50 protein-coding genes, 2 tRNA genes and 2 pseudogenes are annotated in these 56,449 nt (G+C 70.0%); 29 read left to right on the forward strand and 25 right to left on the reverse strand.

The features are described from left to right. The coding region (locus tag AC27LF_RS19000) for a hypothetical protein (protein ID WP_479657546.1) at positions 1-289 on the forward strand (289 nt) is incomplete at its 5' end. Between the two features lie 353 nt (positions 290-642). Here the strand turns inward: AC27LF_RS19000 and AC27LF_RS19005 are convergent. The 4 genes from AC27LF_RS19005 to AC27LF_RS19020 form a co-directional block, all read right to left on the reverse strand. Next, positions 643-2,703, reverse strand: a complete 2,061-nt coding sequence (locus AC27LF_RS19005; RefSeq protein WP_479657545.1) for a hypothetical protein — start codon at positions 2,701-2,703, stop codon at positions 643-645. Between the two features lie 190 nt (positions 2,704-2,893). After that, positions 2,894-4,816, reverse strand: a complete 1,923-nt coding sequence (locus tag AC27LF_RS19010; RefSeq protein WP_479657544.1) for an AAA family ATPase — start codon at positions 4,814-4,816, stop codon at positions 2,894-2,896. A gap of 780 nt (positions 4,817-5,596) precedes the next feature. After that, on the reverse strand, positions 5,597-5,944 hold the full coding sequence (locus AC27LF_RS19015; RefSeq protein WP_479657543.1) for a YidH family protein: 348 nt from the start codon (positions 5,942-5,944) through the stop codon (positions 5,597-5,599). Positions 5,945-5,947: 3 nt separating this feature from the next. Beyond that, entirely contained in the window at positions 5,948-7,285 is a 1,338-nt protein-coding gene (locus tag AC27LF_RS19020) for a DUF1254 domain-containing protein (RefSeq protein WP_479657542.1), read from the reverse strand. Between the two features lie 345 nt (positions 7,286-7,630). Between AC27LF_RS19020 and AC27LF_RS19025 the strand changes: the two are divergent. Further along, positions 7,631-8,591: pseudogene (locus AC27LF_RS19025) on the forward strand (hypothetical protein). An 81-nt stretch (positions 8,592-8,672) separates the two neighbouring features. On the opposite strand, the gene AC27LF_RS19030 reads toward AC27LF_RS19025, so the two are convergent. Both AC27LF_RS19030 and phoU read right to left on the reverse strand, forming a co-directional pair. Further along, the gene (locus tag AC27LF_RS19030; RefSeq protein WP_479657541.1) at positions 8,673-8,828 is read right to left on the reverse strand and encodes a hypothetical protein; all 156 of its coding nucleotides are present in this window, start codon (positions 8,826-8,828) and stop codon (positions 8,673-8,675) included. 415 nt (positions 8,829-9,243) lie between these two features. Further along, entirely contained in the window at positions 9,244-9,933 is a 690-nt protein-coding gene (phoU, locus tag AC27LF_RS19035) for a phosphate signaling complex protein PhoU (RefSeq protein WP_479657540.1), read from the reverse strand. A gap of 226 nt (positions 9,934-10,159) precedes the next feature. Between phoU and phoR the strand changes: the two genes are divergently transcribed. After that, entirely contained in the window at positions 10,160-11,419 is a 1,260-nt protein-coding gene (gene phoR / locus AC27LF_RS19040) for a two-component system sensor histidine kinase PhoR (RefSeq protein WP_479657539.1), read from the forward strand. A 5-nt stretch (positions 11,420-11,424) separates the two neighbouring features. After that, the gene (phoP, locus tag AC27LF_RS19045) at positions 11,425-12,096 is read left to right on the forward strand and encodes a two-component system response regulator PhoP (RefSeq protein ID WP_467163958.1); all 672 of its coding nucleotides are present in this window, start codon (positions 11,425-11,427) and stop codon (positions 12,094-12,096) included. A 206-nt stretch (positions 12,097-12,302) separates the two neighbouring features. Here the strand turns inward: phoP and AC27LF_RS19050 are convergent, their stop codons facing one another. Beyond that, positions 12,303-12,995: a DUF461 domain-containing protein gene (locus AC27LF_RS19050; RefSeq protein WP_479657538.1), complete on the reverse strand. Its 693-nt coding sequence runs from the start codon at positions 12,993-12,995 to the stop codon at positions 12,303-12,305. 668 nt (positions 12,996-13,663) lie between these two features. Between AC27LF_RS19050 and AC27LF_RS19055 the strand changes: the two genes are divergently transcribed. The 7 genes from AC27LF_RS19055 to AC27LF_RS19085 all read left to right on the forward strand — a co-directional run bounded on the left by AC27LF_RS19055 (position 13,664) and on the right by AC27LF_RS19085 (position 21,004). Continuing rightward, complete coding sequence (locus tag AC27LF_RS19055; protein ID WP_003953493.1) at positions 13,664-14,146, forward strand: CarD family transcriptional regulator; 483 nt, start codon at positions 13,664-13,666, stop codon at positions 14,144-14,146. Between the two features lie 309 nt (positions 14,147-14,455). Further along, positions 14,456-15,232, forward strand: a complete 777-nt coding sequence (ispD, locus tag AC27LF_RS19060) for a 2-C-methyl-D-erythritol 4-phosphate cytidylyltransferase (protein WP_479657537.1) — start codon at positions 14,456-14,458, stop codon at positions 15,230-15,232. Then, positions 15,222-15,773 carry a 2-C-methyl-D-erythritol 2,4-cyclodiphosphate synthase gene (gene ispF, locus AC27LF_RS19065; RefSeq protein ID WP_479657536.1) on the forward strand — a complete coding sequence of 184 codons (552 nt, stop codon included), beginning with the start codon at positions 15,222-15,224 and terminating at the stop codon, positions 15,771-15,773. The genes ispD and ispF overlap by 11 nt, the downstream gene beginning before the upstream one ends. Before the next feature lie 61 nt (positions 15,774-15,834). After that, entirely contained in the window at positions 15,835-16,239 is a 405-nt protein-coding gene (locus AC27LF_RS19070; protein ID WP_479657535.1) for a PPOX class F420-dependent oxidoreductase, read from the forward strand. Between the two features lie 440 nt (positions 16,240-16,679). Further along, the gene (gene cysS, locus AC27LF_RS19075) at positions 16,680-18,080 is read left to right on the forward strand and encodes a cysteine--tRNA ligase (protein WP_479657534.1); all 1,401 of its coding nucleotides are present in this window, start codon (positions 16,680-16,682) and stop codon (positions 18,078-18,080) included. Positions 18,081-18,175: 95 nt separating this feature from the next. Beyond that, positions 18,176-19,117, forward strand: a complete 942-nt coding sequence (rlmB, locus tag AC27LF_RS19080) for a 23S rRNA (guanosine(2251)-2'-O)-methyltransferase RlmB (protein ID WP_479657533.1) — start codon at positions 18,176-18,178, stop codon at positions 19,115-19,117. 117 nt (positions 19,118-19,234) lie between these two features. Next, complete coding sequence (locus AC27LF_RS19085; protein WP_479657532.1) at positions 19,235-21,004, forward strand: DoxX family protein; 1,770 nt, start codon at positions 19,235-19,237, stop codon at positions 21,002-21,004. Positions 21,005-21,472: 468 nt separating this feature from the next. Here AC27LF_RS19085 and AC27LF_RS19090 read toward each other — a convergent pair whose 3' ends face one another. From AC27LF_RS19090 to AC27LF_RS19100, 3 genes are all read right to left on the reverse strand, one after another. Next, positions 21,473-22,204, reverse strand: coding sequence for a nucleotidyltransferase family protein (locus tag AC27LF_RS19090; protein ID WP_479657531.1), 732 nt, complete (start codon positions 22,202-22,204; stop codon positions 21,473-21,475). A gap of 104 nt (positions 22,205-22,308) precedes the next feature. Further along, on the reverse strand, positions 22,309-22,767 hold the full coding sequence (locus tag AC27LF_RS19095) for a hypothetical protein (protein WP_479657530.1): 459 nt from the start codon (positions 22,765-22,767) through the stop codon (positions 22,309-22,311). Between the two features lie 233 nt (positions 22,768-23,000). Further along, a complete protein-coding gene (locus AC27LF_RS19100; protein WP_479657529.1) occupies positions 23,001-24,137 on the reverse strand; it encodes an ABC transporter ATP-binding protein in 1,137 nt (378 codons plus the stop codon). 206 nt (positions 24,138-24,343) lie between these two features. Here AC27LF_RS19100 and AC27LF_RS19105 point away from each other — a divergent pair. Next, positions 24,344-24,417 (forward strand) — tRNA-Thr (locus tag AC27LF_RS19105). 759 nt (positions 24,418-25,176) lie between these two features. On the opposite strand, the gene AC27LF_RS19110 is transcribed toward AC27LF_RS19105, so the two are convergent. Beyond that, positions 25,177-26,445: a cytochrome P450 family protein gene (locus tag AC27LF_RS19110; RefSeq protein WP_479657528.1), complete on the reverse strand. Its 1,269-nt coding sequence runs from the start codon at positions 26,443-26,445 to the stop codon at positions 25,177-25,179. 224 nt (positions 26,446-26,669) lie between these two features. Between AC27LF_RS19110 and AC27LF_RS19115 the strand changes: the two genes are divergently transcribed. Together AC27LF_RS19115 and AC27LF_RS19120 are read left to right on the forward strand one after the other, a co-directional pair. After that, on the forward strand, positions 26,670-28,376 hold the full coding sequence (locus AC27LF_RS19115; protein ID WP_479657527.1) for an FAD-dependent oxidoreductase: 1,707 nt from the start codon (positions 26,670-26,672) through the stop codon (positions 28,374-28,376). 114 nt (positions 28,377-28,490) lie between these two features. Then, positions 28,491-29,444 carry an amidohydrolase family protein gene (locus AC27LF_RS19120; protein WP_479657556.1) on the forward strand — a complete coding sequence of 318 codons (954 nt, stop codon included), beginning with the start codon at positions 28,491-28,493 and terminating at the stop codon, positions 29,442-29,444. Positions 29,445-29,894: 450 nt separating this feature from the next. On the opposite strand, the gene AC27LF_RS19125 is transcribed toward AC27LF_RS19120, so the two are convergent. Next, positions 29,895-31,547: an FAD-dependent oxidoreductase gene (locus tag AC27LF_RS19125; protein WP_479657526.1), complete on the reverse strand. Its 1,653-nt coding sequence runs from the start codon at positions 31,545-31,547 to the stop codon at positions 29,895-29,897. 266 nt (positions 31,548-31,813) lie between these two features. On the opposite strand from AC27LF_RS19125, the gene AC27LF_RS19130 reads away from it, so the two are divergent. The 7 genes from AC27LF_RS19130 (at position 31,814) to AC27LF_RS19160 (ending at position 37,101) form a co-directional block, all read left to right on the forward strand. After that, a complete protein-coding gene (locus tag AC27LF_RS19130; protein ID WP_479657525.1) occupies positions 31,814-32,887 on the forward strand; it encodes a SchA/CurD-like domain-containing protein in 1,074 nt (357 codons plus the stop codon). 78 nt (positions 32,888-32,965) lie between these two features. Beyond that, positions 32,966-33,436 carry a cupin domain-containing protein gene (locus AC27LF_RS19135; protein ID WP_479657524.1) on the forward strand — a complete coding sequence of 157 codons (471 nt, stop codon included), beginning with the start codon at positions 32,966-32,968 and terminating at the stop codon, positions 33,434-33,436. Continuing rightward, positions 33,433-34,692 (forward strand): beta-ketoacyl-[acyl-carrier-protein] synthase family protein, encoded by a 1,260-nt coding sequence (locus AC27LF_RS19140; RefSeq protein WP_479657523.1) that lies wholly within the window; start codon positions 33,433-33,435, stop codon positions 34,690-34,692. Before AC27LF_RS19135 ends, AC27LF_RS19140 begins: the two co-directional genes overlap by 4 nt. Positions 34,693-34,705: 13 nt before the next feature. Then, positions 34,706-35,956: a beta-ketoacyl synthase N-terminal-like domain-containing protein gene (locus tag AC27LF_RS19145; RefSeq protein WP_479657522.1), complete on the forward strand. Its 1,251-nt coding sequence runs from the start codon at positions 34,706-34,708 to the stop codon at positions 35,954-35,956. 63 nt (positions 35,957-36,019) lie between these two features. Continuing rightward, positions 36,020-36,277, forward strand: coding sequence for an acyl carrier protein (locus AC27LF_RS19150; protein WP_388713124.1), 258 nt, complete (start codon positions 36,020-36,022; stop codon positions 36,275-36,277). A 1-nt stretch (position 36,278) separates the two neighbouring features. Next, a complete protein-coding gene (locus tag AC27LF_RS19155) occupies positions 36,279-36,758 on the forward strand; it encodes an SRPBCC family protein (RefSeq protein WP_479657521.1) in 480 nt (159 codons plus the stop codon). Between the two features lie 19 nt (positions 36,759-36,777). Next, a complete protein-coding gene (locus AC27LF_RS19160) occupies positions 36,778-37,101 on the forward strand; it encodes a TcmI family type II polyketide cyclase (RefSeq protein WP_404034299.1) in 324 nt (107 codons plus the stop codon). Between the two features lie 585 nt (positions 37,102-37,686). Here the strand turns inward: AC27LF_RS19160 and AC27LF_RS19165 are convergent. The 3 genes from AC27LF_RS19165 to AC27LF_RS19175 all read right to left on the reverse strand — a co-directional run bounded on the left by AC27LF_RS19165 (position 37,687) and on the right by AC27LF_RS19175 (position 40,825). Then, positions 37,687-38,682 (reverse strand): methyltransferase, encoded by a 996-nt coding sequence (locus AC27LF_RS19165; RefSeq protein WP_479657555.1) that lies wholly within the window; start codon positions 38,680-38,682, stop codon positions 37,687-37,689. A 130-nt stretch (positions 38,683-38,812) separates the two neighbouring features. Continuing rightward, the gene (locus tag AC27LF_RS19170; RefSeq protein WP_479657520.1) at positions 38,813-39,874 is read right to left on the reverse strand and encodes a right-handed parallel beta-helix repeat-containing protein; all 1,062 of its coding nucleotides are present in this window, start codon (positions 39,872-39,874) and stop codon (positions 38,813-38,815) included. Between the two features lie 60 nt (positions 39,875-39,934). Then, positions 39,935-40,825: an aminoglycoside phosphotransferase family protein gene (locus AC27LF_RS19175; protein WP_479657519.1), complete on the reverse strand. Its 891-nt coding sequence runs from the start codon at positions 40,823-40,825 to the stop codon at positions 39,935-39,937. Between the two features lie 10 nt (positions 40,826-40,835). Between AC27LF_RS19175 and AC27LF_RS19180 the strand changes: the two genes are divergently transcribed. After that, on the forward strand, positions 40,836-41,501 hold the full coding sequence (locus tag AC27LF_RS19180; protein WP_479657518.1) for a rhomboid-like protein: 666 nt from the start codon (positions 40,836-40,838) through the stop codon (positions 41,499-41,501). Between the two features lie 371 nt (positions 41,502-41,872). On the opposite strand, the gene AC27LF_RS19185 is transcribed toward AC27LF_RS19180, so the two are convergent. Both AC27LF_RS19185 and AC27LF_RS19190 read right to left on the reverse strand, forming a co-directional pair. Further along, entirely contained in the window at positions 41,873-42,853 is a 981-nt protein-coding gene (locus AC27LF_RS19185; RefSeq protein WP_479657517.1) for a zinc-binding dehydrogenase, read from the reverse strand. 69 nt (positions 42,854-42,922) lie between these two features. Continuing rightward, entirely contained in the window at positions 42,923-44,083 is a 1,161-nt protein-coding gene (locus tag AC27LF_RS19190) for an NAD(P)-binding protein (protein ID WP_479657516.1), read from the reverse strand. Positions 44,084-44,292: 209 nt separating this feature from the next. On the opposite strand from AC27LF_RS19190, the gene AC27LF_RS19195 reads away from it, so the two are divergent. Next, positions 44,293-44,997 carry a pentapeptide repeat-containing protein gene (locus AC27LF_RS19195; RefSeq protein WP_479657515.1) on the forward strand — a complete coding sequence of 235 codons (705 nt, stop codon included), beginning with the start codon at positions 44,293-44,295 and terminating at the stop codon, positions 44,995-44,997. Positions 44,998-45,364: 367 nt separating this feature from the next. Here AC27LF_RS19195 and AC27LF_RS19200 read toward each other — a convergent pair whose 3' ends face one another. From AC27LF_RS19200 to AC27LF_RS19215, 4 genes and pseudogenes are all read right to left on the reverse strand, one after another. Continuing rightward, on the reverse strand, positions 45,365-45,865 hold the full coding sequence (locus AC27LF_RS19200; RefSeq protein ID WP_479657554.1) for a hypothetical protein: 501 nt from the start codon (positions 45,863-45,865) through the stop codon (positions 45,365-45,367). Positions 45,866-45,909: 44 nt separating this feature from the next. Further along, positions 45,910-46,161: pseudogene (locus AC27LF_RS19205) on the reverse strand (response regulator transcription factor); the annotation flags it as partial. A gap of 55 nt (positions 46,162-46,216) precedes the next feature. Further along, a complete protein-coding gene (locus AC27LF_RS19210; RefSeq protein ID WP_479657514.1) occupies positions 46,217-46,813 on the reverse strand; it encodes a hypothetical protein in 597 nt (198 codons plus the stop codon). Positions 46,814-47,271: 458 nt separating this feature from the next. Beyond that, positions 47,272-47,784 (reverse strand): ATP-binding protein, encoded by a 513-nt coding sequence (locus AC27LF_RS19215; protein WP_479663358.1) that lies wholly within the window; start codon positions 47,782-47,784, stop codon positions 47,272-47,274. Between the two features lie 221 nt (positions 47,785-48,005). On the opposite strand from AC27LF_RS19215, the gene AC27LF_RS19220 reads away from it, so the two are divergent. From AC27LF_RS19220 to AC27LF_RS19240, 5 genes are all read left to right on the forward strand, one after another. Further along, positions 48,006-49,334: a hypothetical protein gene (locus AC27LF_RS19220; RefSeq protein WP_479657513.1), complete on the forward strand. Its 1,329-nt coding sequence runs from the start codon at positions 48,006-48,008 to the stop codon at positions 49,332-49,334. A gap of 10 nt (positions 49,335-49,344) precedes the next feature. Beyond that, the gene (locus tag AC27LF_RS19225; RefSeq protein ID WP_479657512.1) at positions 49,345-49,905 is read left to right on the forward strand and encodes a GNAT family N-acetyltransferase; all 561 of its coding nucleotides are present in this window, start codon (positions 49,345-49,347) and stop codon (positions 49,903-49,905) included. A 132-nt stretch (positions 49,906-50,037) separates the two neighbouring features. Then, positions 50,038-50,129: transfer RNA gene (locus tag AC27LF_RS19230), tRNA-OTHER, on the forward strand. Positions 50,130-50,234: 105 nt separating this feature from the next. Further along, a complete protein-coding gene (locus AC27LF_RS19235) occupies positions 50,235-51,140 on the forward strand; it encodes a radical SAM/SPASM domain-containing protein (protein WP_479657511.1) in 906 nt (301 codons plus the stop codon). Further along, positions 51,118-51,951, forward strand: a complete 834-nt coding sequence (locus AC27LF_RS19240; RefSeq protein WP_479657510.1) for a protein kinase family protein — start codon at positions 51,118-51,120, stop codon at positions 51,949-51,951. The genes AC27LF_RS19235 and AC27LF_RS19240 overlap by 23 nt, the downstream gene beginning before the upstream one ends. Positions 51,952-52,108: 157 nt before the next feature. Here the strand turns inward: AC27LF_RS19240 and AC27LF_RS19245 are convergent, their stop codons facing one another. Both AC27LF_RS19245 and AC27LF_RS19250 read right to left on the reverse strand, forming a co-directional pair. Continuing rightward, the gene (locus AC27LF_RS19245) at positions 52,109-52,453 is read right to left on the reverse strand and encodes a hypothetical protein (RefSeq protein WP_479657509.1); all 345 of its coding nucleotides are present in this window, start codon (positions 52,451-52,453) and stop codon (positions 52,109-52,111) included. Next, positions 52,450-52,911 (reverse strand): cupin domain-containing protein, encoded by a 462-nt coding sequence (locus tag AC27LF_RS19250; RefSeq protein ID WP_479657508.1) that lies wholly within the window; start codon positions 52,909-52,911, stop codon positions 52,450-52,452. Before AC27LF_RS19250 ends, AC27LF_RS19245 begins: the two co-directional genes overlap by 4 nt. 144 nt (positions 52,912-53,055) lie before the next feature. On the opposite strand from AC27LF_RS19250, the gene AC27LF_RS19255 reads away from it, so the two are divergent. Further along, positions 53,056-53,691, forward strand: a complete 636-nt coding sequence (locus AC27LF_RS19255) for a TetR/AcrR family transcriptional regulator (RefSeq protein WP_479657507.1) — start codon at positions 53,056-53,058, stop codon at positions 53,689-53,691. A 363-nt stretch (positions 53,692-54,054) separates the two neighbouring features. Here the strand turns inward: AC27LF_RS19255 and AC27LF_RS19260 are convergent, their stop codons facing one another. Next, entirely contained in the window at positions 54,055-54,228 is a 174-nt protein-coding gene (locus tag AC27LF_RS19260; protein WP_479657506.1) for a hypothetical protein, read from the reverse strand. 663 nt (positions 54,229-54,891) lie between these two features. Next, the gene (locus tag AC27LF_RS19265; RefSeq protein ID WP_479657505.1) at positions 54,892-56,121 is read right to left on the reverse strand and encodes a helix-turn-helix domain-containing protein; all 1,230 of its coding nucleotides are present in this window, start codon (positions 56,119-56,121) and stop codon (positions 54,892-54,894) included. Positions 56,122-56,449 lie beyond the last annotated feature (328 nt).

The following is a 56,449-nucleotide window of genomic DNA, read 5'->3' on the forward strand; positions in this document are numbered from 1 at the left end:
TCACTCGTGGGGCCGGGCCTCAGGCATGCTCGCCTACATGAGTGCCTACAGCAGCGACCAGGACTTGAGCGTCACCGATGTTACCGGGAACGGCGTCGAGGTCGACGTGGCAACCAACCTGCTGAACGGCACCGTACGGCTGTCAGTGCTGTGGACCGATGAGATCTACCTGCGGCCGGATGACGCCGAGCGCGTCGCTCACGCCTTGCTACGAGCTGCCGAACACGGCCGCCGTATCGCCAAGGAACGAAGCTCAGGACCAGACAGCAGTACCGCTACCGACCAGTGAGTTACAACTTTCTCTACCGGTTCAAGGCGGCTCGCTCCGCTCCCCGCGCGCGGCCCGGCCCCCGGCCGGGCCTGCGCTCCTGCCTCCGTCCCGCTCCAGCCCGGCCGGCGCCCGTGCCGCGCTCATGGCAATCAGTCGCCTGATGCCAGAGAAGGGATACGTCGTGGCTGGGGCGATCGGCTCCACGGCTTTACGGAGCCACTTTGGCGCAAGCCTCGAAGATCATGGCCCCAACGTCGTGCTTTACCGGGCAGGTCCACAGACTGCCCGACGCGCCGCAAGCTTACGGGGCCATGATCACTCGCGCCAAAGCAGCGCCACCCCAAAGCCGCTACGCCGACCTGTGGCGCCGCTTACCGACGCATTACCCCTGCAATAGCCTCGATAATCGGCATCCATACCTCACGCTTGTCCTCAAAGGTCTGGACGCCCTCCCTCTTCTTGCCCGAAAATCGGTTAGGCATCCACTGGTTCGTAAGGTGAATCATCGGCCCATCGAGTGAAACAACACCTTGCTTTTGCAGGACTGAGATGACGCGCCTAAATTCGTCTCCCTTGATGGACTGCCGCCCCTCCAATTTTTTATCGAAGACCGCAGGAGTGCCTTTATGGCCATGGTTTCGCAGCAAATTCATCATCATTTTGATGAAGCGAGTTGCGCGCTCGTTCGGCTCAACACTCGGAAGCTCCATGGATTTCTGATAAGGAAACCATGGGTATCCGATTCGACGGCCTTCCGGGACCAGAATCTCAAAACTCTCCGTAGGAGGGTCACCCGCCAGTTGAGCTTCGCACAACAGATTACCCGTGAGTTCAAAAGTAACGCTGGCGCCGCCATCTTGGTGGTTATCGACCGTTCCGTTAGGGCGGAGGGAGATTTGAACACTATCCGCTGAAACGCGAAGATCTGAGCATCGAATGAAGCAGTCGGGGCCAAAGTTCGCAGAGCCAGAGCGGGGTCTAACCGTCACTACCCCAGGGAAAGTCAGGGAAAGCGAAGCCAAAGGACCCTTTAGATCTACAACCCCCTCCTGGTCGAGCAACACGTCAACGCGGACACTGTTACGACTACCAGAGCTCTCCCACAGGATAAGTTCCCCTTGCAACTGCAGAACGTCGCTAGCAGGCTCATTTCCAGCAGTAGGTTCACCACCTGACACGCTAACCGAAACCTCTACGTCATGACGCTCGGATGCCATAAGCGACGCATGAAGTGCAGCGAACTGCCACTCGTCTACCACAACGTCGTCTTCTTTTGCAGAAATGAACTCGAAGAGGAGTCCCGTAGAAAGACCCACCTCTTGCAGCTTTTCTCGAACTTCGATCCGACCAAACCGCTCTGCTGCAATGTACGCAGAGAAGACAGGATTAGCCCATCGATTTTCGGTGCGGAATGGGTGATCGTCAATGAATTCGCGAATTTTGTTCTTGTATTCCCCCTTCAATGGGTCTGGGCACCACGAGAGTTCGGGAGCGTCGGCATTCAAGAGATAGTGGGCGAGCCAGTCAATTTGCTCGGTAGGTGTATACATCTTGCTCGACGCCACCCCAAGCTGCTGAGCCAGTTTCTGAGTCTTCTCCTGTTCGCGCTTCAGGAGCTGTTCGATAATCTCACCCAGTACCCGGATTCTCCGGTCACTGCCCACCTCGGGCAGGAACGAGTTCCGAATCTTTAGTAGATTACCCTTTTTGAGGAGGAGGGCGACAGCATAGAGGACTGGAGCGTAGCCGATGAAGGAGTCCGCCTGACTTCCTTCTACAGCTCCAGAAAGAGCTTTGATAACCGTATCTCTAGCATCAATATAGGTCTCACTGTCCTTGGGCTGCGCCTCCCCTACATAGAGATCGATGTACTTTGTGCGCTGATCCGAATCAAAATGAGAAATCTCGTACCAGTTGACACTACTCCCGGGGAAGTTAGCCCAAATATCTTCCAGCACTCGCTCGCGACCAAAAAGGACTAGCGAGTGGTTTTTCTCTGACGCTGCAAAAAGCGTCAGAACGTACTCATACCATGAAGCTCCCGAGACCCTCATTCGCGCCTCATCGAGCGCATCGATCAGAATAAACGATCCCGGGGTGTCGGTCAGCAAATCGAGGCCATCGGATCTTCCCGTGTAGTCACGCAAGCGAGCTCGAAGCGCGTCGCCACTGACAGCCATATCCTCATTCAGCAACCACAAGGGAACCTGCTTCAGTGCCGAAACCTGCTTAGCCAAACAGGACTTACCTGTCGCACCCCTCGCAGAGATAAGTGTAATTAGGGGAGCGTCACTTGTATCCAATATTTCCAAATTCGGAGGAACGAAAGTAGCTTGAGGGCTCGAAATTCGAAAAGCGGTAGAACCCTGCCCGATAAAATTACCCTCAGGCAGCACTTCTAGGAAATCGGCGAATGAGAACACGCTATTCATGCACTCCACTCCTCAAGTCGGCGAGTTAGCGCAAATACTAGCGGTCAGGCGAGCCGGACGGAGGAAGAGTGCCATCCTGCCTGTAGCCCCGGCTACATCGGCCACGATCTTCGCCCTCCTCAGCCAACAGACCGACGTCCGTTCCCGAGGCAGTTGGCCAGACGGGACAGCGACTACGAAGCGACCCCGACTACCGCCGCCGAGCCAGGGATCGAACATTCTCCAGCAAGGCGTGCAGCAGGTAAGGGGGCCCCGCCGCAACTGTCCGGGTGGTCTCCAGGTACGTCGCCGCGTTCTTCCCGGCCACGCCCTCGCCGGCGCGGATGAGCTCCTGCCTGCGCTCCTCCCAAGTCGGCCAGTGCTGGTCCAGGTAAGTCTCCAGGGTGTCCTCGAAAACGGTGTAGCGACCTGTCGAGTCGTCGGCGGGCTGAGGATTCGGCGCCGTACCCAGGTACTGCAGAAGATTTGCGTTCTTGGTCCGATTCTTCCGTGCCTGGCGCTCGAACTCCTGCTCCTTCTCCTGACGCTGCTGCGGGATGAGGTGGCGCACCGACTCCCGCTTGCGCTCCTCCATGCCGGCGTCGCCATCGAACACGACATAGCAAGGCACACCCAAGGCGCTGAAGAGCGCGTCGGAGATCATGAGGTTGTCCTTGCCGTTGACCTCGATGACGCTGATGCCCTCCGCACCCAGATTAATTTCCGACCGGTCCGCGCAGCCGGTGATCACTCCCTCATCCCCGCGTCCCTCGACCAGCACTACGGCATGGGCGAAGAACCCCTCTGCCAGCGCACCTCCCAGCGTTCCCTCGGTCCTGCTTCTGATCACCTTCTTGTCGACGAGCCCGTCGAGGGCCCTGCACAGGTCCTCCTCCGTGGCCTGCCATACCTCGGTGAGGGGGTGGCCCTCACCAGCGGCGCGACAAAGGCGGCGAATCTGGTGGTAACCCTTCGGATCAATGAAGACCGGGTTGTGGGTGGCGTACGTGACTTGGGTACGCCCCTGCGGTGAGGTGGCGACCAACTCGCGGAGTACCTTCGCGAAAGTCCGCGCCTGCGGCGGGTGCTGGAACAACTCGGGCTCCTCGATGGCCAGACACAGCGTCCGCATTCCGTCGGCCGGACGCCTGCGGTCGGCCAGGTACTTCAGCGCCGCAATGATCAGAGCGCGCTGGAAGCCGTGCCCTTGCCGGTGCACGGAGGTATGAGCGGCACCGTCCCGGATGCTCACCTGGAAGGTGGTTCGGGCCGGCCTCGGCGCCTGCACCGTGGGAGTCACGACAACCTCACGTCCGGTGGTGAACTTGGCGACCTCCGCGGAAAGCGCGGCCGACACCTCGTCCAGCACGGGGCCATACACCTTGCTGTGCACCTCCTGCCGGGCTAGATGAGCGGTCTCCTCGATCTCACCGAGTTGCTCATTTGCCTGCGAGCGGTCCACGGCGTGATCGAGGATCCGGCCGAGTGCCGTCGCCTTCTGGTCGTCGGCCTCCTCGTACGCCCGCAGGTCAGCGGAGACGAACACGAAGTCGATCAGCTGGGCGAGCCTGCTTTGCCCGGCAAAGCCGAAGAAGTGCGTGTCCTCGATCTCGGCCTCGGTGAGGCGGTCGCGGTTGGCCAACTCCCAGGTGCGCATCGCCTCCAGGACCTTCTCTTTGGTGCCGGCGGACGGCAGGCCCAGGCTCGGATCGCTGTCCTTCAACTGGTCATAAGCACGGCGCAGTTCCATGGCCTTCTCGTTCTTGCGCACCTCCTCAAACGGACCGTATGCGAGCGCCTTGCCTGTGATCTTGTCCTCACCGTTCTGCCAAGTCCGCCAGATGCTCACGCTGGCGGCGCCGTCGGGTGCGTATCGCCCGAGGGTCTGGCGATCATGATCGGTGAGCCCGTCGAACTCCACCTCGACGGAGATACGGCTGTCCTCCGCAGCCGAGTGGACGTCGTCGTCGCTGAGGGAGACGCCCTTTTCGCCGTTGAAGAACCAGTCGAGCGCACGCAGCACGGTGGACTTGCCGACTCCCGTCGGTCCGATGAAGGAGGTGATGTCTTCAAAGGACACGTCCACCTTGTGCAGACAGCAGAAGTTCTCGATGCGTACGCGCTTGATCTTCACGATCGTCCTGTGCGTTGATGCTGGCGGGGCATTTGAAGACCCCTGTGACGATCGTGACGCTAGCAGCATGTCTGGCAGCCCATCAGCTGTTTCGTCAGGATGAGTGATCCTTTTTCGCACCGCCGTTCCGGGGCGAGGGCAGCAGCAGAGATTCAGACATTCGACTCAGTCCCGCGTCCAGGGCCCCGTGCCCGGTGTTGCGGGACGAAGGTTTCGTGCCATGCCCGTGCCAGATCCTGCGGGGACCAACGGGGAAGGGCCACGGAACCACCAGGGCAGGTAGAGCCCTTTGCTGCAGGTAAATGAGCTGATTGACCCCAGACGACCTGAGGGCCCCGGCGCCATGGCCACGGGTCGGCCGTCGCGGCGTGCTCTGGTCGACGGCACCGGCAGCGTGGCTGAGACCGGTGGGGGGTACAGCGAGGCACACGCGCGCCTGATCGGTCGGCGAACCCACCGTCGTTGCTGAGTGTCGTCGGCTGAGGCTCAGACGGGTCACATCGAGGGAGCCGCCATCGGTCGAGGGCAGCCCGCACGCGGCAATACTGGGCCGTCCCTGGGCCGTCCGAGGCCGCTCGACAGCAGCCAACAGCGACGAACGTCGACCGCCGGACGGCAGCCGTATGCCGCTCAGACCAGCAAAAACCCAGCTCCCCAAGATCCCCGGCAAGACTCAGGGCAAGAAGAAGTAAGGGTCCACCTTCTGAGCCCCGGGTCTGTGAGTTGTTCGTGGGCGGGGGCTTTTTGGTGGCGGTGGGTTGGGGGCAAGGGGTGGGGCTGTCAGATGAGGACGATGATGGCGAGGAGTGCGAGCAAGGTGATCAGCGTGGCTGCCGTGATGAGGGCGAATCGTGCGGGGGCGTAGAGGCCGGCTTCGAGTTGTTGTCCGACGGCTCGGTACCGGTAGGTGCCGTATCCGCTGATGAGCACCCCGGCGAGGAGGAGGATGCCTCCGGAGGCGATGGCGTGGATCCCTCGGTGGGGGGCGAATTTGGCGACGGCTACTCCGAGAGCGGCCATGCTGATGCCGGTGCGCAGCCAGGCAAGGTACGTGCGTTCGTTGGCCAGGTGGCCCCGGGCGCGGCTGCCGGTGTTCGGGGACGGGCCCTTGGGCGTGTCCGGGATCACGGTTCAGCTGGTTCGTTGCACGGGTGGCGGCGCCCAGGCTCCGGTGATGGCGGGCTCCTCGGGCCAGTAAAGGCGTAGGAAGAGGTTGAAGCTGCCCTCGGGTGCTGGAAGCCAGTTGCTTTCGCGGTCGGGTCCGGGGTGGTCGTGCTGGACGTAGATGTCCAGGGAACCGTCGGAATTGGTGCGCATACCGCTGCGGTCGCCGATTGCGTAGCGGTCCAGGGGGTTGTCGACGAACAACTGGCGATCGTTCATCATCGTCAGGGACCAGAACCCGCGGGCAGGCGGAGTCTGGCCCGCATCGAAGTGCAGGACATAGCGGTTGGCGCCGTCAAGGGGCTCTCCGCTCGCGTCGGTGGTGGCGTGCGGATAGAGAGCGTCGATGTCAAGGTTGGCGCCATAGCCGACCCAGGTGACGATTGCGCGCTTGGCATAGTCAGTCCCGTAGTCGCCGAGGCCCCGATGAATTGTCCATCCGTTGACCTGATTTCCGGGGGACTCGGCCTGGGCCATGAGATCGTGCAACACCTTGGGGCCGCGGGCAGCCGCGGCGTTCAGTGCGGCCAGCACTTCCTCCGGTGGACTGTCGAGAGCCGCGCCGGGCGGGATGCCGAGCCGGGTCAGGCGGTCCAGGAACGCGGCGTCAGCGGGGTAGGGCGGGTTCTCGACCATGAGCTGGTTCAGGAGCGCGAAATACTCCCGGCCGCTGAGATGGTCGACCTGGTCGACGGGCGCGGTGGTGGTGTCGACTTGGACCGCGACAGGGACGTCACTCGGCGGAGTGTAGTCGTCGGGATTCCCGGTCCACTGTGACAGAGGAATGAGCCGGGTGCGGTCCTGAAGGCGGTGAACGGCGGGGTAGTCCGATGGACCACTGGTGGCATACCGGGCGATGATCCAGTTCACGGCCGTGGGCGATCGCAGCACCGTCACGCCCTCCGGGGCCTTTCCGGACCAGGAAGGCCCGGCCAGCAGGAACGGGCCGGCCTTCGGGCCGTGCCGGCGCTTGCCGGGGACAGCGAAGACATCGGACCAGGCGTTGAGGATCGGCACCATCCAGAACCTGTCCCCGAAGTCGGGAAGGCTGAGCACCAGTGGCTCTTCGGCGAGGTCCAGCCATGCGCTGGAGTAAAGCGTGTCGGCATTCGGGGAGACGACCTCGGTGAATGAGGCATCCGGGGTGCGGCGCATGTAGCTGAATTGGTTGACCGGAGCCTTGCGCCGATCATCGTCACGGGTCGCGACCGCTGTCATGACGTCCTTGGACACGGCCGCCGTCATCAGCGGGTACCCGTACAGCCACGCCTCCGTCGCCAACTGCTCCAGCTGCTCATCCGCCATCGGCTTCTCCTGGGCACTCGCAGGAACCCTCGCACGATCCACACTAGGGAGCCCGGTCATGACCCGCACTCTCAGCACTGGCTACCACCAACACACTTGAAAATCGCGTTTTCTGCCCGGTCTCACTCCACCAGGCAAGCCGACAGCGGCCGGGTGGGGCCGTGTGATGACGCGGGGCGGTAGGTGGTCCGTGGTCCTGGGGAGGGGCCGGGGAGATGAGTGAGGGGCGGGGAACGCTTCGTGGGTGGAGGCGAAGGGTCCCAATCGGACGAGGAGTGGGAGCGCTTCCTGCGGTAAGCCGAGGCCGGGGCGCCGGGCGTGCCGGAGGAGCCGTCGCGGGCCCGGATGGTGGCGCGACGGCTGCGGGAGGAGACCGGCCCGCCGGAGCCGTGGCGCGGTCACGGAACGGCCCGGCCGCGCGGGCGCAAGGGCTGGTACGTGGCCGGTCTGCTGGCCGTGGCGCCGGCACCTGGCCGGCTGACCGGCTGGTTCGGGGGCGGTGACGGCGGCGAAGACGGGCCGCTCGCCGTGGAGTCGGCGCGTCCGGACCAGCCGCCGCTGACCGAAGCGGCGCAACTTCCCACTCTGGAACGGCCGTTCAAGGGTCGCCCGCCGCGCGGTGGAGGGACGGGGCGGCCGGGATCGGTCTGCCCGAGGCCCGGGCGACCGGCTGGATGAGCGAGACGCAGGTCGCGCAGGCACTCGACAGGACCAGGGACTTCCTTGCCGCGTCCAGCCTGAGTCCCGCCGTACTGCGCGGAGCGGCCGGGCAGGGCGGCCGCCCTGATCAACCCGCATCAGCAGGACGTGCAGGACTACTTGGCGACCGCGTTTCGCACGCCCAGTCGCGAGAACGACCCCCTGCTGCTGTTCAGCCGGTTCGACACGGCGCGGGTACGGCTCGTCGGGCACGTGGTCAAGACCCGGGGCCGGATCGCGTACCGGGAGGTGAGCGCGGCGCGGTCGAGGTGTCCACCGACGTCACGTACGTCTGTCCGGTCGCATCCGCGGCGGGGGACGGCGACGAGGTCACGCGGACCATCGTGCGCCGTGAGCCCGTGGTGAGCTGGGACGATCCGGCGAAGGTGGTCGTCGAGCCGGGGACGTTCTCCCTCGTCTCCTACAGGGTGGACACCACCAACGGCGGCTGCGGCACCTTCACCGGTCACCTCACCCCGCGGTCCGGTGCGGACCGCGGCGGCGCGGGAGACGGGCCCGAAGTGCCCCGTGCGACCGGAGTGCGTCGATGGACGCGCGGATGCGGGAGGCCGGCGACGCCGGGTGCGGGACCGCCTCGCGGCTGTGAGCCACCGGCACAGCCGGGCGGTGTGCGCCGAAGGCCCGGGCGACGTGAGTCACCCGGGCCCTTGTGCTGCGATGGTCGTCGTCAGCCGCACTGGCAGGGGTTGCCCGACTGGCACCCACAGCCGCAGCCCGAGCCGCAGCCGCACGCGCCGATGAGCGGGAGGTTCCTGATCTCGGTGGGCTGTTCGGTCTCGCGCTCCCGCGTGGGGTCGGGCATGGTGCTGGGGGATTCGGCCATGGGTCCCTCCTGGAGGCCTAGAGGCTGGCGCCTGGTGCCTTTTGCCCATTCCATGCCCGTTCCCTCGGGCGCATCAACGGCGCACGGAGGCGCCCGCACATCCGGAGCGCACACGTCCGACCCCCGCGCTTCCACCACCCGAGCCAGAACCGCCCCCGACCCGACCGCCCGCTCCCAGCTGAAGAAGCCGGGCCCGGCCCTGGACCGGTCATCCGAACCCGGTCAACGAGCGAGGACGAACCCGGTCTACGAGCCAGGAGGAACCTGGCGGTCAACGAGCCGGTACGAACCCGGTCAACGAGCCAGGAACCCGGTCCATGAGCCAGGGAGCGGTCTCGAACAGTCAGAGTCCGGTTCCGGCCCGGTCGGCTGTATGCGGCCGGGGCCGTTCGTTCCCCGTCCGACCCCCGGAGGGCTACGCCCCTTCGACCCCCGTAACCGGCTGGATGTCCGGCTGCAGTTCGTCCGCGTGCTCGCCCGTCACCAGGTACACCACGCGCTTGGCGACGGCCACCGCGTGGTCGGCGTACCGCTCGTAGTAGCGGCCGAGCAGGGTGACGTCCACGGCGGTCTCGATGCCGTGCTTCCAGCGGTCGTCCATCAGGTGCTGGAACAGGGTGCGGTGCAGCAGGTCCATCTCGTCGTCGTCCTGCTCCAGCTGGAGCGCCAGGTCGACGTCCTTGGTGATGATGACCTCGGCGGCCTTCGCCATCAGCCGCTGCGCGAGCTGGCCCATCTCCAGGATGGTGGCGTGCAGGTCGTGCGGGACCGCGCGCTCCGGGAAGCGCAGCCGGGCCAGCTTCGCCACGTGCTGCGCCAGGTCGCCGGACCGCTCCAGGTCGGCCGACATGCGCAGGGACGTGACGACGATCCGCAGATCGGTGGCCACCGGCTGCTGCCGGGCCAGCAGGGCTATCGCCCGTGCCTCAAGGTCGTGCTGGAGTTCGTCGACCTTCTGGTCGGCTTCGATCACGCTCTCGGCCAGTTTGAGGTCGGAGTCGAGGATCGCCGTCGTGGCGCGCCCGATGGCCGATCCGACCAGCCGGGCCATCTCCACCAGTCCGTCGCCGATCGAGTCCAGTTCCTCGTGGTACGCGTCCCGCATCAGGGTTCCCTCTCGTACGTGTCCTTCGGTGGGGTTTCCGGGGCCGGGGCCCGTGGTGAAACCAGGCGGTGCGGACCCCACGCTCCCACGGTCCGGCTCGTACGCGTCCGTTTCTGCCACCCCAAATGAACCAATACTGGCTCCAAGGTGAACTCTGGGCGACGAGTGTTCGAGGTCGCACCCCGACGGCTGTGGGCATGTCGTACCCCATGCCTAACCTGGATGCATGGACGTGAACGCGGCGGTCGCCGCAGCGGCAGCGATCGCCGGGGTGCTCACCGGCGTCATCGCCATGCTGGCGTTCCGCTGGAGCGAGCGGGAGCAGAAGCGCCCGACACGGACCTCCCTGCATACGGACCCGGTGCTTCCGCCGGGTGTGGACACCGTGCTGTCCGTGCTCCGCTCCTCCGCCGTCGTGCTCGATGAGGCCGACGCCGTCGTCAAGGCCAGCTCGGCCGCGTACGCCCTCGGGCTGGTGCGCGGCGGCAAGCTGGCCGTGGAGCCCATGCTCCAGATGGCGCGGGACACCCGGCGCGACGGCGAGATAAGGCAGGTCGAGCTGGATCTTCCCCGGCGCGGGACCGGCCGGGGCGAGGCGCTGGCGGTGTCCGCGCGGGTGGCGCCGCTCGGCTCAAGACTGGTGCTGCTCCTGGTCGAGGACCTCACCGAGGCCCGCCGCATCGAAGCGGTGCGCCGCGACTTCGTCGCGAATGTCAGCCATGAGCTGAAGACCCCGGTCGGGGCGCTGTCCCTGCTGTCGGAGGCCGTCATGGACGCCTCCGACGACCCGGAGGCCGTGCAGCGCTTCGCCGGCCGCATGCAGATCGAGGCGACCCGGCTGACCAACCTGGTCCAGGAGTTGATCGACCTGTCCCGGGTGCAGAACGACGACCCGCTGGAGGACGCCGAGCCCGTCCGGGTCGACGAACTGGTCGCCGAGGCCATCGACCGCTGCCGCCACCAGGCCGGCACCAAGCAGATCACCATGGCCGCGGGCGGCACCGCCGACCTGCATGTCTGGGGGAACCGCGGCCAGCTCGCCGCCGCCCTCGGCAACCTTGTCGAGAACGCCGTCAACTACTCACCGGCCCGCACCCGCGTCGGCATCGCCGCCCGCCGGATCAGCGGGTCGGGCGGCGACATGATCGAACTCGCGGTGACCGACCAGGGCATCGGCATCTCGGACAAGGACAAGGAGCGCATCTTCGAGCGCTTCTACCGCGTCGACCCGGCCCGCTCCCGGGCCACCGGAGGCACCGGTCTGGGTCTCGCGATCGTCAAGCACGTGGTCGCCTCGCACGGCGGGGAGGTCACGGTGTGGAGCGCCGAAGGCCAGGGCTCCACGTTCACCCTGCGGCTGCCGGAGGCGGGTGCGGCCCGCGACCGCGCTCAGCAGCACCCCGACCTCGACGAAGAGGACGGGCAGTCACCAACCCACGACCCGACCGCGTACGAAACGCTTTCCGCCCCGGAGGTCCTTCCGTGACCCGAGTGCTCGTCGTCGAGGACGAGGAGTCCTTCTCCGACGCCCTGTCGTACATGCTCCGCAAGGAGGGCTTCGAGGTCGCCGTGGCGGCCACCGGGCCCGACGGACTCGACGAGTTCGAGCGCAACGGCGCCGACCTCGTCCTCCTCGACCTGATGCTGCCGGGCCTGCCCGGCACGGAGGTCTGCCGCCAGCTGCGCGGCCGCTCCAACGTCCCGGTGATCATGGTCACCGCCAAGGACAGTGAGATCGACAAGGTCGTCGGCCTGGAAATAGGAGCCGACGACTATGTCACCAAGCCGTTCTCCTCGCGCGAGCTGGTGGCCCGTATCCGGGCCGTGCTGCGCCGCCGCGGCGAGCCGGAGGAGGTCGCTCCGGCGGCCCTGGAGGCCGGCCCGGTCCGGATGGACGTCGACCGGCACGTGGTCACCGTCTCCGGCTCCAAGGTCGACCTGCCGCTCAAGGAGTTCGACCTGCTGGAGATGCTGCTGCGCAACGCCGGGCGGGTGCTGACCCGGATGCAGCTCATCGACCGCGTCTGGGGCGCCGACTACGTCGGCGACACCAAGACCCTGGACGTCCATGTCAAGCGCCTGCGCGCCAAGATCGAGCCCGACCCGGGCGCGCCGCGCTACCTGGTGACGGTCCGCGGCCTCGGCTACAAGTTCGAGCCGTAAACCTCAGCGCACACGGTGAAGGGCGGCGCCCGAAGAGCGCCGCCCTTTGCCGTACGGCGCTGTCGTCCCTTGCCGTACGGCGGCGTCGTCCCTGCCGTACGGCGCTGTCAACCCTGCCGGAACAGCGGTGTCGTCCGGCCGTACGGCGGTGTTGCCTCGCCGTACGGCGACGGTGTCGAGGTCGGTCCGGTGGCCGGGCCGATCGCTCAGTGACCGGCCGGCGTGCCGGAGGCGGAGGCGGAGGCCGGGTCGCTCGCGGAGGCGTCGCCCGCCGCCGCGTCGCCCGCGGAGGCCGACGGGTCCGCGGAGGTGCCGCTGTGCGACGGCTTGGCGCTGTTGCTCGCGGCGGCGCCCGGGGCCGCCGGGGCCGAGGCGGTGGCCGACGGGATCTCGCTCGGACCCCAGGAGCTGAAGAAGCTCTCGGCGGGCACCACGAAGGCGCGCAGGCTCACATCACCGGTCTTGCTGAAGGTGAAGGTGATCTTCTGGGCGTTGCCGTCCTGGACCGCCTCGCGACTGCTGGGCAGCACGGCGGAGGCGTTGTTCTTGCCGCCGAGGATCAGCGAGCCGCCGGGCGGGATGGTGAGCGACTTGCCCTTGGCGGGGGAGAGCTGGGCCGACTTGTTGGTGCCGGCGACGACGATCGACTGCAGCGTCTCGTCGGTGCTGCCGTCGTTGAAGATGGTCGCGGCGATCACCGCGGGTCCCGTGGACTGCAGCTCGGGCTGGGTCACGACGATCGCGTTCTGCACCTTGAGATCACCGACCTTCGTGGCCGCGTTGTCCGGCTTGATCTCCAGGGTCTGGGCGTTGTTTCCGGCGCCGCATGCGGCGAGCGAGGCGATCGAGAACACGATGGCGGAGGCGGCGAGGGCGCCGCGTCGAAGGCTGCTGCTCACGGCGGCGGCAACTCCTTGAACGCAGGGGCGGCTCCCTGATAAAGCCGCCCTAAGTATCTGTCGGCGCGCTCAGGCTACCGAGCCGTTCCCGCGCGCCCGCACCCGACCCTCCCCAAGCGCCCCGCGTCCCTCCCGCAGGGGTACGCGGGGATGTGCAGGGGCCCCCGTGGGGGTGTGCAGGGTCCCGCGGGGGTACTACGCGGAGGGCAGTCCCACGCCGCACAAGTGACTCCCGAGTCACTTTGACTCCGATTGGCTCCGCGCTCGTCCGGCATTCACATAACAGGTGGCGCAAGATTTCCGTGAAGGAATGCAGGGACGCTTCGGATATTGATCACGTACCGCTCGTCCGGACGGCTGTGATCAATTCCGGATTCGTCTCGTACCCGGCTCGGGCCGCCGAACGGAGTAGCGGAAGTCGCACGCCTGGAACCGGACAAATAGGGACGTTCGTCCAGTTGGAGGTGCCTCCAGAGGTGTGTAACGCGGGCGTTTCTCGTCGGCCGAAGAAGTGCTCCGACCTGCGAATACCTGCTTCCGGTGACCCCGCGAAGCACGTTCCTGTCGCAGTTGTCAAGCCCCGAGATATGCCCTGACCTGCGAAAACGCCATTCAGAAGACGCCGTATCCGTGTTACCCTGGATAGCCACGGAAGGGGTACCTGTCACATGACGTTCAAGGTTGGCGACACCGTGGTCTATCCCCATCATGGGGCCGCGCTGATCGAGGCCATCGAAACTCGTCAGATCAAAGGCGTGGACAAGACCTACTTGGTGCTGAAGGTCGCCCAGGGTGACCTGACGGTGCGTGTGCCAGCGGACAATGCGGAGTTCGTCGGCGTGCGTGATGTGGTCGGTCAGGACGGGCTGGACCGGGTCTTCGAGGTGCTGCGCGCGCCGTACGCCGAGGAGCCCACGAACTGGTCGCGTCGATACAAGGCAAATCTGGAGAAGCTCGCCTCCGGCGATGTCATCAAGGTCGCGGAAGTCGTGCGTGACCTGTGGCGTCGTGAGCGCGAGCGTGGACTCTCCGCCGGTGAGAAGCGCATGCTCGCCAAGGCCCGCCAGATCCTGGTGAGCGAACTCGCCCTCGCGGAGAACACCAACGAGGACAAGGCCGAGGCCCTGCTCGACGAGGTGCTCGCGTCCTGACACGAGGCAGGCTACGCCCGCTCTGCTCAGCACAGTGAAATGCCGCGGTGCCCGATGACGATCTCCTGTCGCCGGGCGCTGCGGCATGTCCGTCCCCGCAGGCATCCGACGTCCCGGATACGCGTGTCCTGAAGGTCGTACGCCTCGGGGAGAAGCCCCCGTGCACCGGGGGAACCCCCGGATACTCGATGTGCCGGGCCCGGGCAGCAGGCTCGACCGGGGTCACGGAAGGGTCCGGTCAAGCCGTCGCGCCCGGCACTCTCCAGGCCATACCCACCAAGGCCGAGCACACAAACCTGACAGGAACCGATGTCTGACGTTTCGCGCCCTTCCCCCGCGCCGTCCCTCGTCGCCGCCGTGATTCCGGCCGCCGGCCGGGGCGTACGCCTCGGTCCGGGCGCTCCCAAGGCGCTCCGCGCGCTGGGCGGTACCCCCATGCTCATCCACGCGACGCGCGCGCTCGCCGCGTCCCGCGCCGTCTCCCTCGTGGTCGTCGTGGCCCCGCCGGAAGGCGCCGCCGAGGTCAAATCGCTGCTCGACGCGCACGCGCTGCCCGGGGACACCCCCAGTGGTAGCTGGGGCAGGACGGACTTCCTGGTCGTGCCCGGCGGGGACTCGCGCCAGGAGTCCGTGCGGCTCGGCCTCGACGCGCTGCCGCCGGAGTACGGCATCGTCCTCGTGCACGACGCGGCCCGCCCGCTGGTGCCCGTGGACACGGTGGATGCGGTGATCGAGGCGGTCCGGGACGGGGCGCACGCCGTCGTGCCCGCGCTGGCCCTCGCCGACACCGTCAAGGAGGTCGAGCCCGCCGCGCGGCCGGGCGTGCCCGAGCCGGTGGTGGCGACGCCCCCGCGGGCCAGGCTGCGCGCGGTGCAGACGCCGCAGGGCTTTGACCGGCAGACGCTGGTGCGGGCCCATGAGACGGTCACCGACGACGTGACCGACGACGCCGGCATGGTCGAACGGCTCGGCGAGCGGGTCGTGGTCGTGCCGGGCCACGAGGAGGCGTTCAAGGTCACCCGCCCCCTGGACCTGGTCCTCGCCGAGGCGGTCCTCGCCCGCAGGAGGCTCAACGATGGCTTCTGACGCATCCGGAACCGCCGGTGCCTCCGGCGCCTTTGACGCTTCCGGCGTCGCCGATCGGGGGCCGGTGCTGCCCCAGGTCGGCATCGGCACCGACATCCACGCCTTCGAGGAGGGCCGCGAACTGTGGTGCGCCGGCCTGAAGTGGGAGGGCGAGGGCCCCGGCCTCGCGGGCCACTCCGACGCGGACGTCGTCGCGCACGCCGCGTGCAACGCGCTGTTCTCCGCCGCCGGCCTCGGTGACCTCGGGCAGCACTTCGGCACCGGGCGCCCTGAGTGGTCCGGCGCGTCCGGCATCACGTTGCTCACGGAGGCGGCCCGCATCGTGCGTGCCGCCGGCTTCCGCATCGGCAACGTCGCGGTGCAGGTCGTCGGGGTCCGCCCGAAGATCGGCAAGCGCCGTGACGAGGCCCAGAAGATCCTCTCGGCGGCGGCCGGCGCCCCCGTCTCCGTGTCCGGCGCCACGACCGACGGCCTGGGCTTCCCGGGCCGGGACGAGGGGCTGATGGCGATCGCCACGGCACTCGTCGTGCGGGTGGACTGACGGCGTGCGAGGGTACCCGCTAAGTGACCGCATCGTCACCGCAGACCAGGAGGTACCCCGCATGTCCGCCGCCCTGTCCGACCGGCTCAAGGCCCTGCTCGACACCCCCGTCTTCATCGTGCTCGGCACGCTCCAGCCCGACGGCAGCCCGCAGCTGTCCCCTGTGTGGGTGAAGCGGGACGGCGACCAGCTCCTGATCTCCACGACGGCCGACCGCCGCAAGAAGCTCAACCTCGACCGCGACCCCCGGGTGAGCGTCGTCGTGCAGGACCCCGACTCGCCCTACGAGTACGCCGAGATCCGCGGCGTCGCCGAACTGACCACCGAGGGCGGTCAGGAACTCATCGACGAACTCAGCCTGAAGTACACGGGCAAGAAGTACGCCGAGTTCAACCCCGCGTCGGCCCAGGACGCCGAGCGGGTCGTGGTCCGGATCACCCCCCGCAGGGTCGCCGGCTCCGTGTGACCCGCGCGCGTCCGGTTCGGCACGGGCCGCCGTGGTCCGGTCCCGCACGAGCCGCCGTGGTCCGGTTCGGCACGGGCCGCCGTGGTCCGGCGGGCGCGGCCGGGCGGCGAGTCGGCGCCCGGAGCACATGGACGCGTGTCCGACCTGGGGCGGACCCCGCACCAGCGCAAGGAGAGGCCGGACCGGCTGCCCGACGTCATCGAGCGAGGCGCCCTGCGCCCCACTCGGCGACCGGCCGGAGTGCGGGCGGCCGGGTCCGGGCGGCACGGAGCCCGGGACCGTCGGCGCCGTGGCCGGCCCGGGCGCTCGGCTCGCCGCCGGGCCCGAGGGCCGAGCGTGCCGCCGCCGGCCGGCCGTGGTGGCGCGCGCGATGTCACGAATGCGTGGCCCTTGGGCGCAAGGGTCGCGAGGCACTGCCCCGCGCCCACTACCCTGGAGTGGTGACCATTCGCCTGTACGACACCAGCGCCCGGCAGATCCGTGACTTCACCCCGCTCACGCCGGGTTGTGTCTCGATCTACCTGTGTGGCGCCACCGTGCAGGCGGCACCGCACATCGGGCACATCAGGTCGGGCCTCAACTTCGACATCATGCGCCGCTGGTTCGAGTACCGCGGCTACGCCGTGACCTTCATCAGGAACGTCACGGACATCGATGACAAGATCATCGCCAAGGCCGGTGAACAGGGCCGCCCGTGGTGGTCGATCGGGTACGAGAACGAGCGCGCGTTCAACGACGGCTATCAGGCGCTGGGCTGCCTGCCGCCGACGTACGAGCCGCGCGCCACCGGTCATGTGCCGGAGATGGTCGAGATGATGCAGGGGCTCATCGAGCGCGGCCACGCCTACGCGGCGGACGGCAACGTCTACTTCGACGTGCGGTCCTTCCCGCGGTACCTGGAGCTGTCCCGGCAGGAGCTGGACAACCTCCAGCAGCCCGCCGGCGTCGGCGAGACCGGCAAGCGGGACCCGCGCGACTTCGCCATGTGGAAGGCCGCCAAGCCCGGCGAGCCCACCTGGTCCACGCCGTGGGGGCCCGGACGTCCCGGCTGGCACCTGGAGTGCTCCGCCATGGCGCACAAGTACCTGGGTGCCGCGTTCGACATCCACGGCGGCGGCCTCGACCTGATCTTCCCGCACCACGAGAACGAGATCGCCCAGGCCAAGGCGTACGGCGACGACTTCGCCCGCTACTGGGTGCACAACGCCTGGGTGACCATGGCCGGCGACAAGATGTCCAAGTCGCTGGGCAATTCGGTGCTGGTCTCCGAGATGGTCAAGCAGTGGCGGCCGATCGTGCTGCGCTACTACCTCGGCAGCCCGCACTACCGCTCGATGATCGAGTACAGCGAGGAGTCGCTGCGCGAGGCCGAGTCGGCGTTCGCGCGGATCGAGGGCTTCGTGCAGCGCGTGATGGAGAAGGCCGGGGGAGTCGTCGAGCCCGCGGCCGAGGTCCCGCCCGCCTTCGCCGAGGCCATGGACGACGACCTGGGCGTCCCGCAGGCCCTCGCGGTCGTGCACACCACCGTCCGGCAGGGCAACTCCGCCCTCGCCGCCGACGACAAGGAGGCCGCCGTGGCCCGGCTCGCCGAGGTGCGGGCCATGCTCGGCGTCCTCGGCCTGGACCCGCTGGACGCGCACTGGGCCGGCGAGGCCGACCGCGGCGAGGACCTGCACGGCGTGGTCGACAGCCTGGTACGGCTTGTCCTGGACCAGCGCGAGTCCGCCCGCGCCCGCAAGGACTGGGCCACCGCGGACGCCATCCGCGACCAGCTCAACCAGACCGGCCTCGTCATCGAGGACAGCCCGCAGGGTCCCCGCTGGAGCCTCGGCCCGCGCTGAGCCCGCCGGGAACCCGGTGAACGGTGCCGCCCGGCCGTCCGGGCGGCACACCGCACAGACATACGTACGACGCTTCAACAGACAGGTAGTGGGTCATGGCCGCGAACAACCGCCGCATGTCCGGCAAGAAGGGCGCGCAGGTCGGCAGCGGCGGCAAGCGGCGCCGGAGCCTGGAGGGCAAGGGACCGACCCCGCCCGCCGAGATGCGCAAGGGGCACGCCAAGCAGCGCGCCGCCGCGGCGCGCACCCGCCGCACACAGGGCCGTCCGCCGCAGCGCCGGGGCGCCGGAAAGTCGTCGTCCGAACTGGTCGTCGGCCGCAACCCGGTCGTCGAGGCGCTGCGCGAGGGCGTGCCCGCCTCCACCCTGTACGTGCAGCAGTTCATCGACAGCGACGAGCGGGTCCGTGAGGCCCTGCAACTCGCCGCCGAGCGCGGCGGCATCAACCTCATGGAGGCGCCGCGCCCCGAACTGGACCGGATGACGGGCGGCCTCAACCACCAGGGGCTGGTTCTTCAGGTCCCGCCGTACGAGTACGCCCACCCGGAGGACCTGGTCGGCGCCGCCCACGACGCGGGTGAGGACCCGCTGATCGTGGCCCTCGACGGGGTGACCGACCCGCGCAACCTCGGTGCCGTCGTGCGCTCCGTCTCCGCCTTCGGCGGGCACGGTGTCGTCGTCCCCGAGCGCCGTGCGGCCGGCATGACCGCCGGCGCCTGGAAGACGTCCGCCGGTACGGCAGCGCGTACACCCGTCGCCCGCGCCACCAATCTGACCCGTGCCCTGGAGGCGTACAAGAAGGCCGGGATGGTCGTCGTCGGTCTCGCCGCCGACGGGGAGGCCGAACTCGGCGCCCTGGACGCCCTGGACGGCCCGGTCGTGATCGTCGTCGGCAGCGAGGGCAAGGGGCTGTCCCGACTGGTCGGCGAGACCTGCGACTTCAGGGTCCGCATCCCCATGCCGGGCGGCGCCGAGTCGCTGAACGCGGGCGTGGCGGCCGGCATCGTGCTGTACGAGGCGGCACGCCGACGGGCCTGAACGCGCATGCGTCAGTCCACCCGTACGGGTTAATTCCGGCGTCCAGGACATGCTTGACGCGGTCCGGACAGATCCGCCGGGTCCAGGCAGTGTCCTAACTCCGCATCACTCGGTTAGATGAGTGTGGACACCAGAACACCCCGCACACCCACGGGGGACCGCTCGTCGGGATTCGACGACGCTCCCGCGCTGAGCATGGTGAAGGTGCCGAGCGATCCGGCGCAGGTCATCGTCAACCACGCGAGCTTCCGCGTGCAGCTGGGTGCCTCGACACGGCGTAGCCCATACCCGCGCATCGGCGGGCAGTCGAGCGCCGCCCAGGACACCGCGCGCGTCCCCGTCGGCGGTGCCGCGGGTGGCGTGGGCCCGGCCGTGGCGCGGCGCCGGCCGGTCATCTGGAGCGGCCGCTCGGCCCCCGACGACAGCGGCGCCCACCGGCTGCTCCAGGCGGTGCGGGGCGGCAGCGTCCGCCACGCCGACGAGCCGTCCCTCGACATCGCGGGCACCCGGGTCATCCCGCGGATCGACACCGACTACGGCACGTACGGCGGTTACGGCGATCCCGGTGGCTACGGCGACCACGGCGGCTACCGCGGTTATGACGACCTCGACCGGACCGTCGAGACGCCCGTGGTCGGCCACCAGCGCACGCCCGGCGCCGGCGAGACCAGGCTGCTGCCGCACATGCGGACCGTCGGCAGCGCGTACGACGAACCCGGCTACGCCGACGAGCGGTTCGAGGACTTCGACGAGCCCGCCGGTACGGACGACGAGCCCGCGGGCAAGCGGCAGGGCGACGACCCGGCCCGGCACGCCTACTACCCCGGCCGCCGGATGAACCTCGGCGTCGTCCTGCTCCCGCTGCGCATCTTCCTCGGCTTCATCTCCGTCTACGCCGGCATGGGCAAGCTCTGCGACCCCGTCTACTTCGACGGCGGCAAGCGCGGCTCGATGGTGAAGTGGCTCAACACCCTGCACCCGTGGGACGTCGCCGAGCCGCTGCGCCAGTTCGCCCTCCAGCACCCCGTCGGCTCCGGGCTGGTCATCGCCTTCCTCCAGGTCGTCGTGGGCGTCCTGACGATCCTGGGCTGCTGGCAGCGGGTCGCCGCGGTGGTCGGCGCCGGGCTCTCGGCCGCGCTGATCGTCACCGTCAGCTGGAAGACCGTCCCCGCCTACGACGCGCCCGACATCATCTACCTCGCCGCCTGGTCCCCGCTGATCATCGCCGGCGCGCCCGTCTACTCCGTCGACGGGCGGCTCGCCGGCCGGGCCTGGCGCACCCTCGGGCCACGCTCCGACATCTGGGAGCTGCGCCGCTATGTGCTGCGCCGGGGCGCCCTCGTCACCGCCGTCACCGTGGGCCTCACCCTGCTCATCGGGTCGCTGCTCGGCGGTGCCGTGCGGGACTCCAGCCGGGTGGTGGTGCCCCGGCCCGGCGAGGCCCCGCGCAACAACGCGCCGGGCTCGCCGCTGCCCGACGAGTCCGGCAGCGGGCGCCCGACCAGCCCGTCGGCCTCCGACGCGCCGAGCGGGGGCGCCGCGGCCGGCGCCGACCCGTCCGGGTCCGGCGCGGCGACGACCCCGGGCGCGGCCCACTCATCCGGCACCGCCACCGGCGGCGCGCCGAGCCAGACCCAGGGCGCCGTGGGCCAGGCCCCGTCGCGGCGGACCTCGCCGGCCGGGCAGGCCCCGAGCACCAGCGCGGGCCCCAGCTCAGGCGGCACGCAGACCGGAGGCTCGGGCGGCTCGGGCGGTACGGGCGGTACGGGCGGCTCCGGGGGCTCGGGTGGTTCGCCCAGCGGAACGGGTGGTACGGGCGGCTCGGACGACGGCGGCTCCTCCACCTCGGGCCAGCCGGGCCGCCTGGTCGGCGGTCTCCTCGGCTGACCCCACCCCCACAGGGGGCCCACCCCGCACCGAAGACAGCCCCGGCCCGGAGAAACCCCCACCGCGGCGAGGCCGCCCGCGGCGGTAGGGGGCCGTGGCTGTGGGCTCGGGGACTCCGTGCGGGGCGGGGCGCCGCCCGCCGGGGGCATCTCGTGGTGGATGGGGGGCGTCCCGAGGGGCCCGTGGCCGTGCGCGGGAGGGAGCCCGCGCCGGATGGAACCGGTGCGCCGGGACACGCCGTGGCGAAGCTTGTTGCCGGGGGCTTCCGGGCGGGCGGGGAAACCTGGCCGCGGGCCTGCCCGGGCCCTTCGACGCGCGGGCCTTTCCCGAGCCGCGTCCTTCGCGGTGCCGGGCCTCTCGGCTCGCTTCCCTCAGGGCGCGTCTCATTCGTACGGGCGATGGGCGCGCGGCCCCTCCCCGGGACCCGTGTGGGGGACTGGGGGTTGGAGGGGGCGGCCGGTGGGGGCTTCAGGGGTTCAGGGTTGTCAGTTCCTTGGCTGCTTCTGTGAGGTCTTTCGCCGTGTCGATGGCGCGCCAGTAGGCGCCGTGGGGGATCGGGAAGCCGGCCAGGCGGCGTTCGCGGGCCAGGCGCGGAAACGTGGTGCGCTCATGGTCGCCCCGCTCGGGCAGCATCGCGGCGAACTCCGACGAGAACACGTACACACCCGCGTTGATCTCGAAGGTCGACGGCGGCGCCTCGATGAAGTCCGTGATGTGGCCGAAGCCGTCCGTCTTGACGGCGCCCCACGGAATGCGCGGCCGGGCCAGCGCGAGGGTCGCGACGGCGTCCCGCCCGGTGTGGAAGTCCGCCATCTCGCGCAGCGAGAAACGGGTCCAGATGTCGCCGTTGGTGGCGTACCAGGGCCGGTCGGGGTGGGGCAGGTGGGCCGCCGCGTACTTCAGCCCGCCGCCGCGGCCCAGCGGCTCGGTCTCCACGACGGTGCTGACGCGGACCGGCAGGTCGGCCGTGTCCAGCCACTTCTCCAGCACCTCGGCGAGGTGCCCGCAGGAGACCACCACGTCCGTGACGCCCTCCTCGGCGAGCCAGGACAGCTGGTGGCCGATGATCGGGGTGCCGGTGCCGGGGATCTCGACCATCGGCTTGGGCCGGTCGTCGGTGTAGGGGCGCAACCGGGAGCCCTGGCCGCCGGCCAGGACGACGGCTTGGGTGGGGCGCGACGCGGCGTTCGGATCGGTCATGCCCGAACTGTACGTCGCGCCCCACCCGTGGGGGTCCGTCGCGACCGGCTCCTTGGGCAGCCGTTACCCACTTCTCGACGGCCCCTTGCCCGGCGGCGGTGCGGCTAGCCGTGCGCGGCCAGTACGCCGGAGGCGAACGAGGTGTCGCAGACGGGGCGGGCGTACGACTGCGCGCGTGAGGCGCCGTAGATGCGCACGGCCGCCTGGCCGAGGGCGCGGGCGATGGACGTGCAGTGCCTGGCCAGCGACGGGTGGCCGTTGACGGCCTGCTGGAGGTGGGTGAGGACCGTGCCCGGGTTCTTCTCCTGCAGTTCGGCCATCAGCTGGTCGCGCAGTACGTCCTGCGGCGCGCGCTGCACGGTCCGGACGGAACCGCTCACCGAGGCGACGTCCGAGGCGGCGAGCACCGAGTCCGACGGGTTCCCCGACCAGTTGACTCGGGTGACCGCGAGGGTCCCGGAGAGCACCAGGACGACGGGCAGGACGAGGGCGAGGGTGCGGCCGATCCGGTGGGCGGGGCCCCGGCGACCGCGCCGCGTCTGTTGGGTGGTGGAGTGCTTCACGCGTGTGAGGGTAGCGCCCGGTAATGATTTGGCGACATTTGGTCACCGGTTCGAGGGATAGGGAAGTGCCCTTTCCTGGTTGGGGAGTTGACGCACACTGCTCGAAATGCACTCGTTTGCCGGGGAATTTGTCGACAACGAGAAGGGCCCCGCAGCAGCCTGCGGGGCCCTGATTCGTCAACCTGGGTGAATTACCCGGGATTGTTCCGCTCCGTGGGGAGGCCGGGCGGAGGTCAGTCGGTGAGGCGCTCGCCCGTGGAGGTCGAGAACACGTGGGTCTCGCCCGGCCGCGGCACGACGTGCACCTTCGCGCCCTTCTCGGGGACGGAACGGCTGTTGACGCGGACGACCAGGTCCTTCTGGGCGCCGCCGACCTCGACGGAGCCGTAGACGTAGCCGTCGGCGCCGGTCTCCTCGACGACGTTCACCGAGACCGCGAGGCCCGCCGGGGCGTCCTCGCTGTCCTTGGACAGGGACGCGCTGGCGCCGCCGTTGTGCTCGACCACGTCGAAGTGCTCGGGGCGCACGCCGACCGTGACCGTCTTGTCACCCTTGTCGGTGGCGGCCTTCAGCGCCTCGCGGTTGACCGGGACGACGCTGTTGCCGAACTTCACACCGCCGTCGGTGATCGGCACCTCGATCAGGTTCATGGCCGGAGAGCCGATGAAGCCGGCGACGAACAGGTTGGCCGGGCGGTCGTACATGTCGCGCGGCGAGGCGACCTGCTGGAGCAGACCGTCCTTGAGGACCGCCACGCGGTCGCCCATCGTCATGGCCTCGATCTGGTCGTGGGTGACGTAGACGGTGGTGATGCCGAGGCGGCGCTGCAGGGACGCGATCTGCGTACGGGTGGAGACGCGGAGCTTGGCGTCCAGGTTGGACAGCGGCTCGTCCATGAGGAAGACCTGCGGCTCGCGGACGATGGCGCGGCCCATGGCGACACGCTGGCGCTGACCGCCGGAGAGCGCCTTCGGCTTGCGGTCCAGGTACTCGGTGAGGTCGAGGATCTTCGCGGCCTCCTCGACCTTCTGCCGGATCTCCGCCTTGTTGACGCCGGCGATCTTGAGCGCGAAGCCCATGTTGTCGGCGACCGTCATGTGCGGGTAGAGCGCGTAGTTCTGGAACACCATGGCGATGTCCCGGTCCTTCGGCGGCAGGTGGGTGACGTCGCGCTCCCCGATGCGGATGGCGCCGGCGTTGACGTCCTCCAGGCCGGCGAGCATGCGCAGGGAGGTGGACTTGCCGCAGCCGGACGGGCCGACCAGGACGAGGAACTCGCCGTCCTCGATCGCGATGTCGAGCGAGTCGACGGCGGGCTTTTCGGAGCCCGGGTAGACCCGGGTCGCTTTGTCGAACGTGACAGTGGCCATGGTGAGCAGGCCCCCTTCTACCGGCAGGAACGTGCCGGACGATCCGAGTAGGAAGGTGGATGGTGTAGTCCACGCGGGTGAACTGGGTCAGGACGGTACCTGGCGTTTCCCTGATCTGTCAGTACCTGGGGGACTGTGAACTTCGCGGAAATTTTCGACAAGGCGTCCCGGGGACGTGGGTACACTGCTCGGGCGGGTATCCGCACGCCTCCTTAGCTCAGCTGGTCAGAGCGCCGCTCTTGTAAAGCGAAGGTCGTCGGTTCGAATCCGACAGGGGGCTCTGGGAAGCCGCTCTGACCTGGGATTTTTCCCCGGCTGAGCGGCTTTTTCCGGCCTCGGACTCCGCGTCCGGGGCCGTTCGCGTACGCGGCGGGTGAGCGGATGCACCACCAGAGCCGCGCGCTCAGATGCGGACCGTGCGGGAGCCTCCAACAGACGGGCCAGAAATATCCTGCGTGCCGGACTCCCCGTCCCCTTCGTACTTGGGCCTTCGGCCGGTGCGGCGAGAGTGCGTGCAGGGCGTCGCCACGGGGCGAACGTTGCCTGTTGCGGCACTAGGTCCGCCGCCGTCCCGGCTGTCCGCTTCGTTGGGAGCCTCCAACAGACGGGCCAGAAATTTCCTGCGTGCCGGCGACAGGCTGTGCCCGACCCGGGGCCGGTGGCATGCGGTGGCGGTCGTCGAGGGTGGCTTTCCGCGCCCGGCGTGCGGGCTCCGGGCAACGACCGGCGCGGAGCTGCCGGGCCGGCTCTCCTACCGGCTGGGGACCTGGGAAACCGTACGAGCGCACCTGCGGCTTCGCTCCCTGCGCCGCGGGAACCGGCCGTCTGCCTCGAACTCCTCCGCACGGAGGTCACGGCGCCCTGCGCGATGGCGGGATCGGCGGCTCTCCCGCCGCGCGGGACGGCGTCGGGCCGTGCCGTCCCGTGCCGTCCCTGCCGTCCTCCACGCCGCGTGACGGCCCGCGGGTCCGGCTCGGGTGCCGCCGCGTACCCGGCCGCCCGTCCGCCACCGCCCGGAGCCGGCCGGCCGGCGCTGCGTTCAGCCGGCGATCCGCTCCGGATCGAGCACCACGGGCAGCTCGGCGAGTCCGCGGAACGCCGGGAAGGGCACGGTCAGCCAGCGCACCTCGTGCGGGGGCACGGCCAGCGTGATCTCGGGGTACCGGCGGAACAGCGTGGTGAGCGCGATGTGCATCTCCAGGCGGGCCAGCGGCGCTCCGATGCAGTAGTGGGGGCCGTGCCCGAACGCCAGGTGGGGCTGACTTCCGGTGCGCGTGACGTCGAGCCGGTCGGGCTCGGCGTACACCTGCGGGTCGCGGTTCGTGGCGGTGAGGGCGATCTGGACGAGGGCCCCCTTGGGGATCACCACACCGCGCATCGGGATGTCTTCGGTGGCGTGGCGGAAGGTGGAGCTTTCCACCGACCCCTCGTACCGCAGCAGTTCCTCGACGGCCTGCTTCAGGGCCTCGGCGTCCGCGAGGGCCGCGTGGCGCTGGTCCGGCTTCGAGAGCAGGTGGTACACGGCGTTGCCGATGAGGTACGCGGTGGTCTTGTGGCCCGCGAAGAACAGCACCCACGCCGTCGAGACCAGCTCATGGTCCGTCAGGGCGCCGTCCTGGTCCTGGGCCGCGATGAGCGCGCTCATCAGGTCGTCGCCGGGCGTGCTGCGCTTGCGCGCGACGAGGTCGACCAGGAGGTCGCGCAGCTTCCCCTCGGCCTCCTCCAGTGCCTTCTTCGCCTCCGGGCCGAATCCGGTCTTCGCCACGGTCACCGCCCACTGGTGGGCGCGCTCGCGCTCGTCCTCCGGCACGCCGAGGAGTTCGCAGATGACCTGGAGCGGCAGCGGGAACGCGAAGTTCGGGAGCAGGTCGACGGACGCGTCGGTCGGGCAGCGCTCCAGCAGGTCTTCGGTGACCTGCTGGATGCGCGGGCGCAGCGACTCCACCCGGCGCGGTGTGAAGGCGCCCTGCACGATCCGCCGTAGCCGGGTGTGCTTGGGCGGGTCGGAGAACAGCATGTTGTCGTCGAGCGCGATGGAGGAGTCGCCGAAGATGCGTTGGTACGCGTCGAGGGCGCCGTACATGTCCTTGCTCAGCCGCGGGTCGGCCAGCGCGGCGCGCGCGTCGTCGTAGCGGGTGATCAGGTAGGTGTCCACGCCGTGCGGTGGCTTCAGCGGGCACACCGGGGCGGTTTCCCTCAACTCCGCGTACACGGGGTGCGGGTTGGCGCGGAATTCGGGTGTGCACCGGGAGGCGGCGGCCACGGGGTCCGTGGGTCCGGATTCGGTGTGCAGGGGTGTTTGCGTCATGGCCTCGACGGTTCCCGGTGGGCCGCCGCCAGCAAACGTTCTTAACCCGTCCGGAGCGGCGCGGGGACGCGGCGTGGCGATCGGAGCAACAGAAGGTGCGGGGCCCCTGGAGCGGGCGAAAAGTTGGTGCCGATCGGAAACCCCCTGAGCCGCCGTTGTCCGGGGCCTCGGGGTGTTCGGGTTCGGACGACAGACGATGACGAAAGTTGATAGGGGATCAGTCGATGAGCAAACGGGCCGTGGAATCCGTACCCGTTCTGGTGGTAGGCGGCTCCTTGGTGGGCCTGTCCACGTCAGTCTTTCTCAGTCGCCTCGGCGTCGAGCACCTTCTCGTCGAGCGTCACGCCGCGACATCCACGCACCCTCGCGGCCGTGGGAACAACCTGCGCACCATGGAGCTGTTCCGGACCGCGGGCGTCGAGCAGGACATCCGCGCCGCGGCGAGCGCCCTGGCGGGGAACGACGGCGTCCTCCAGGTGAGCACGCTCCGCGGCGGCGACCGCCGGTGGATCGTCAAGGCGATCGACACGGGTCCGGCCCTGTCGCAGATCACCTCGTCCGGCTGGTGTCTGTGCAGCCAGAACGACCTTGAGCCCGTCCTTCTGCGCTACGCCCGCCACCTCGGCGGCGACATCCGCTTCGGCACCGAGCTGGTCTCCTTCACCCAGGACGCCGAAGGGGTGCACGCGGAGGTACGGGACCGTGACAGCGGCGAGACGCGCATCGTGCACGCCCAGTACCTCGTGGCCGCCGACGGGCCCCGCAGCCCGGTGCGCGAGCGGCTGGGCATCACCCAGACGGGACCGGGCGCGCTGTTCCACAACGTGAGCATCACGTTCCGCAGCAAGAAGCTGCAGGACGTCGTCGGCGACAGGCACTTCGTCGTCTGCTACGTCACCGATCCCGCCGGCGAGGGTGCCCTGCTGCCGGTGGACAACCGCGAGCGATGGGTCTTCCACGCCCCCTGGGCCCGGGACCAGGGCGAGACGCTGGACGACTTCACCGACGAGCGCATCGTCGCCCACATCCGCGCCGCGGCGGGCGTCCCCGACCTCGATGTCGAGGTCACCGGCAAGGCACCCTGGCACGCCGCGGACCGTGTGGCGGACAGCTACGGCGAGGGCCGGGTCTTCCTGGCCGGTGACTCGGCGCACGAGATGCCCCCCACCGGTGCGTTCGGCTCCAACACCGGTATCCAGGACGCCCACAACCTCGCCTGGAAGATCGCGGCCGTCCTGCGCGGCTGGGCCGGGCCGGGGCTGCTCGACACGTATCAGACGGAGCGTCGGCCGGTCGCGTTCGCGACGACCGCCCGCGCCCTGTTCCAGGCGGGCGAGGAACAGCACCCCGGGTACACCCCGGAGAAGCGCAAGGACGATCCGGCCGACGCCTTGACCGTGGCCTTGTGCTACCGCTACCCGTCGGGCGCCGTCGTCGGCGCCGACCCGGACGCCGCGATCGTGCCCGCCGAGTTCGAGCTGGGCGGCGCCCCCGGGAGCCGCGCTCCCCATATGTGGGTGACCGCCCGGGACGGCCGGCGGATCTCCACCCTGGACCTCTACGAACGGTCCTTCGTCGTCCTCACCGGCCCCGGAGGCGAGGCATGGCGCACCGCGGCCCGCGATGTCGCCGCACGCCTGGGCGTTCCGGTGGAGGGCTACGTCGTCGGCGCGGACCACGACCTGGTCCCCGAGGACGGGGCCGACTGGGCGGCGCTGCACGGCACGGCGGAGTCCGGTGCCGTCCTGGTACGCCCCGACGGCTTCGTGGCATGGCGGTCGCCCGGGCTCGTGGCGGACCCGGAACGGGCCCTCGCGGACACGCTGTTGACGGTGCTTCGCCGCGAGACGCCGCCGGACGCCGTGGCCAAGTCGCGGCGGACGACCGCGACGGAGCAGCCGCTGGCGACGACATCCGACGGGCGCGGCTGAGCGCCTCCACCCGAACGCCGTTTCTGAACGAAGAAAGGCCCCACTGTGATATCGACTCACCCCACTCACCCCGCAGGGTCCGGTCCGGCCGACGACGACGCCCGGACCTCCCGAGTGGACGTCCACCACCACTTCACCGCGCCCGCCTGGCTCGACTGGGCCGAGGCGCAGGGTCTGGTACGGCGCGACCGGCTGCCCTGGTGGACCCGCTGGGACCTCGACTCCGCGCTCGCCCTCATGGACCGCACGGGGATCGGCACCACCGTCATGACCGTGGCCATGCTCGGCCGCATCCAGGAGCGCGGCAAGCGAGAGGAGAGCGCACGGGTCGCGTTGCAGGCGGCGGCGGAAGTCGCCGCCGCCCACCCCACCCGCTTCACCTTCTTCACGCCGGTCTTCCTCGACGACCTCGACCTGTCGAGCTGGTCGCTGAAGTACGGCCTCGACGACCTCGGCGCCGTCGGGGTGAGCACACGCACCAGCGCGGGCGGTGTCTATCTCGGCGACCCCTCCCACGACCGTCTCCTCGCCGAGCTGAACGACCGCTCGGCGGTCATCAGCACGCATCCGATGGACGTACCCGGTGGCGGCGCCGACGGGGCGGGCGTGCCGGGCCTGCCGCCGTTCATGTGCGACTTCCTCATGGACACGACTCGCGCCGGGATCAACCTCATCCTCAACGGCGTCCTCGACCGCTACCCCGACCTCACCTTCGTCCTCCCGCACGGCGGCGGCTTCCTCCCCTACATGGCCACCCGCCTGGAACTCCTCAGCGATCACCTCACCCCCGAGATCGAACCGTCCCGGATACGCGACTACCTGCACCGCTTCTACTACGACACGGCGGGCCCCATGTCCCCGTCGTCGACCCCCACCCTCATGGCCACGGTCGACCCCGACCGGATCCTCTACGGCACCGACTGGCCGCCCACCTCAGCCCACATCGTCTCCGAGGTCGCGGCACCGGCTCTGGACAGCGACCCGGCCATCGCCGGCCATCAACTCCGCGGCATCAACCGGGACAACGCGCTACGCCTGATACCCGCCCTCGCCCGAGCCCGAGCCTGAGCCGGTCGGCCTCAGGTCGGCCGGGGTATGCGCAGCGGCCGCGGCGTCCGCTTCGACACCGCCGCATTCCTCGTCCGCCGAACGCCGGTCACCTGGGCATCAGGACCGGGTGCCGGCGATCACGGGCAGCTCGGCTCTCCCACCGAGGCAAGAGGGCACCACGTCGCGCGCGGCGGCCACCACTCACCCGGGCACATCCGGACCGTCCCCGCCGCGGCCGGAGTGCGGCGGTGGTCCGGCGCCCGCGGTCGCCTCTGCGGGGCGGCCCGCCCGGCAGTCGCCCTGGGTGTCGCCGTCGCGGACCTCGACCGCGATGTCGCCCCCGCGGCGATGGCCGGCCGCTCGCGGCCCGGCCGGTCCGCTCCGGATTGCTCCCCGATCGACGAGGGCCACCCGCGCGCTTGCGGCGCGGGTGGCCCTCGTGCCACCGGTGTTGCCGGTGCCGCCGTCTCAGCCCGTGCGCAGGACTTCCCTGAGGACGCCGCGCAGTTCTGCCTCCGGGTCCGGCACCGCGCAGGAGGACCGCCAGGCCACGAACCCGTCCGGCCGCACCAGGACGGCACCGTCGGCCGTCGTGCCGTGCAGCCGCGTCCAGTCGACCGGTCCTGCGGCGCTCTCCGTGTCGTACGTCAGGTCCGCGTCGGCGCCCGGGCCGATCCGGTAGGCGTCGAGCCGTACGCCGTCCTGCTCGGCGATCCGGCGGGCCGCGGTGTGCCAGCCCGCGTCGTCCGGGGCGTCGGTGAGCAGGACCAGGGAGCGCTCGTACAGGTCGATGGTGGAGATCCGCTCGCCGGCGCGGCGCAGCCACAGGTGCGGGGCGCGGCTGCCGGGCTGTCCGGCCAGGCGCAACTCCTCGGGCACGACGGGCTGTTCGGGGTCGGCGCCGACGACGGCGCCCTGCGGGTAGCGGTAGCCGAGGACGACGTTGAGGATGCCGCCGCGCCGGCCGCCGCCGACGCCGGGGCCCGGGACGAAGCCGGGGTGGCTGTGCTCGACCGAGCGGGCGGAGGCGCGGGCGCTGGTCGTAAGGGCCACCGGGCGGCGCTCGGTCTCGTAGGTCTCCAGCAGTCCGGGACCGGCCCAGCCGTCCAGCACCGCGGCCAGCTTCCAGGCCAGGTTGTGGGCGTCCTGGACACCGGTGTTGCAGCCGAACGCCCCGGTGGGGGACATCTCGTGGGCGGAGTCACCGGCGAGGAGCACCCGGCCGGACGTGAACCGGTCGGCGACCCGTTCGGCCGCGCGCCACGACGCCTTTCCGGTGATGTCCACATCGAGTTCGGGGACGCCGACGGCCCGCCGGATGTGCCGCTGGAGGCGTTCCTCGGTGAAGTCCTCCAGTTTCTCGCCGCGCTCCGGATGCCACGGTGCGTGGAAGACCCAGCGTTCCCGGTTGTCGATCGGCAGCAACGCGCCGTCGGCTTCTGGGTTGTTGAGGTAGCAGCAGATGAAGTGCCGGTCGCCGACCACGTCGGCGAGCAGCTTGGAACGGAAGGTGACGCTGACGTTGGCGAACAGGTCGCCGGGTCCCGACTGCTCGATGCCGAGGTGGCGGCGCACCGGGCTGCGCGGGCCGTCCGCCGCGACCAGGTAGTCCGCGCGGACCGTGTACCGCTCGTCGGTGGTGCGGTCCAGGACGGTGACCGTCACCGCTTCGGCGTCCTGCTCGAAGGACTCCATCCGGTGGGAGTAGCGCAGGTCGCCGCCGAGTGCGCGGGCGTGGTGAAGGAGTACCGGTTCGAGGTCGTTCTGGCTGCACAGGCACCACGCGGTGGGGCTGAGCCGGGCGAGCCCGCCACCGGGGTCGATCTGTTTGAACAGCCACTCTCCCGCGTCCCCGACCAGCGTCGGGGCCTGCAGGATGCCGTGGTTGTCGGCCAGCAGTGAGGCCGCGGCCTTGATGTCCGGTTCGATGCCGGCCACCCGGAACAGTTCCATCGTCCGTACGTTGTTGCCCCGTCCGCGTGGATGGACCGAGGTCCCGGAGTGCCGCTCGACCAGCATGTGCGGCACACCGAGGCGGCCCAGGAACAGGGACATGGACAGGCCCACCAAAGAGCCGCCCACGATGAGGACGGGAATCCGGTGGTTGGCTTTTTGATGCATCGGAGTCTCCATGAGCAGAGGTGCGCCGATGGGGCGCCTGTGATTTTCCATGCCCTCTGCGGGCGGCTCGGTGCGTCTCGGCCCTCCCAATCACCCGCGTGGTTCACAGCCCTTGGCGGGCGGCTCGTGGCGTCTTCGCGGCGCCCATCACCCGCGTGGTTCATACGAGTCGCGCGCTTGTGGGGACCGGCACAGGATCAAGGAACGCTGACGTCGCGTCATCATCGGCGGGCGTCCGCATCTGCACGCGAAGGAGATGTACGCAGATGACCATCATGGCTGAACGTGTGTCAGAAGAGCTGACACGACAGGTGTCGAAAGTCTCCCAGTCCGTGTTCGACGGCTCCCGGCTGCGGGTCGTCCTGCTGGTGGACGTCTATGACGGAGCCCAGCAGCAGTTCCTGAAGGCGTACGAGAAACTGTGCAACCAGGTTGCGTCCGTGCCCGGCCACGTCAGCGACCAACTCTGCCAGTCCATCGAGAATCCCTCCCAATGGCTCATCACGAGCGAGTGGGAGAGCGCCCCGCCGTTCCTCGACTGGGTGAACAGCGAGGAACACGTGGAGATGGTGAAGCCGCTGCACGGCTGCGTCCGGGACACCCGTTCGCTGCGCTTCCACGTCGTGCGGGAGACCGGCGTGGGCGTCGAGCGGTCGCCGCACCGCCGGCTCCAGAACGCGCCGCGGATCGGTGACGGGCTGATCCGGCACGCGCTGACCTTCACGGTCCGGCCGGGCAGCGAGGAGAAGGTCCGGAAGATCCTCGCGGACTACCGCTCGCCCGAGCCGCGGGTCGACGACAGCACCCGGCTGTGCCGGACCTCCCTGTTCATGCACGGCAACCGGGTGGTGCGGGCCATCGAGGTACGCGGTGACCTGCTCGCGGCACTGCGGCACGTGGCTCGGCAGCCCGAGATCCGCGCGGTCGAGGAGGCCATCAACCCGTACCTGGAGCAGGACCGGGACCTCAACGACCAGGAGTCGGCGCGGATCTTCTTCACCCGGGCGGCTCTGCCGGCCGTGCACCACGTGACGACGGACGCGATGGCCTGGGGCGAGCGGTGCGCCCTGTACTACCCGGCGGTGCCCGGCCGCGGCATGCGGCTGGCCGAACTGCTCGCCCAGTACGACGAGATGATCGCCGAGGACCCGACCAGCCCGGTGCTGCGCAGCACGATCTTCCAGCGCGACGACGTCGTGGTGCGGCTGCTCGACCTGCGCGAGGAGAGCGGTGTCCAGCCCGTGGTGCCCCCGTCGGCGCACGCGGCCGAGCTGAAGTCGCTCCTCGCCGGCGAGGCCGCCCCCATGACCCTGGTCACCGACCGCCGTTCGAACGCCTGACCCGGCGGCCCGATCCGGCGTGGCCCGTTCCGCGGCCACGCCCCTCATCCCGCCGCAGCACACCAACGGAGGAACGTCGTGATCAAACCCCGTCCCAGAATCGTGGACCTCAGCGAGGTCGAGCCCAACGTCCGGCGCGGCGGCGATCTGCGCGCCATGCTCACCCCGGCCACGGTGGGCGCCACCAGCGGTTTCATGGGCGTGGCCATCGTGCAGCCCGGCGACCGCATCGGTGAGCACTACCACCCCTACTCCGAGGAGTTCGTCTATGTCGTCTGCGGTCAGCTGGAGGCGGACCTGGACGGCGAGGCGCACGCGCTGCGGCCCGAGCAGGGGCTGATGATCCCCGCCTACATGCGGCACCGCTTCCGCAATGTGGGCAAGGTGGAGGCCCGGATCGTCTTCCACCTCGGTCCGCTCGCGCCGCGCCCGCAGCTGGGCCATGTCGACACGGAGGAGACCGAGGTGATCGGCGCCGCAGCCGTCACCACCGAGGCGGTCGCGGCGGGCGCCGGTCAGGCGGCCGACGCGGGGAAGGTTCCTTCATGACCCGGCGCGTGGCGGTCACCGGCATAGGCATCGTCGCCCCGGGCGGCATCGGCGCACCGGCCTTCTGGGATCTGCTCGCGGCCGGCCGCACGGCGACGCGTGGCATCACGTTCTTCGACCCGGCGGGCCTCAGGTCCCGGATCGCCGCCGAGTGCGACTTCGATCCGGCGGCGCACGGGCTGGACGCCGAGCAGGTCGAACGGGCGGACCGGTACATACAGTTCGCGCTGGTCGCCGGTGACGAGGCCGTACGGGACTCGGGACTCGACCTGGCCGGGGAGAACCCCTGGCGGGTCGGGGTCTCCCTGGGCACCGCGGTCGGCGGCACCACCCGCCTGGAACACGACTACGTCCTGGTCAGCCACCGGGGGCAGCACTGGGACGTGGACCACCGGGAGGCGGAGCCGCAGCTGCACCGGGCGTTCTCGCCGAGCACGCTCGCCTCGGCGGTGGCGGAACGATTCGGCGCACAGGGTCCGGTGCAGACCGTCTCCACGGGCTGCACCTCCGGGCTCGACGCGGTCGGGTACGCCTTCCACACCGTGGAGGAGGGCCGGGCCGACATCTGCATAGCCGGTGCCTCGGACTCGCCGATCTCACCGATCACCATGGCGTGCTTCGACGCGATCAAGGCCACGTCCCCCAACAACGACGACCCCGCACACGCCTCCCGGCCCTTCGACAACAACCGTGACGGATTCGTCATGGGCGAGGGCGGCGCGGTGCTCGTCCTGGAGGAACTGGAACACGCGCGGGCCCGAGGCGCCCACGTCTACTGCGAACTGAGCGGCTACGCCACCTACGGCAACGCCTACCACATGACCGGCCTGACCAGCGAGGGCCTGGAGATGGCCCGGGCCATCGAGGACGCCCTCGACCACGCCCGGCTCGACCCCACGGCCATCGACTACGTCAACGCCCACGGCTCGGGCACCCGGCAGAACGACCGGCACGAGACGGCCGCCGTGAAGCGGGCCCTGGGAGCGCACGCCTACCAGACGCCCATGAGCTCCATCAAGTCCATGGTGGGGCACTCCCTCGGCGCGATCGGCGCGATCGAGGTCGTGGCCTGCGTGCTCGCCCTGGCCCATCAGGTCGTACCGCCGACCGCCAACTACGAGACCCCTGACCCCGAGTGCGACCTGGACTACGTCCCCCGTGTCGCCCGCGAGCGCTCGCTCGGCAGCGTGCTCTCCGTGGGCAGCGGGTTCGGCGGCTTCCAGTCCGCGGTGATCCTGACCCGGCCCCGGGAGTAAGGAAGAGGACACGATGAGCGCACCCCGCGAACGCCGCGCGGCCATCACCGGAATCGGTGTCGTCGCACCCAACGGAACCACCACCGACACCTTCTGGAAGGCCACCCACGAGGGGCGCAGCGTCCTCGACCGGATCACCCGGGAGGGCTGTGAGCACCTGCCGCTGAAGGTGGCCGGCGAGGTCCGCGCCTTCGACCCGGCGGCGGCGGTCGAGGAGCGCTACCTCGTCCAGACCGACCGGTTCACGCACTACGCGATGGCCGCGGCCGACCTCGCGCTGGACGACGCCCGGCTCGGCGCCGCCGACACCGCCGACGCGCCGTTCTCGATCGGTGTGGTCACCGCGGCCGGTTCCGGCGGCGGTGAGTTCGGCCAGCGGGAGCTGCAGCGACTGTGGGGCAAGGGCAGCCGGTTCGTCGGCCCGTACCAGTCCATCGCCTGGTTCTACGCCGCCTCCACCGGTCAGATCTCCATCCGCCGCGGCTTCAAGGGACCGTGCTCGGTCGTCGCGGCCGACGAGGCGGGCGGCCTGGACGCCCTCGCCCATGCGGCGCGGGCGGTGCAGCGCGGCACCGACGCGGTCGTGGCCGGCTCGACCGAGGCGCCGCTCGCGCCGTACTCGATGGTGTGCCAGCTCGGCTACGAGGAGCTGAGCACCGTCCAGGACCCGGCCCGCGCCTACCTGCCGTTCACGGCGGCGGCGGCCGGGTTCGTGCCCGCCGAGGGCGGCGCCATGGTCGTGGTGGAGGCGGAGCGGTCGGCCAGGGAGCGCGGTGCGCCGCTGCGCGCCCTGCTCGCCGGGCACGCGGCGACGTTCACCGGCGCCTCCCGCTGGGCGGAGTCCCGCGCGGGTCTCGCCCAGGCCATCCGGGGCGCCCTGGACGAGGCCGGCTGTGCGCCGGAGGAGATCGACGTGGTCTTCGCCGACGCGCTCGGCGTGCCGGAGGCGGACCGCGCCGAGGCGCTGGCGATCGCCGACGCGCTGGGCGGGCACGCCGCGCGGGTGCCCGTCACCGCGCCCAAGACGGGCATCGGCCGGGGCTACTGCGCGGCACCCGTGCTGGACACCGCGGCTGCGGTGCTCGCGATGGAGCACGGTCTGATCCCCCCCACCCCGAATGTGTTCGACGTCTGCCACGACCTGGACCTCGTGACCAGCCGGGCCCGCGCCGTGGAACTGCGTACGGCGCTGGTCCTCAGCCGGGGGCTCATGGGGTCGAACTCGGCGCTGGTGCTCAGGCGCGGCGCCGGCGAAGGGGTCTGAAGAACCTGACGCCTCCTACCGAGGCCGTCTCACAGCACCTCCCGGAGAGAAGGAGAACAACGCATGAGTGCCCACATCACCGTGGAAGAGCTGTCCGGGCTCATGAAGCAGGCCGCCGGGGTCACCGTCGCCCCGCAGGAGCTGGAGCAGCGGTCCGACACCGGCTTCGACGCGCTGGGCGTCGACTCGCTGGGCCTGCTCGGCATCGTGGGTGAGCTGGAGAACCGGCACGGCACCCCGATGCCGCCCGACGCGGAGCGCTGCAAGACGCCCCGGCAGTTCCTCGACCTCGTCAACAGCACCCTTATGGCAGGAGCCTGACATGGCAGGACACACGCAGAACGAGATCACCATCGCCGCACCCCTGGACCTCGTCTGGGACATGACCAACGACCTGGAGAACTGGCCGCAGTTGTTCAGCGAGTACGCGTCGGTCGAGATCCTTTCCCGGGAGGGCGCGAAGACGACGTTCCGGCTGACCATGCACCCGGACGACAAGGGCGTCGTGTGGAGCTGGATCTCCGAGCGCGAGCCGGACCGCGAATCGCTCACCGTCAAGGCCCGCCGGGTCGAGACCGGGCCGTTCGCGCACATGGACATCCACTGGCGCTACGAGCAGGTCCCGGCCGGCACCCGGATGGTGTGGACCCAGGACTTCACGATGAAGCCGGACGCCCCGGTCGACGACGACTGGATGACCGACAACATCAACCGGAACTCCAAGATCCAGATGGCCCTGATCCGGGACAGGATCGAGAAGGCCGCGGCCGGGCAGCGGTCCGCGGCCGCGCTGGCCGACTGAGCACGGAAGGACGCATCCGATGCACCAGGCCCTGATCGTCGCCCGCATGGCCCCGGGCTCCGCCCCCGACATCGCCAAGGTGTTCGAGGAGTCCGACCGGGGAGAGCTGCCGCACCTCGTCGGGGTCGTCCGGCGCAGCCTCTTCCAGTTCGGCGATGTCTACATGCATCTCGTCGAGTCCGAGCGCGAGCCCGGACCGGCCATCGCCAAGGTCACCGGGCACCCGGAGTTCCGGGACATCAGCGAGCGGCTGTCGGCGTACGTCAGCGCGTACGACCCCGAGACCTGGCGCTCCCCGAAGGACGCCATGGCGCAGCGCTTCTACCTGTGGGAGCGCGACTGAGCCTGCCGCCCCCCACGGACACCGGTCGCCGGGCCCGCGCTGCCGCGGGCCCGGCGACCGGTGTCCGTGTGCGCCGGTGCCGCCGCCCTCCCCGCCCGGCCGCGGCAGGGGTTGTCGAGCAGACCCCCGGAGCCGGGTGCCGCCCGCACGGGAGGCACATCGGCCCGACACCCCGCACCGCATTGCCCGGCCGTGGCCCGGTCGGACGGTGCGGCCCTGCCGGGGGTGGGACCCACCGCCGTCCCCCGACGCCCACGCCCGCACCGCCGGCAGCCGGGACCGCATGGGCATACAGCCGTCCTCACTGGCATCGTCGGCGGTCGGGACCGTATGGGTATACCGCTGTCCTCTTTGGCATCGTCGGCGGTCGGGGCCGTCCGGGCATATCGCTGTCCTCTCTGGCATCGCTGGCGGCCGGGGCCGTACGGGCATATCGCCGTCGTCACTGGCATCGTCGGCGGTCGGGGCCGTATGGGTATGCCGTTGTCCTCTTTGGCGTCGTCGGCGGTCGGGGCCGTACGGGCATACCGCCGTCCTCACCCGCACCGGCGGAAGCGGGTCCGCGTCGGCGCGCCGCCATCCGGCTCAGCCCGGGACGTGGCAGTCGAACGCGTCCAGATAGGGGTTGACCGGGCGGATGTCGTCGACGACCAGGCCGGCCGAGGTCAGCCTGCTCACCATGGAGTCCGTGGTGTGCTTGGCCCCGCCGACGTTGAGCAGCAGCAGCAGGTCCATGGCGGTGCTGAAGCGCATCGAGGGGGTGTCGTCGACAAGGTTCTCGATGACCACGACCCGGGTGCCCGGGCCGCCCGCGCCGATGACGTTGCCAAGGAGCCGTGCCGTGCTCTCGTCGTCCCACTCCAGGATGTTCTTGATGACGTAGACGTCGGCCTTCACCGGGACCGCCACCCGGGCGTCGCCGGGCACGATGCGCACCCGGTCCGCGAGGTCGCCGCCCGCGCGCAGTCGCGGCACGGCGTTGTCCACCACGCGCGGCAGATCGAGCAGACTGCCGTGCATCGAGGGGTACTTGTCGAGCAGGCTCGCCACCACATGGCCCTGGCCGCCGCCGACGTCCGCCACCGAGGCGCTGCCGGACAGGTCGAGCAGGGCGGCCACGTCCCGCGCCGACTGCTCGCTCGACGTGGTCATCGCACGGTTGAAGACGTCCGCCGACTCGGGGGCGTCCTCGTTGAGGTAGGCGAAGAACTCCTTGCCGTACAGGTCCTCGACCACGTTGCGGCCGGTGCGTACGGCCTCGTCCAGCCGGGGCCAGGCGTCCCAGGTCCACGGCTCGGTGCACCACAGGGAGATGTCGCGCAGGCTGTTCGGGTCGTCCGCGCGCAGCAGCCGGGACATGCCGGTGTGCGCGAAGGTGCCGTCCGGTCGCTCCTCGAAGACGCCGTAGCAGCTGAGGGCCCGCAGCAGCCGGCGCAGCGGCTTCGGTTCGGTCCGCACCGCGGCCGCGAGGTCCGCCACGGCCATGGGGGAGTCCCCGAGGGCGTCGGCGACGCCCAGCCGGGCGGCGGCCCGGACGGCGGCGGCACACGCGGCGCCGAACACCAGCTCTCTCAGCCGCATGGACGGCGGCGGGGACGCCGGTCCCCCCGTCTTGTGCGGGACCGACGGCTTGGCGGAGGTTGCGGTCGTCATGCGCGCCTTCCTTCCTTGGGTCGGGCGTGTGGGGGCTACGGGATGCGGTGGCCGCCGGTCAGCACATGCCCGAGGGCTTGGAGGCCCGGCAGGAGTTGCCGCTGAACGCGTTGCCCCGGCCGGGGTCCGTGTTGACGAGGTCCGCCGGGGCGTTGTCCGCCAGCAGGTTGTCGCTGATCCGGTTCCGTTCGCTGGTGACGCCCACGAAGCTCTTGAACAGGACGATGCCGCCGGACAGCGGTGACCGGCCCGCGTGCCCGGTGACCAGGTTCCGGGTGACCAGGGTGTCCTCGGCGCCGGTCAGCACGATCCCGGAGCCCTGCAGTCCGGGCAGCCGCTCGGTCTTCGGACAGGACCTGTTGTTCTGGGTGATCCGGTTGTCCCGCACGGTCAGGGCGCCCGCCCGCGGCTTGTTCTCGTCGCCGACGACGAACATGCCGACGCAGTTGCCGGTGACGTAGTTGTCCGCCACGGTGAGGTTGCGCAGCCGCCGTACGGTGACGCCGATGCGGTTGCCCTCCAGCCGGTTGCTCTCGACCAGCGCGCCCCCGGTGTCCTGGGCGCCCTCCTCGGCCGTGACGGTGTTGGCGAGGAACAGGCCGGCGTCCCCGTTCTCCTTGGCGTAGTTCTGCCGGAAGACGCCGTGCACGGACCGCTGCTGGGCGATGCCCCAGACGCCGTTGCGGACGGCGTACACCTTGCTCACGGTCATCCCGTCGGTGCCCATGCCGAACACACCGGCCTTGGGGAAGCCGGTCACGGTCAGGTCGGCGACCGTGACGCCCTCCAGGCTGCGGGTCCTGGTGCCCATCACACAGATGCCGTTGCCGCGCTCGGCGCATTCGGTCGTGGCCTTCTGCCTGGACGGCTGGAGCACCGTGCCCTGGCCCATGCCGCGCAGGGTCACTCCGGGCGTGCTCACCGTGACGCTCTCGCGGTAGCTGCCGGGGGTCAGCAGGACGGTGTCACCGGGCCGGGCGGCGTCGACCGCCTTCTGGATGGACTGGCCCGGGCGGACCACATGGGTCGTGGGGGCGGCGTCGGCCGGAGTGGTGGCACCGAGCGCCGCACCGGCGAGCGCGGCGGCGCAGGCCAGATACGCGATATGGCATTTCGTCATATCCAGTACGCTATGGCTGATTAGCTGATGAATAGGGCGGATGGTCCATCCGGCGGCGTGTCATCCGCGCAGTGCACGCCCGATCTCCAACTGCACGGTCTCCAGCGGCCGTCCGTCTTCCAGCTCCCACAGACAGTTCTGCAGCACCCGCCCCAGCGTCCAGGCCCGCGCCCGCTCCCGGTCCAGGCCCAGGGCGTCGGTCAGCGCGTCGAAGCGCCAGTGGGTCTCCGCCGGGTCGTAGCGGTTGTCGATGGCGGGGAGCAGTTCGAATCCGGGGTCGCCGGCCAGCGGCTTGGGGTCGATGGCCAGCCAGTCGGCCCGCCGCGCCGCGAGCACGTTCTCGAAGTGCAGGTCCCAGTGCAGCAGCCGGTCGCCGGGCTCGGCCAGCACCTCCCGCACGGCCGCCGCGCAGTCCGCCACCAGCCGCCGGTCCGCCGGGTCCGGGACGCGGCCGAGGGCCCACGGCACCTGTTCCAGCATCAGCCGCGCGATGTCCCCGAGCCGCCGCATCCCCGGCGGGGCCGGCCGCGCCGTCAGCTGGGCCAGCAGCGCGCCGATGACCCGCACGGCCGCCCGGGCGTCCGGCACGTCGCCCAGCGTGCGGCCCTCGTCCAGCCGTTCCAGCAGCAGCGTGCAGGTCGGCTCGTCGTGCTCCAGCAGCCGCACCGCCCCGTCGCCGTCCCAGGCCCGCAGGGCGAGCGGTTCGCCCGCGCTCTCCTCGTCGAGCGGCTGGAGCTTCAGCGCGGCCGGCCGGCTGTCGGCGCGGACCACCGGCAGGACCAGCGCGCACACCCCGTACATGGCCGGACCGTCGATCCGCAGCTCCCACCGCCGCAGGAACTCCGCGGCCCGCCGCGGCAGGTCCGCGACGAACGCGCGCCCCGCCTCCCCGTTGAACTTCTCCTGTGAGGCGGCCAGCTCGCCAGGCACTTCGATCACCTTGCCGACCATACTGACGGGTGTGAACCGGGTCATCCGAATTCGGCGCCGGCTCAGGGCGGCGGCGCTCTATGTGCGCGGCGCCCCGGGGACCTACGTCTGGCTGCTGATCCTGTTCGTCACCACCGTCGCCCTGCACTACATGTCCCCGGCCTTCGAGCGGGAGTTCCTGCGGCAGCGCTCGACCAACATCCACGAGCTGTCACGGGACCCGGTACGGGTGCTGATCAGCAGCGCGATGTGGATCGACAGCGGCCACTGGCTGCCGTACGCCGCCCTGTACACGGTCTTCCACGCCCAGGCCGAACGCTGGCTCGGCACCCTGCGCTGGCTCGCGGTGTGCGTCGCCGCCCATGTGCTGGCCACGCTGATCAGCGAGCTGACGCTGCTGAACGCCATCCGGGAGGGCGCCGCACCGCAGCGGGCCGTCGACACCCTCGACATCGGCGTGAGCTATGCGCTGGCCGGCGTGGTCGGCGTGCTCACCTACCGGATCGCGGCGCCCTGGCGGTATCCGTATCTGGCGGCCGTGCTCGCGATCGTGCTGGTGCCGCTCGTCACCGGCGCCACCTTCACCGACTTCGGGCACTTCCTGTCCGTCCTGGTCGGCCTGGGCTGCTATCCGCTGGCCAGGGGCCGGGGAAAGGCATGGAACCCGAAGGAGACACTGACCGCCTTCCGGGGCTGACGCCCGCGCATGAGCACGGTCGGCTGCGGCGCCGGTCAGCTGCGGGGGCGGTCGGCTGCGGCGCCGGTCAGCTGCGGCGGCGGTCGGCTGCGGCGCTGTGGGGCAGCTGCGGCTCCGTCGGTCAGCCGCGGCGCCGTCGTGGCTGGTCGCGCAGTTCCCCGCGCCCCTTCGGGCGCGGGCCGTGACCGGGGCGTGGTTCTGGTTCGGGCGCGGGCCCCTGGCGGGGGTGCGGTTCCGGTTCGGGCGCGGGCCCGTGACCGGGGGTGGGTTCCGGTTCGGGCGCGGGCCCCTCGCCGAGGGTGCGGTTCCGGTTCGGGCGCGGGCCCGTGGCCGGGGTCGCGGTTCGGGTTGGGTGCGGGGCCCGGCCGGGGTCACGGTTCCAGGACCACCTTGCCGATCGTCGCGCGGGTCTCCAGGGCTCGGTGGGCGGCCGCCGCCGCGGTGAGCGGGAAGCGGGTGACGGCGGGCCGCATGCGGCCCGCGGCCGCCTCGGCGAGCGCGCGCAGCTCCAGCGTGCGCATCGGGTCGGTGCCGCCCGCCCGGCCGAGCATCACCGGGCCGAGCACCTGCTCGGATACTCCCTCTACGAGGTACGGGCCACCGGCGCCGATGCCCTCGGCCGACCAGCCGAAGACGATGTGCCGCCCGCCGTCCCCGAGCAGCGCGACCGCCTCCCGGGCCACGTCACCGCCCACCCCGTCGAAGACGACCGTGGCCCGCCGCCCGCCCAGGAACGCGCCGACCTTCTCCGGCCAGCCGGCCTGCGTGTAGTCGACGGCGAGATCGGCGCCGTTCGCCCGCACCCGCGCGACCTTTTCGGGCCCGCCCGCGAGCCCGATCACCGTCGCGCCGGAGTGGCGCGCGTACTGCACCAGCAGCGTGCCGATGCCGCCCGCCGCCGCCGGCACCACGACCACCGAGTCCGGGCCCAGCTCGGTGAACTGCAGGATCCCCATCGCCGTACGGCCCGTTCCGATCATGGCGACGGCCTCGGCGAAGTCCAGGTTCTCCGGTATCTCATGGACCCGGTCGGCGTCCGCGACGGCGAGTGACGCGTAGCCGCCGGGCGCGAAGCCGAGGTGGGTCACCACGCGTCGGCCGCGCCACTCATCGGCGACCCCCTCGCCGAGCGATTCGACGACACCGGCCACCTCGCGTCCGGGCACCGTGGGCAGGGCGGGCGGCTCGGGCAGCGGGCCCAGGTGCCCCTGCCGCAGCGCGGTGTCGAGGAGGTGGACCCCGGCCGCGGCCACGGCGATACGGACCTGGCCCGGCCCCGGCACGGGATCGGCGACCTCCTCGTGGACCAGGTTCTCGGCCGGGCCGAAGGAGTGCAGGCGAACGGCGTGCATATGGGACCCCCCGTGAGGCGTTGCGGTGTCTTCTCGCCGCCCACCCTTCAACCTCAAGCGCGCTTGACGTCAAGCGCGCCTGAGGTCGAGCGCACGCCGGCCGAGCGCCAGCGACACGGCGGTCAGGGCGCTGTTGAAGGACACCTCCGACAGCACACCCGGCGCCGCGACCTGGTCACCGGCGAGGTACACGCCGTCCCCGCGGTCGATCGCGGGCCGGTCCCGCCAACTGGTGCCCGGCAGGTCGACCGCGCCGGTACGGCCCCGTGCGACGGCGTCCCGCCGCCAGGTCACCCGTTCCCGCCAGCCGTCGAAGCCCAGGTCGAGCAGTTGCTCGGCGCGGGCGACGCCGTCCGCCCGTGACCCGCCGGGCCTGATCGGGATCTGCCCCTGGATCAGCTGTTCACCGGCCGGGGCGAGCGACGGGTCCGCGGCGGTGAACCGCTCGATCCAGCCGGGCGCGTCGAGGTCCGATACGGCGAAGGCGTCGCCGCGCCGGGTGCGCACCGCCATGTCGACGAGGACCGTGCACCCGCTGGGCCAGGCCAGCGAGTCGTCGCCGAGCAGTCCGCGGGCGGCGTCCAGGGAGGTTGCGACGATCACGGGCGTGTCGGTCGGCACGGTGTCGACGCGGGAAAGCGTCTCCATCCGCACCCCCAGGTTCCAGGCGCGCGCGGCCATCCCGTCGATGACGCTCGCCCAGCCTCCGCGCGGATAGTGGGCCTCCGGCGGCAGCCGGGTGGCACGGCGCAGCCGCTCCTGTACGAAGGCGGCGGACAGCGCGCCCGGGTCGTGGTGGAAGAGCGCCACGGCGCAGTAGTGCGCGGCGGCCAGGGCGCCCTCCTCGCCCGCGACGGCCGTCGCCCAGCCGAGGAAGTCCCGGTCGACGGGGGCCTTCGGGGCGCCCGGGCGCAGCAGCTTGAGCATCGCGAAGGGCGGGGTGCGGCGCAGCACACCGCGGTGGCGCAGCCGCAGCCGGGCCGCCGCCCGCGGCGGGACCGGGGCGATCGGCCCGAGCAGTCCGCGCCGCTTGAGCCACGCCCAGTGCGGGCCGCCGCTGTACAGGGCGTGCGGGCCCTCGTTCGTCCGGTACGGTCCCTCGGCGGTCCGCGCCCGCCCGCCGAGGGTGTGGTGGGCTTCGTGGACGGTGACCTTGGTGCCTGCCTCCGCGGCGGCGACGGCCGCGGTGAGCCCGGCGAGGCCGCCGCCGATGACGGTGATGCGGTGCATGGGTGGGTCCTCCCTCGGGCCGGGACGGCCCTGCGGTTACGTTCTGGGCGTTCTGGGCGTTCTGGGCCTTCGACGTTCTTGGCGTTCGACGTTCTTGGCGTTCGACAACAGGACGGGTGAAGGCGCCCGGAATGTGACATGGGGGCGGACAAAGATGGCATCGCCGCAGGTCAGGGGGGATTGTCAGAGGCGTGCGGCAGGATGAGGGCATGGCGAGGAAAACGACTGGGGGCACCGGCGGGTCCGGTGGGCCGGGCCGGACCGGGGTGCGGGCGGCGCGCCGCCCCGAACTGCGGCTGCCGCCGCTGGCGCCGTACGACGGAGGGGGGCTGCGGCCGGACGGCGACTACGACGGCGTCGAGTTCAGGGAGGCGGACCTGACCGGCCAGGACGGCGGGGGCGCCCGCTTCATGGACTGCGCGCTGACGGAATGCGTCCTCGACGAGACGCGGCTGCGCAGAGCCCGGATCCTCGACACCGCGCTGACCGGGATACGGGGCGTCGGCACCGACCTCGCCGACTCGACCCTGCGGGACGTCGAACTGCTGGACGCCCGCCTGGGCGGCACCCAGGCGCACGGCGCGGTCCTGGAACGGGTCCTGGTCCGCGGCGGCAAGATCGACTACCTCAATCTGCGCACGGCCAGAGTCAAGGACGTCGTCTTCGAGAACTGCGTCCTGGTCGAACCGGACTTCGGCGGGGCCCGTCTGGAACGGGTCGAGTTCGTCGACTGCACGCTGAAGGGCGTGGACCTCGGCGGTGCCACCCTCACGGACGTCGACCTGCGCGGCGCCGTCACGCTGGAGATCGCCCGTGGCGTGGAGCGGCTGTCCGGCGCGGTCCTCAGCACCGGTCAACTACTGGACCTGGCACCGGTGCTGGCGGCCCAACTGGGCATCCGAGTACAGGACTGACCGGACGGCCTCCGCCGGGGCGGCCCCCGCCGTCGGGGCCTCCCCCAGGGAACCTGACCACGGGGCCTCCGTCACGGGGGGACCCGACTGCTGGGTCGGTGACTACGGGGCCTCCGTCACGGGGATCCGACCGCGGGGGATCCGACTGACGGCGGACCCGACCACGGGTCGGCGACTACGGGGCCTCCGTCACGGGTGACCCGACCACGGCGGACCCGACCACGGGTCGGCGACTACGGGGGAGCCGACCACGGCGGATTCGACTACGGCGGATTCGATCACAGAGGCCGGCCTCGGGTCCCACCAAGGGGGTCCGTCACGGGGCCGTGGCCTCGGGGGCTGTGACCGTGGGCGGGCCCAGGTCGGCTCATGGCATCCGGGGGAAGCGGGCCTGGAGTGTCCACACGGCCGGGTTCTCCGCCAGGGATTCGTGCAGGTCGGTCAGGTCGGCGAGCAGGTCGTGCAGGAAGTCCCGTGCCTCACGGCGCAGTTCGGCGTGGGAGAAGGACAGCGGGGGCTCCTCGGCCGGCATCCAGTCGGCCTCGATGTCCACCCAGCCGAAGCGGCGCTCGAAGAGCATGCGGTCGGTCGACTCGGTGAAGTCCAGTTCCGCCCGCTGCGGCCTCGACGCCCGCGAGCCCGCCGGGTCCCGGTCCAGCCGCTCCACGATGTCGCACAGCGCCCACGCGAAGTCCAGCACCGGAACCCATCCCCAGGCTGTGGACAGCTCCCGGTCCGTCTCGGTGTCCGCGAGATAGACGTCCCCGCAGAACAGGTCGTGGCGCAGCGCGTGGACGTCCGCCCGCCGGTAGTCCGTCTGCGGCGGGTCCGGGAAGCGCAGGGAGAGGGCGTAGCCGATGTCGAGCACGGGTGCGATGGTGTCACGCCCGCGGATCCGCACCGCGGCGGCCCTCACGGCAGCCGCCGCCGCTCCTTCGCCACGGCCACCGCACCCGCCCGGGTGTCCACGCCCAGCTTGTAGTAGATCCGGCTGAGATGCGTCTTCACCGTGGCCTCACTGATGAACAGGGCACGCGCGATCTCCCGGTTGCCGAGGCCCTGCGCGAGCTGCGCCAGGATGTCCCGCTCGCGGTCGGTGAGCGTGGGGCGCGGGCTGCGCGGCTGGACCCTCACCCGGCCGGCCACCGGCGCGCGGGACGTGCTGCATGGGCCGTTCCTCCACGGTGAGGCACGAGTGTGGTGGGGCCGGCCCGGTCCGTCAGGCGACCGCCGCCAGTGCTGCGATCCGGGCGAACTCCTCTTCCAGGCGGTCGCGTCCGAGGGCTGCGAACTCGCGGTCGAGGTCCGCCGGTGTCACCTCGCGCAGCTCCACCATGGTGCGGGCGGCACGGACCCAAGGAGCCCACTCCGACCCGTACTTCACCTGCTCCATATGACCCCCCGGGATCGGCTGAAGCGTCACGGGATGGTGAAGGGGACCGACCACACCCCACGCGGGCACACGCCTCGCCCACGCCGCCACGAACCGCCCACCCCGCAAGGCATGACAGAGCTGGATGGAGATTCCGGCGCAGGGAACGCATACCGGCGGGCTCGTGGTCCGTTCCCCTTCCCGGATCGCGCCGACGCTGTCCCGCAGGAGAAACAGATGCGGACCATGCGGGTCCGGCGGCGTGCGGGAGCACACCTGGCACATCATGTTCAGCATCGCGCGGCGCTGCCGGTAGGGGTGGACGTTGCGGAGCTGTGGGCTGCCCCGGCGCCGCTTGGGCCGCAGGGCGTACCGGGCCCACAGCACGCCGAAGCTGTCCCGGTCGTACGGGGTTTCATCCGCGTACGCGATCCCCGGGGCCATGCGGCGGCGGACGATCGGACACGACAGGAGCCTTTCCTCACTCCATCCGGCGATGTAGGGGACGACGCCTGGCGGTGCCGGAGGCAACACGATCGAGAACCTTCCTGTGTTGAGAAGAGGGTGGCGGCCCGCCGGCCCCCGCTGGGGAGAGTCGGGAGCGGGAAGCCGGCGGGAGCCTGGGGGCTCCGGTCGCCCCCTGGGGCGTGAGCGACCGGAGCCGGTCATCGGGTCAGCGGCCGATACCGGCCACGAGGGCGCCCATGAGGACGGCCAGGACCAGCCCGTAGAAGAACTGACCCCGCGGACTGTCCGGCTGCATGCGCATCAGACGAGCACGCAGACGCCGCCGCCGTACGTCTGCCACGTACGGAACCGGTCCAGCACCCTCGTGAGGGTGGCGCTGTCCGGCGGCGGGGTCCATGGCGTCACAGCGCGAGTCCAGCGCCGGACCGAGACGGTCACCTGCCCTCCCTGAGTAGGCTGAGGTGACACCAGGCACAGGTGCCGTCGTCGCTGAAACCCCACGAACCTCCAAGCTCCGTGATCAGCAGGTCCACGAGGAGCAAACCGCGACCGCTTTCCGCCTCGTGGTCGACGTGGTGCAGCTGAGGGATGGGGGCGGGCGACCAGTCGTAGACCTCGAAACGGACTTCATCTGGAGCCGGCATCCAGCCCCGCACGTCGATCGACGGGCATCGTCCGTGCTGTACCGCGTTGGCGCATAGCTCTGAGACCACGATCAGGACGGCATCGATGTCGTCGTCGGGCATCTGGCACTGGGAGCGGACCCATGCCCGCGTGACGCGTCGGGCGGCCTGCACACTCGACGGCTCGGAGCGGATTGCTATGCCGAAGGCCGGCAGAACAGCCCCTATCGCCTTCTCGGGTGGGGTTGCCTCTAGCAGGCTGATTGATCCGGCAGCTCTTGGGGGCATGTGGGGGCTCCCTGGTCCACGATTGTGCTCGGTCATGCACTCTCAGTGAGGGTTGCTACGAGCGTTGCAATCGCGCGCAGACGGCTCTACCCCCAGACCGCCCCCGGGTTCTGACACGAAGTTGACCGCACCCCTCGGAACTTCCCCGGACTTCCCTCGGAGTCAGTAAGTACCGTCTGCACGGGGCAACTTGACGGGGACGGCGTTCTACCGTCATGGCAGTGACGTGCTAGCGAACGGGATGGGAGGCAGGGGCCTTGTTGTTCTTCCGGTACATCCTTGAGGCGCGCGGCATACGAACACCCGAGGACGTCCTTCCGCTCTACAGACAGGCCGCCGCAAGGCTCGGCCTGGAGAACGCTGACCCGGCGTCAAAGACGGTGGAGGGATGGTTCTACGAAGGCAGGAAGCCACAGCGGGCTTTCCGTCCGGTCATCGTCGAAATGCTGGGGTACAGCATCGACGACCTGTGGACCGAGGTGCTCGAAGGAAGCACTCCGAACTTCGTTCCGCTCGCCGACGCGTCACCGACACCACACCATGCCGACGTTGGCGTGGACCTGACCGAGATGAAAAGGACGGGCGCGATGGCTGTGCAGCGCGCGAAGGACTTCCTCCTTGGGAAAGACCGCGAGACGGTGGGCGAAGACACACTCGGCCTGCTCGATGACGAAGTGATGCGCTTGGTCACCGCGTACCCTCGCGAACCTCTGTCAATGATCTGGCCCGACCTTCTTGAGACCCAGGAGCAGGTGTTCCGCCTCCTCGAAGGAGGCCGGGTGCGTCCCTCCCAACTGCGCGACCTGTATGTCAAGGGCGCCGTGCTGTCGTTCCTCGTCGCCAAGGGCTTCAACGACATGGAGGTGCCGCATCAAGCCATGACCATGACCCGGGTCGCCGCCTCGTGTGCCAGGGACGCGGAACACGCCGGACTCATCGCCCTCACCGACGGACTCAAGTCGCTGATCGCGTACTGGGCGGACAAACCCGAGGACGCATTCCACTACGCGAGCCAGGGAGCCGAGACCGCGGCGAACCTCCGCGGCACCGTCGGCCTGTGGCTGCTCGGCCTTCAGGCCCGCGCCGCCGCGGTCCTCGGCGACGAGGAGACCGTGCGCACTGTGAACCAGGCCGCTGCGGATCGGCGTGAGCGTGTCGTCCACGACGACCTCGACCAGCTCGGCGGACTGTTCACGTACGCGCCGGAGAAGCAGCTCTACTACGCGGTCGAGTCGGAAGCGCTCCTTGGCCACGGTGACGCGCAGCTCGCGGCGCAGGCGGAACAGGCCGTGCTGGGCTTCAGCGATCCCAGCTCCCCGAACTGGGCCTTCGGCGATCTCGCGGGCTCACAGTGCGACCTCGCCCTGATCCGTCTCTTCGGCGGCGACATCGAAGGGACCGCGGATGCGATCCGTCCGGTGCTGAACCTGCCGTCCTCACACCGCAACAACGGGATCGTCGTCTCCGCGCTGCGGGTCCGGCATGCGCTGATGGCCAGTCCCGCGCGGACGGCGGTCGTCGCCCGGGACCTCCGCGCGGAGATCGAGGCATTCCCGGCGAGCCGGCCCGCACTGACCCGGGGGTAGAGTCCGCGCCATGCATCCGGTCGCTCGTTCCAGCACTCGCCTCGCCCTCCGCGAACTCACCATCGAGGACGTGGACATGGTGCTCGCCATCTACGGCAGCCCCGAGGCAACGGAGCACCTGTCGTTCGAGCCGCGCACCCGCGACCAGGTCGCCCAGATCGTGACCCGGTCCATCGCCGCCGCGACGGCGGATCCTCGCAGCGAGTACGCGCTCGCCGTCGTCAAGCAGGACACAGACGACGTGATCGGGTTCGGCCGGCTCGCCATGGACCCCCACCAGCAGCGCGCCGCCACCTTCGGCTTCGCGCTGCGCCCGGACGCCTGGGGCGTCGGCTACGGTCTCGAAACCGTTGTCCTCCTCCTCGGTCTCGGGTTCGAGGAACTTGAACTGCACCGCATCTGGGGCGCCCGTTCCCCGCTCAACGAAGCCTCAGCGAAGACGATGGCGGCGGCGGGCATGGTCGAGGAGGGCACCATCCGCGGTCACATCCTCAAAGCCGGGCAGTGGCGTGACTCCGTCGTACACGCCATGCTCGCGGACGAGTGGGCCGCCCGCACGCAAACGCCTTAGGTCTTCTGACCCGTGTATACGACGCGACGGTCCTGGGCCCGACTCACGCGTCGTAACCCTTCTGCCGCACGATCGGCCCCCACCGGTGCATGCTCCCGCACACATCCCCCGTCGGGGCGGGGAGAGTCCACCCCCTAGTAGCTCAGTGGCAGAGCGCCAGTGCCGCCTGTCAACGCGGGATGCGGTTGGCACCGAAGACTCCGGTTCGAATCCGGACAACGGGACTGCTCGCCCTGGAGGACAGGGTCCAGGACAGCCCGAGCACCACCGGGGCGAGCCCTGCAAGACGCATCACCTCGAATCGGAAGCAACGAACGAGAGGTACGCGAATGACCGTCATCGCAGAGACGCCGTTGATCGAGGCCGCTACTACGACCGGCTTACTGTGGCTCGACCTCACCCGGAAGTGCCAACTCGCCTGCAAGCATTGCCACAACGGCTCCGGGCCGGACGGCACGCACGGTTCGATGACCGCCGAGGACTGGACGCGCGTGCTGGATGAAGCCGCCGCGGTCGGTGTCACCCGAGTGCAGTTCACCGGGGGTGAGGTCACAATGCACCCCGACGCACCGACCCTGATCGACCACGCGCTGAAGCTCGGCCTGGCCGTTGAGATCTACAGCAACCTCGTTCATGTGAACGAGGGCTGGTGGAAGCTACTTCGGTACAAGGGCGTCAGCCTGGCCACGTCGTACTACGGCCTGGAGGACGCGCACAACGCAGTCACCCGCCGGAACAGTCACGCCCGTACCCGAGCGAACATTGTGAAGGCGGTGACGGACGAGATCCCGATCCGCGTGTCCGTGATCGTCTCCGACCCCTCCGACACCGGCAACGAGACGAAGCGGGAGCTTCAGGCCCTGGGCGTCCGTAACGTCCGCGTCGACCACGTCCGGCCTTTCGGGCGTGCGGCGAACGGACAGGAGCCGTCCGCAAATGGCCTCTGCGGTCGGTGCGGGGACGGGCGCGCGTCCATCGGCCCGAACGGCTCGGTGTCCCCGTGCGTGTTCTCTACATGGCTAAGCGTGGGAAACGTCCATGATGCGCCGCTGGGCACTATCCTCAGCGGCCCCGAGATCGCACAGGCCAACGCGGGCATTCGAGCGGGACGCAACCGGGGTTGTGGCCCCGACAGCCCCTGTGGCCCGGACAGTGATGCCCGCACCTGCTCCCCCGACACCGACGACGAGTGCTCTCCGGGGACACCCGGAAGTGATTGCACCCCCAGGAATTGAGCGGAATATGGACACCGATCTTCCCGAATCTGCGATTCTGCCCTTGATCCAGGAGCGCACGGGGCCTGTGGTCGGGGTCCGGCGGACCGCGCGCGGCTTCGGTTCGGATCTGACGGTCATTGTCGAGTGTGCCGGGGGCCCGTTCTTCGTCAAGGCGATGCGCAACCGGCCCGGCGGCCGGCGGAGGTCCCTCATCAGGGAAAGGCAGATCAACGCCTACCTCGGACACATCTCCCCGCCTCTGCTGTGGGACGTGGAAGGCGAAGACTGGTTGGTCCTGGGCTTCGAAGTGGTCGACGGTCGGTCGGCCGACTTCACGCCCGACTCGTCTGATCTCCCACTGGTGGTCGGCGCCATCGGGGAGATCGGTCGGCTGTCTCTTCCGGAGATCGCCCGAGACTGGACCGAGACCCGATGGGACCGGTTCGCCTCAAACGCCTCGGAGGCCGAGTCGTTCCGGGGAGACTCACTTCTCTACACGGACATCAACCCGAGCAACTTCCTTGTAGGGAAGCGGCGGGTGTGGGCCGTGGATTGGGCGTGGCCGACGAAGGGGGCGGGGTTCATCGATCCTGCGATCTTGGTTCTCCAGCTCATCGCGGCCGGGCACACCCCGGACAGTGCGGAGAAGTGGGTGGCCCCGTTGCCTGCGTGGCGCAAGGCGGCTCCGGGGGCGATCAGTGCCTTCGCCGCCGCCAATCTGCGGATGTACAGCGAACGCGCGGAGCGGAACCCGGACGCGGACTGGCTGAAGTCCATGGTGGCGTCGTCCCGGGCATGGACCGACTACCGGGGCATCACGGTGAAATGACCAGGCTGGGCGGGCCCAAGGACCGCCGCGATTGTCGCGGCGAGCATGTATTCCGTCGCGATCCGGCTCGGATGCCCCGAGCCGCCCAAACCCCGGCACCACGCTCAAACAGTGCCGGTTGCTGAACTTGTCCGGCCTCCCATCGAGTGAGCCGCGCTCACGCGGTGGCGACAGCCGTTGCGACGTGTATCGCGGTCAGGAGCGAGGCACCCGCGATCATCGTCCATTTCCGAGTGGCGACTCCGATGACGGCGTCGCCGACTTGGGCCGCGGCGGCCGCGCACAGGATGAGCGAGCCGGCGGGACCCGGCCACGCGAGGGGTGCGACGAGGGCCGCCACCCCCAGTGGCACTCCCCTGGTCGCGTACATCCAGCCGTAGAAGCGTTCGCCGGCGGTCGGTGTACCGCTCTCACTCAGCGCCGCCGGGCGTACGCCTCCCACCAGCGCGAAAGCGATGGCGGCTACTGAGGCGACAGCGTTGGCCCCCAAGAGAAGGTTCACGAGGCGTACTCGGTCGACGGTTCGGTGCCGTACTTCGTCCAGACCTTCGCGACGGCGTCGTGTGACAGCGGCTGCCCTGACTCGACCATGGCCTTGAGGTCACGGAAGTACTGCACGTACAGGTCCGGAGTGAAGGTGTTGAGCATGACCGCCGTGTCGTCGGTCACGTTGGCGAAGGTGTGCGGTGCGCCCGGCGGGACCATGACCCACGTACCGGCTCCGACGTCGTAGTCGTCCTGCCCGACGGTGAACCGCACGCTGCCCGAAAGTATGTAGAAGCCCTCGTCGTGCTGTGCATGGCGGTGCTGCGGAGGCCCGGCGGTGTGCGGGGGGATGGTGATTTCACCCATCCCCAGGCGGTGGTCGGTGTTGCTGCCGTCCTCAAGGATCCGGATGGTCGACGGGCCGTTGACGATGAGTTCGCCCTCGCCGGGACCGGTGATCGACACCTTGGCCATGAAGTCTCCCTGACTGGTGGGGTTGCCAACGCCAGGACCTTATGGTCGATCCGAACATCTATGCAAGTCCACTCTCAAAAAAACAGTAGACTCTCTTTCGGTGGCCTCGCCGGATATGCTTTCGGTCGGCACGGAAGGATGGTCATGGCCCAGCGGAGTCGCCCGAGCGGGCTCAGCAATCAGATGGAACGCACCAGGTCGGCGATCGTCGCGGCCGCGCGCAACCTCGCCGACACCGGCGCGGAGATCACGATGCCGGGGGTCGCGGCCGAGGCGCGGGTCTCCGAAGCGACCGCCTATCGCTACTTCCCCGACCTCCTCTCGCTCCTGCGCGCCGCCGTGATGACGGAGGATCTGGTCGCGGCCCTGCGATCGGCGACGCGCGGCGACGACCCGGTCGAACGGATCGGTCAGGCCGCGGAGATCCTCGGCCGGGCGGTGCTGCGCAGGCAGGGTGCCGTCCGGGTGGTCGTCGCCTCGACCATCGCGAAACCCTCGGCGTCCAAGGACCGTCCCGCCCACCGCTTCGGACTCATCGAGCACGCTCTTGCCCCGTGGACCGACAGATGCGGCCCCGCGCAGCGCGCGGACGTGGAACAACTGGTCCGCGGTCTCGCCCTCGTGATCAGCGCTGAGTCGCTGTTCGCCCTGATCGACCTCTGTGGCCTGACCCCCGACGACGCGATCGCCAGCCTCGTGACCACCGCACGGCAGATGACCGCAGCGGCAGTCGCGGCCATCCCCACGAGACCCGCCACCGACCGAACCGCCGAATGCTGACCGCGCTTGCCGCACGAGAGGTATCCCGTACTCCGCCACACTGCGGCCCCTATGGCAAGCGGCGAGCCGAAGGAGCCCGCGAGCGGCGTCCGGGAAGCCCGACGCGTGGGGGCCGGCCCGGATCGCGTGAGGCGTCCGGCGGTTGAGGGTGTCGACCAGGTCGGAGGCGTTCGGATCGGAGGCGTTCGGATCGGAGGCGACCGGCCCGGACACGGCCGGCACGCCCGCAGCATGCCGATATCGGCCGGACAGTCCCCGCCCAGCGCGACCGCGGGACTGGCTCCGAACACCGCGCGTACGGTACGAAACCATGCCCAAGCCGTACCGTGGAACTGCGGTGGTGGTTCGGAGCGGGCCGGGTCGTCAGGCGACCGCCGTCAGCTGCGCGATCCGGGCGAATTCCTCTTCCAGGCGGTCGCGTTCGAAGGCTGCGAACTCTCGGTCCAGGTCCGCCGGTGTCACGTCGCGCAGCTCCACCATCGTGCGGGCGGCCCGGACCCACGGCGCCCACTCCGACCCGTACTTCCCCTGCTCCAAATGGCACCCGGGGATGCGCTGGAGTGTGACGGGGTGGTGAAGGGGGCCGACGACTCCCCACGCGGGTACGTGCCTTGCCCATGCCGCCACGAAGAGCCCACCCCGCAGGGCATGGCAGAGCTGGATGGAGATCCCGGCGCACGGTACGCACACCGGCGGGCTCGTCGTGCGCTCGCCTTCCCGGATCGGGCCGCAGGAGTCCCGCAGGAGAAAGAGGCTGGGGTGGAGCACAGCTCGACTTGCGCCGGGGTGAGCACGAGCACCGTCTCGCAGGCGCCGCCGTCTTCGTAGTGAACGATTACCGGCAGCGCGGCCTGCTGGGCACGGTGGTCGTAGATGGCGTCTCGCCGCATAGGCGTGACGTGTGTGACCGGCACCGGTACTGGGCGCAGGGTGGTCCCGTCCGATTTGGCACGCCAGTCTACGCCCCCGCCCGGCGGACGCAGTTGGTACGACGCCGAGGTTTCGCTGGGCAGCGCGACGACTACGCCGATCCTTCCGTCCTTGGCGAGGTCAAGTACCAGGTCGCCGAGGCGGGGGTGAAACGGGGCGCCAGCGCATAACTCAGCGCCCGGAGCCGGAAGTTGCTTCGCGGTTCGTTCGGCCATGCCCCGAAGCTAGGAAGGTCTCCGCTTCCCAATATGAACAGCAGGAATACGACCCTCATCCGTCGAGGTGGAAGCGGTCTGACATGCGGCGCAGCTTCTCACGGGTGCTTGCCCGCTCGGCGTACACGATGCTGCGCAGGGTTGACCGGGCGATGGGGTGATTGCGGACGAGCTGGGGGGCGATGCGCTCGGCCTTCTCCAGTTCCTTCAGTGCCTTGTCGCGGTTCCCGTCCCAGAGCCAAGCGCGGGCCAGGTCCATGTGGTGGTGGCCCTGACGGGAGTTGGGAAGCGACTCGATCAGTTCCTTGCTCGTGCGCCGGTTTATTGACAGCGCCTCCCGCTGCTCATGCATCTCCAGCGCGACGCTGATCGCGTGGATCTGCACGTTCCCCGCCGAGAAGGTCAGGCTGTGGCGGTCGTAGACCGGAGGGCCGACAGCCTCCGTCATCCGCTTGGCCGCACCCCGCGCGTGCGTGATCCGGTCCTTCGCTTCCGCCTTGCGACCGCCCCGCGCAGCCGAAACAGCCGCGCGCAGCTGCAGTGACCCCCACGCCCGCACGGCCAGCGGCTCACCCCGGTCATATTCCTGCTGCACGCTGTGAATCGCCTTGTCCGAGAGGGCAATGGCGTCATCCCAATCCGCCGTGGCCCACATGTCCCAGACGCGCATCCAGTCGGCGAGGGCAGGCATCACCGGGTCGGCTGACAGCCGTGCGGACCATGCGGCCCGTTCACAGGCCATGGCGACCAGCTCTGGGTGGCCAAGGGCGTGCGCGGCGGTATGAGCGAACTTGCAGCACACTGCGTAGATCGCAAATGCCTCTTCCTGCTCGTGACCCGTGGCGACTTCGGCCAAGGCGCGAGCCTCACGGAACAGGTCGGGCAGCACTTCCATGATCGCCGCGTTGGCGGCAGCGTCGCGGAGGCGGTGCAGACGAGTGGTTTCCTGCCACAGCTGACCGGCCGGGCGGGGATTTCCATCGAAGACCGGAGCGAGGTCGTAGCGGCGCAGCTCACGCATGATCGCTGCGGCAGAGACCTGCCATTGGTTCTCGGCCGGAGAGCTGTTGTACGGCCGTCCGATCAAGTCGTTCGGATGTACGTGCAGCTCCGAGGCGAGCAGGTTGAGCAGGCCGACGCGATCCAATTCGATGTGTCCGCGTTCCATCTTGGACACCCAGCCCTGCGTCTTGCCCAGGGCAGCAGCGAGGTCGGCTTGCGTCATGCCGAGGCGGAGTCGGGCGCGGCGGACGCGACGGCCGATCTGTTCGGCTTCTTCCAGCATCAGCGCTCCCCCCCAATGGGCGAGGCGCCGGCGGTCCAGCAGGCGGCGAGGCATCGTGCTCCATCCGTCGGGTTTCTACCCTTGACGGTACCGAGGCCGCGTGCCGCGTGGGCAGTGGTACAGGTCAGGAAGTGCCCCGTATGAGCGGCGGGCGGCCTGCGGCCCTGCGCACATCGTCCCGCCGAGGGGCATGTCCCGCGTCGTGGTGTACGGGATCAAGCGTGACACGTTCCGATATGAGGCTTCAGGTGATCTTCGTCGAGCCGGTGGTCCACCAGGCACCCTGCTGAGGCATATCGAGCGCCCGATGGGGCGGAGCGACCGCCGC

It is taken from the genome of Streptomyces diversicolor (assembly GCF_057537855.1).

Coding starts and splice junctions, on each gene's coding strand:
- AC27LF_RS19115 (WP_479657527.1), top strand. CDS start 26,670: ATGAGCAAACGGGCCGTGGAATCCGTACCCGTTCTGGTGGTAGGCGGC.
- AC27LF_RS19090 (WP_479657531.1), bottom strand. CDS start 22,204: ATGACCGATCCGAACGCCGCGTCGCGCCCCACCCAAGCCGTCGTCCTG.
- rlmB (WP_479657533.1), top strand. CDS start 18,176: ATGGCCGCGAACAACCGCCGCATGTCCGGCAAGAAGGGCGCGCAGGTC.
- AC27LF_RS19190 (WP_479657516.1), bottom strand. CDS start 44,083: ATGCACCGCATCACCGTCATCGGCGGCGGCCTCGCCGGGCTCACCGCG.
- AC27LF_RS19110 (WP_479657528.1), bottom strand. CDS start 26,445: ATGACGCAAACACCCCTGCACACCGAATCCGGACCCACGGACCCCGTG.
- AC27LF_RS19070 (WP_479657535.1), top strand. CDS start 15,835: ATGTCCGCCGCCCTGTCCGACCGGCTCAAGGCCCTGCTCGACACCCCC.
- AC27LF_RS19130 (WP_479657525.1), top strand. CDS start 31,814: ATGACCATCATGGCTGAACGTGTGTCAGAAGAGCTGACACGACAGGTG.
- AC27LF_RS19210 (WP_479657514.1), bottom strand. CDS start 46,813: ATGGCCCCGGGGATCGCGTACGCGGATGAAACCCCGTACGACCGGGAC.
- AC27LF_RS19020 (WP_479657542.1), bottom strand. CDS start 7,285: ATGGCGGATGAGCAGCTGGAGCAGTTGGCGACGGAGGCGTGGCTGTAC.
- phoR (WP_479657539.1), top strand. CDS start 10,160: ATGGACGTGAACGCGGCGGTCGCCGCAGCGGCAGCGATCGCCGGGGTG.
- AC27LF_RS19145 (WP_479657522.1), top strand. CDS start 34,706: ATGAGCGCACCCCGCGAACGCCGCGCGGCCATCACCGGAATCGGTGTC.
- AC27LF_RS19125 (WP_479657526.1), bottom strand. CDS start 31,547: ATGCATCAAAAAGCCAACCACCGGATTCCCGTCCTCATCGTGGGCGGC.
- AC27LF_RS19175 (WP_479657519.1), bottom strand. CDS start 40,825: ATGGTCGGCAAGGTGATCGAAGTGCCTGGCGAGCTGGCCGCCTCACAG.
- AC27LF_RS19030 (WP_479657541.1), bottom strand. CDS start 8,828: ATGGCCGAATCCCCCAGCACCATGCCCGACCCCACGCGGGAGCGCGAG.
- ispF (WP_479657536.1), top strand. CDS start 15,222: ATGGCTTCTGACGCATCCGGAACCGCCGGTGCCTCCGGCGCCTTTGAC.
- AC27LF_RS19165 (WP_479657555.1), bottom strand. CDS start 38,682: ATGCGGCTGAGAGAGCTGGTGTTCGGCGCCGCGTGTGCCGCCGCCGTC.
- phoU (WP_479657540.1), bottom strand. CDS start 9,933: ATGCGGGACGCGTACCACGAGGAACTGGACTCGATCGGCGACGGACTG.
- AC27LF_RS19185 (WP_479657517.1), bottom strand. CDS start 42,853: ATGCACGCCGTTCGCCTGCACTCCTTCGGCCCGGCCGAGAACCTGGTC.
- AC27LF_RS19255 (WP_479657507.1), top strand. CDS start 53,056: ATGGCCCAGCGGAGTCGCCCGAGCGGGCTCAGCAATCAGATGGAACGC.
- ispD (WP_479657537.1), top strand. CDS start 14,456: ATGTCTGACGTTTCGCGCCCTTCCCCCGCGCCGTCCCTCGTCGCCGCC.
- AC27LF_RS19100 (WP_479657529.1), bottom strand. CDS start 24,137: ATGGCCACTGTCACGTTCGACAAAGCGACCCGGGTCTACCCGGGCTCC.
- AC27LF_RS19235 (WP_479657511.1), top strand. CDS start 50,235: ATGACCGTCATCGCAGAGACGCCGTTGATCGAGGCCGCTACTACGACC.
- AC27LF_RS19265 (WP_479657505.1), bottom strand. CDS start 56,121: ATGCTGGAAGAAGCCGAACAGATCGGCCGTCGCGTCCGCCGCGCCCGA.
- AC27LF_RS19140 (WP_479657523.1), top strand. CDS start 33,433: ATGACCCGGCGCGTGGCGGTCACCGGCATAGGCATCGTCGCCCCGGGC.
- AC27LF_RS19215 (WP_479663358.1), bottom strand. CDS start 47,784: ATGACCGAGCACAATCGTGGACCAGGGAGCCCCCACATGCCCCCAAGA.
- AC27LF_RS19055 (WP_003953493.1), top strand. CDS start 13,664: ATGACGTTCAAGGTTGGCGACACCGTGGTCTATCCCCATCATGGGGCC.
- AC27LF_RS19250 (WP_479657508.1), bottom strand. CDS start 52,911: ATGGCCAAGGTGTCGATCACCGGTCCCGGCGAGGGCGAACTCATCGTC.
- AC27LF_RS19150 (WP_388713124.1), top strand. CDS start 36,020: ATGAGTGCCCACATCACCGTGGAAGAGCTGTCCGGGCTCATGAAGCAG.
- AC27LF_RS19005 (WP_479657545.1), bottom strand. CDS start 2,703: ATGAATAGCGTGTTCTCATTCGCCGATTTCCTAGAAGTGCTGCCTGAG.
- AC27LF_RS19160 (WP_404034299.1), top strand. CDS start 36,778: ATGCACCAGGCCCTGATCGTCGCCCGCATGGCCCCGGGCTCCGCCCCC.
- AC27LF_RS19225 (WP_479657512.1), top strand. CDS start 49,345: ATGCATCCGGTCGCTCGTTCCAGCACTCGCCTCGCCCTCCGCGAACTC.
- AC27LF_RS19195 (WP_479657515.1), top strand. CDS start 44,293: ATGGCGAGGAAAACGACTGGGGGCACCGGCGGGTCCGGTGGGCCGGGC.
- AC27LF_RS19155 (WP_479657521.1), top strand. CDS start 36,279: ATGGCAGGACACACGCAGAACGAGATCACCATCGCCGCACCCCTGGAC.
- AC27LF_RS19085 (WP_479657532.1), top strand. CDS start 19,235: ATGAGTGTGGACACCAGAACACCCCGCACACCCACGGGGGACCGCTCG.
- AC27LF_RS19170 (WP_479657520.1), bottom strand. CDS start 39,874: ATGACGAAATGCCATATCGCGTATCTGGCCTGCGCCGCCGCGCTCGCC.